At 65.4% G+C, this 57,671-nt stretch carries 44 protein-coding genes, 2 tRNA genes and 3 rRNA genes (2 of these 49 cut by a window edge); 30 read left to right on the top strand and 19 right to left on the bottom strand.

The features are described from left to right. From ACVWZ8_RS04330 to tmk, 5 genes are all read right to left on the bottom strand, one after another. A protein-coding gene (locus ACVWZ8_RS04330; RefSeq protein ID WP_456503903.1) for an FAD-binding oxidoreductase crosses the window boundary here: on the bottom strand, positions 1–689 show its 5' portion. The gene continues 604 nt to the left of window position 1, outside the view; the window shows 689 of its 1,293 coding nt (coding positions 1–689); its start codon is at positions 687–689; its stop codon lies off the left edge, out of view. A gap of 264 nt (positions 690–953) precedes the next feature. Further along, positions 954–1,026: transfer RNA gene (locus ACVWZ8_RS04325), tRNA-Thr, on the bottom strand. 137 nt (positions 1,027–1,163) lie between these two features. After that, positions 1,164–2,732: an alpha/beta hydrolase gene (locus tag ACVWZ8_RS04320; RefSeq protein WP_456503902.1), complete on the bottom strand. Its 1,569-nt coding sequence runs from the start codon at positions 2,730–2,732 to the stop codon at positions 1,164–1,166. Positions 2,733–2,819: 87 nt separating this feature from the next. Next, positions 2,820–3,962, bottom strand: a complete 1,143-nt coding sequence (locus ACVWZ8_RS04315) for a DNA polymerase III subunit delta' (RefSeq protein ID WP_456503901.1) — start codon at positions 3,960–3,962, stop codon at positions 2,820–2,822. Then, on the bottom strand, positions 3,959–4,615 hold the full coding sequence (tmk, locus tag ACVWZ8_RS04310) for a dTMP kinase (RefSeq protein ID WP_426976065.1): 657 nt from the start codon (positions 4,613–4,615) through the stop codon (positions 3,959–3,961). The genes ACVWZ8_RS04315 and tmk overlap by 4 nt, the downstream gene beginning before the upstream one ends. Positions 4,616–4,703: 88 nt before the next feature. On the opposite strand from tmk, the gene ACVWZ8_RS04305 reads away from it, so the two are divergent. Continuing rightward, positions 4,704–5,900 (top strand): trans-sulfuration enzyme family protein, encoded by a 1,197-nt coding sequence (locus ACVWZ8_RS04305; protein ID WP_456503900.1) that lies wholly within the window; start codon positions 4,704–4,706, stop codon positions 5,898–5,900. Positions 5,901–5,909: 9 nt separating this feature from the next. After that, positions 5,910–6,266: a DUF2516 family protein gene (locus ACVWZ8_RS04300; RefSeq protein WP_426976067.1), complete on the top strand. Its 357-nt coding sequence runs from the start codon at positions 5,910–5,912 to the stop codon at positions 6,264–6,266. A gap of 1 nt (position 6,267) precedes the next feature. On the opposite strand, the gene ACVWZ8_RS04295 is transcribed toward ACVWZ8_RS04300, so the two are convergent. Beyond that, complete coding sequence (locus tag ACVWZ8_RS04295; RefSeq protein ID WP_456503899.1) at positions 6,268–7,116, bottom strand: class I SAM-dependent methyltransferase; 849 nt, start codon at positions 7,114–7,116, stop codon at positions 6,268–6,270. Between the two features lie 83 nt (positions 7,117–7,199). Between ACVWZ8_RS04295 and ACVWZ8_RS04290 the strand changes: the two genes are divergently transcribed. Beyond that, positions 7,200–7,946, top strand: coding sequence for a phosphoglyceromutase (locus ACVWZ8_RS04290; RefSeq protein WP_456503898.1), 747 nt, complete (start codon positions 7,200–7,202; stop codon positions 7,944–7,946). Between the two features lie 104 nt (positions 7,947–8,050). Here the strand turns inward: ACVWZ8_RS04290 and phoU are convergent, their stop codons facing one another. After that, positions 8,051–8,713, bottom strand: a complete 663-nt coding sequence (gene phoU / locus ACVWZ8_RS04285) for a phosphate signaling complex protein PhoU (protein WP_426976070.1) — start codon at positions 8,711–8,713, stop codon at positions 8,051–8,053. A 207-nt stretch (positions 8,714–8,920) separates the two neighbouring features. Here phoU and ACVWZ8_RS04280 point away from each other — a divergent pair, with 207 nt between their 5' ends. The 4 genes from ACVWZ8_RS04280 (at position 8,921) to ACVWZ8_RS04265 (ending at position 12,220) form a co-directional block, all read left to right on the top strand. After that, positions 8,921–10,168 (top strand): sensor histidine kinase, encoded by a 1,248-nt coding sequence (locus ACVWZ8_RS04280; RefSeq protein ID WP_456505904.1) that lies wholly within the window; start codon positions 8,921–8,923, stop codon positions 10,166–10,168. Beyond that, complete coding sequence (locus ACVWZ8_RS04275; RefSeq protein WP_354241986.1) at positions 10,165–10,845, top strand: response regulator transcription factor; 681 nt, start codon at positions 10,165–10,167, stop codon at positions 10,843–10,845. Before ACVWZ8_RS04280 ends, ACVWZ8_RS04275 begins: the two co-directional genes overlap by 4 nt. A gap of 37 nt (positions 10,846–10,882) precedes the next feature. Next, positions 10,883–11,170 (top strand): hypothetical protein, encoded by a 288-nt coding sequence (locus tag ACVWZ8_RS04270; protein WP_456503897.1) that lies wholly within the window; start codon positions 10,883–10,885, stop codon positions 11,168–11,170. 132 nt (positions 11,171–11,302) lie between these two features. Further along, positions 11,303–12,220 (top strand): spherulation-specific family 4 protein, encoded by a 918-nt coding sequence (locus ACVWZ8_RS04265; protein ID WP_456503896.1) that lies wholly within the window; start codon positions 11,303–11,305, stop codon positions 12,218–12,220. Positions 12,221–12,383: 163 nt separating this feature from the next. Here ACVWZ8_RS04265 and ACVWZ8_RS04260 read toward each other — a convergent pair whose 3' ends face one another. Then, on the bottom strand, positions 12,384–12,941 hold the full coding sequence (locus ACVWZ8_RS04260; RefSeq protein WP_456505903.1) for a hypothetical protein: 558 nt from the start codon (positions 12,939–12,941) through the stop codon (positions 12,384–12,386). A 361-nt stretch (positions 12,942–13,302) separates the two neighbouring features. On the opposite strand from ACVWZ8_RS04260, the gene ACVWZ8_RS04255 reads away from it, so the two are divergent. From ACVWZ8_RS04255 to rlmB, 6 genes are all read left to right on the top strand, one after another. Next, entirely contained in the window at positions 13,303–13,785 is a 483-nt protein-coding gene (locus ACVWZ8_RS04255; protein WP_026266570.1) for a CarD family transcriptional regulator, read from the top strand. Positions 13,786–13,968: 183 nt separating this feature from the next. Then, positions 13,969–14,787: a 2-C-methyl-D-erythritol 4-phosphate cytidylyltransferase gene (gene ispD / locus ACVWZ8_RS04250; RefSeq protein WP_456503895.1), complete on the top strand. Its 819-nt coding sequence runs from the start codon at positions 13,969–13,971 to the stop codon at positions 14,785–14,787. A 2-nt stretch (positions 14,788–14,789) separates the two neighbouring features. Beyond that, positions 14,790–15,329 carry a 2-C-methyl-D-erythritol 2,4-cyclodiphosphate synthase gene (ispF, locus tag ACVWZ8_RS04245; protein ID WP_426976076.1) on the top strand — a complete coding sequence of 180 codons (540 nt, stop codon included), beginning with the start codon at positions 14,790–14,792 and terminating at the stop codon, positions 15,327–15,329. A gap of 102 nt (positions 15,330–15,431) precedes the next feature. Further along, positions 15,432–15,785, top strand: a complete 354-nt coding sequence (locus ACVWZ8_RS04240) for a hypothetical protein (protein WP_456503894.1) — start codon at positions 15,432–15,434, stop codon at positions 15,783–15,785. A 72-nt stretch (positions 15,786–15,857) separates the two neighbouring features. Beyond that, the gene (gene cysS, locus ACVWZ8_RS04235; protein WP_456503893.1) at positions 15,858–17,324 is read left to right on the top strand and encodes a cysteine--tRNA ligase; all 1,467 of its coding nucleotides are present in this window, start codon (positions 15,858–15,860) and stop codon (positions 17,322–17,324) included. Positions 17,325–17,463: 139 nt separating this feature from the next. Further along, positions 17,464–18,450, top strand: a complete 987-nt coding sequence (gene rlmB / locus ACVWZ8_RS04230) for a 23S rRNA (guanosine(2251)-2'-O)-methyltransferase RlmB (RefSeq protein WP_426976079.1) — start codon at positions 17,464–17,466, stop codon at positions 18,448–18,450. Positions 18,451–19,010: 560 nt separating this feature from the next. Here rlmB and ACVWZ8_RS04225 read toward each other — a convergent pair. Next, positions 19,011–19,823 (bottom strand): carbon-nitrogen hydrolase family protein, encoded by an 813-nt coding sequence (locus ACVWZ8_RS04225; protein WP_456503892.1) that lies wholly within the window; start codon positions 19,821–19,823, stop codon positions 19,011–19,013. 116 nt (positions 19,824–19,939) lie between these two features. Here ACVWZ8_RS04225 and glgX point away from each other — a divergent pair, with 116 nt between their 5' ends. Continuing rightward, complete coding sequence (glgX, locus tag ACVWZ8_RS04220) at positions 19,940–22,066, top strand: glycogen debranching protein GlgX (protein WP_456503891.1); 2,127 nt, start codon at positions 19,940–19,942, stop codon at positions 22,064–22,066. A 122-nt stretch (positions 22,067–22,188) separates the two neighbouring features. Here the strand turns inward: glgX and glgP are convergent, their stop codons facing one another. Next, the gene (gene glgP / locus ACVWZ8_RS04215) at positions 22,189–24,807 is read right to left on the bottom strand and encodes an alpha-glucan family phosphorylase (protein WP_426976082.1); all 2,619 of its coding nucleotides are present in this window, start codon (positions 24,805–24,807) and stop codon (positions 22,189–22,191) included. Between the two features lie 150 nt (positions 24,808–24,957). Here glgP and ACVWZ8_RS04210 point away from each other — a divergent pair, with 150 nt between their 5' ends. The 8 genes from ACVWZ8_RS04210 (at position 24,958) to ACVWZ8_RS04175 (ending at position 40,850) form a co-directional block, all read left to right on the top strand. Continuing rightward, on the top strand, positions 24,958–27,030 hold the full coding sequence (locus ACVWZ8_RS04210; RefSeq protein ID WP_426976083.1) for an alpha-1,4-glucan--maltose-1-phosphate maltosyltransferase: 2,073 nt from the start codon (positions 24,958–24,960) through the stop codon (positions 27,028–27,030). A 17-nt stretch (positions 27,031–27,047) separates the two neighbouring features. Beyond that, on the top strand, positions 27,048–28,832 hold the full coding sequence (gene treS, locus ACVWZ8_RS04205; RefSeq protein WP_456503890.1) for a maltose alpha-D-glucosyltransferase: 1,785 nt from the start codon (positions 27,048–27,050) through the stop codon (positions 28,830–28,832). Between the two features lies 1 nt (position 28,833). After that, positions 28,834–32,517: a 1,4-alpha-glucan branching enzyme gene (locus ACVWZ8_RS04200; protein ID WP_456503889.1), complete on the top strand. Its 3,684-nt coding sequence runs from the start codon at positions 28,834–28,836 to the stop codon at positions 32,515–32,517. Between the two features lie 465 nt (positions 32,518–32,982). After that, positions 32,983–34,508, top strand: a 16S ribosomal RNA gene (locus ACVWZ8_RS04195). A gap of 545 nt (positions 34,509–35,053) precedes the next feature. Further along, positions 35,054–38,192 (top strand): 23S ribosomal RNA (locus ACVWZ8_RS04190). A gap of 214 nt (positions 38,193–38,406) precedes the next feature. Further along, positions 38,407–38,523 (top strand): 5S ribosomal RNA (rrf, locus tag ACVWZ8_RS04185). Together the 16S, 23S and 5S rRNA genes form the textbook arrangement of a ribosomal RNA operon. Positions 38,524–38,728: 205 nt before the next feature. Further along, positions 38,729–39,229: an SRPBCC domain-containing protein gene (locus ACVWZ8_RS04180; RefSeq protein ID WP_456503888.1), complete on the top strand. Its 501-nt coding sequence runs from the start codon at positions 38,729–38,731 to the stop codon at positions 39,227–39,229. Positions 39,230–39,527: 298 nt separating this feature from the next. Further along, a complete protein-coding gene (locus tag ACVWZ8_RS04175; RefSeq protein ID WP_456503887.1) occupies positions 39,528–40,850 on the top strand; it encodes an ISL3 family transposase in 1,323 nt (440 codons plus the stop codon). Positions 40,851–40,913: 63 nt separating this feature from the next. Here the strand turns inward: ACVWZ8_RS04175 and ACVWZ8_RS04170 are convergent, their stop codons facing one another. Then, positions 40,914–41,537 (bottom strand): dihydrofolate reductase family protein, encoded by a 624-nt coding sequence (locus ACVWZ8_RS04170; RefSeq protein ID WP_456503886.1) that lies wholly within the window; start codon positions 41,535–41,537, stop codon positions 40,914–40,916. 188 nt (positions 41,538–41,725) lie between these two features. Then, a complete protein-coding gene (locus tag ACVWZ8_RS04165; protein ID WP_456503885.1) occupies positions 41,726–42,487 on the bottom strand; it encodes an SDR family NAD(P)-dependent oxidoreductase in 762 nt (253 codons plus the stop codon). A gap of 152 nt (positions 42,488–42,639) precedes the next feature. Here ACVWZ8_RS04165 and ACVWZ8_RS04160 point away from each other — a divergent pair, with 152 nt between their 5' ends. Next, complete coding sequence (locus ACVWZ8_RS04160) at positions 42,640–42,801, top strand: hypothetical protein (protein ID WP_456503884.1); 162 nt, start codon at positions 42,640–42,642, stop codon at positions 42,799–42,801. Between the two features lie 28 nt (positions 42,802–42,829). Then, the gene (locus ACVWZ8_RS04155; protein WP_426976089.1) at positions 42,830–44,197 is read left to right on the top strand and encodes an FAD-binding oxidoreductase; all 1,368 of its coding nucleotides are present in this window, start codon (positions 42,830–42,832) and stop codon (positions 44,195–44,197) included. Positions 44,198–44,233: 36 nt separating this feature from the next. Here ACVWZ8_RS04155 and ACVWZ8_RS04150 read toward each other — a convergent pair whose 3' ends face one another. The 4 genes from ACVWZ8_RS04150 to ACVWZ8_RS04135 form a co-directional block, all read right to left on the bottom strand. After that, a complete protein-coding gene (locus ACVWZ8_RS04150; RefSeq protein WP_456505902.1) occupies positions 44,234–45,652 on the bottom strand; it encodes a DUF4032 domain-containing protein in 1,419 nt (472 codons plus the stop codon). 276 nt (positions 45,653–45,928) lie between these two features. Then, positions 45,929–47,011 (bottom strand): ABC transporter ATP-binding protein, encoded by a 1,083-nt coding sequence (locus ACVWZ8_RS04145; protein ID WP_426976090.1) that lies wholly within the window; start codon positions 47,009–47,011, stop codon positions 45,929–45,931. Between the two features lie 228 nt (positions 47,012–47,239). After that, positions 47,240–48,058, bottom strand: coding sequence for a trehalose-phosphatase (gene otsB, locus ACVWZ8_RS04140; protein ID WP_426976091.1), 819 nt, complete (start codon positions 48,056–48,058; stop codon positions 47,240–47,242). Continuing rightward, on the bottom strand, positions 48,048–49,568 hold the full coding sequence (locus tag ACVWZ8_RS04135; RefSeq protein WP_456503883.1) for an alpha,alpha-trehalose-phosphate synthase (UDP-forming): 1,521 nt from the start codon (positions 49,566–49,568) through the stop codon (positions 48,048–48,050). The genes otsB and ACVWZ8_RS04135 overlap by 11 nt, the downstream gene beginning before the upstream one ends. A 179-nt stretch (positions 49,569–49,747) precedes the next feature. Between ACVWZ8_RS04135 and ACVWZ8_RS04130 the strand changes: the two genes are divergently transcribed. Beyond that, complete coding sequence (locus ACVWZ8_RS04130; protein WP_456503882.1) at positions 49,748–50,638, top strand: DsbA family protein; 891 nt, start codon at positions 49,748–49,750, stop codon at positions 50,636–50,638. Between the two features lie 184 nt (positions 50,639–50,822). Continuing rightward, a tRNA-Thr gene (locus ACVWZ8_RS04125) sits at positions 50,823–50,896 on the top strand. Between the two features lie 87 nt (positions 50,897–50,983). Here ACVWZ8_RS04125 and ACVWZ8_RS04120 read toward each other — a convergent pair. From ACVWZ8_RS04120 to ACVWZ8_RS04110, 3 genes are all read right to left on the bottom strand, one after another. After that, the gene (locus ACVWZ8_RS04120; RefSeq protein ID WP_456503881.1) at positions 50,984–52,363 is read right to left on the bottom strand and encodes a hypothetical protein; all 1,380 of its coding nucleotides are present in this window, start codon (positions 52,361–52,363) and stop codon (positions 50,984–50,986) included. A gap of 328 nt (positions 52,364–52,691) precedes the next feature. Next, complete coding sequence (locus ACVWZ8_RS04115) at positions 52,692–52,985, bottom strand: putative quinol monooxygenase (RefSeq protein WP_426976095.1); 294 nt, start codon at positions 52,983–52,985, stop codon at positions 52,692–52,694. Positions 52,986–53,031: 46 nt separating this feature from the next. Beyond that, positions 53,032–54,030 (bottom strand): LacI family DNA-binding transcriptional regulator, encoded by a 999-nt coding sequence (locus tag ACVWZ8_RS04110; protein ID WP_426979807.1) that lies wholly within the window; start codon positions 54,028–54,030, stop codon positions 53,032–53,034. Between the two features lie 166 nt (positions 54,031–54,196). Here ACVWZ8_RS04110 and ACVWZ8_RS04105 point away from each other — a divergent pair, with 166 nt between their 5' ends. The 4 genes from ACVWZ8_RS04105 to ACVWZ8_RS04090 form a co-directional block, all read left to right on the top strand. After that, complete coding sequence (locus ACVWZ8_RS04105; RefSeq protein WP_456503880.1) at positions 54,197–55,315, top strand: substrate-binding domain-containing protein; 1,119 nt, start codon at positions 54,197–54,199, stop codon at positions 55,313–55,315. A gap of 105 nt (positions 55,316–55,420) precedes the next feature. Beyond that, entirely contained in the window at positions 55,421–56,467 is a 1,047-nt protein-coding gene (locus tag ACVWZ8_RS04100) for an ABC transporter permease (RefSeq protein ID WP_426976097.1), read from the top strand. Continuing rightward, positions 56,464–57,258 carry an ATP-binding cassette domain-containing protein gene (locus tag ACVWZ8_RS04095; RefSeq protein ID WP_426976098.1) on the top strand — a complete coding sequence of 265 codons (795 nt, stop codon included), beginning with the start codon at positions 56,464–56,466 and terminating at the stop codon, positions 57,256–57,258. Before ACVWZ8_RS04100 ends, ACVWZ8_RS04095 begins: the two co-directional genes overlap by 4 nt. Before the next feature lie 128 nt (positions 57,259–57,386). Beyond that, positions 57,387–57,671, top strand: the 5' end (the start) of a protein-coding gene (locus ACVWZ8_RS04090) for a carbohydrate kinase family protein (RefSeq protein WP_426976099.1). It continues 672 nt past the right edge of the window; only the first 285 of its 957 coding nucleotides appear in the window; the start codon lies at positions 57,387–57,389; the stop codon falls past the right edge of the window.

Genomic DNA, 57,671 nt, shown 5'->3' with positions numbered 1-57,671 from the left:
CCGGGCGGGAAGTTCTCCGCCGGGAGCGCCAGACGGACGTAGAAGCCGAGCCACAGCTCGTCAGGGCCAGCCTCGGCGGTCTCACTGAAGAGCTGCGCGAGCTCTCCGGCCCGCTGGATCGGGTGGACGACGGTCCCGTGCGTAATCGGATGCTCGAGCGGATGGAGCCCGTATTCGAATGACGTCGCGACGCCGAAGTTTGCGCCGGCCCCGCGGACACCCCAGAAGAGGTCGGGGTTCTCGTCCGCCGAGGCCCGGACAACCCTGCCGTCGGCTGTCACGAGGTCGACTGCGCGCAGGTTGTCGATCGTTAGCCCGAACTTCCGCTGAAGACGGCCCATCCCCCCGCCGAGCGTGAGCCCGGCGACGCCGGTGTGGGAGACCACGCCGACCGGGCAAACGAGGCCAACTGCCTGAGCGGCGTTGTCCAGCTCTGAAAGCAGCGCGCCGCCGGCGCAGACAGCCGTGCGGCGTGCGGGATCGATCTTGGCGCCGCGCATCCGCGAGAGGTCGATGACGATTCCGTCGTCACACGTGGAGAGGCCAGGGATGCTGTGGCCGCCGCCGCGCACGGCGACTACGAGGTCCTGCTCCCGGGCGAACCGCAGGGCCGCCACGACGTCGGCCGTTCCCCTCGGCAGCACGACGAGCCCCCGGCCGGCGGTCGACCAGCCCGTTCCAGACAGCACGCGCAGCGTCGTATTTCGGATCCCCCGGCCTGACCACGTCGCCGCCGAAGCCGTCCGCAAAGGCCTTCACCGTGCGGGTGTCCAGCATGGCTCCATGGTAGGGCCGGGGTACGGAGGTTTCCAGAGGAAGGACGGCCGGTACGTTTCCGGCCCCAGGTCGAGCGGGGTCCCGCATCGTGATTGCCGCGCTCTTGGCGTCGCTGACGGAGACTCTGGGAATTGACAAAACCCCCGGAAATCTTTGATTTCCGGGGGTTTTTCTCGAGCTTCCTGCCAGAATCGAACTGGCGACCTTCTCATTACGAGTGAGACGCTCTACCAACTGAGCTAAGGAAGCAACCGCATGAAATCCCGGGAAACCGGGCGGATCATGCAAGAGATAACTGTAATGGAGTTCCGGCGCCCGGGTCAAAATGAGCGGTCGCAGCCCCCCGCTCAGGTCCCCGCGGGAGGCCGCCGGAGACGAAACCAGGCTTAGCAGACGGTATTGTCCGCGGGCGCCTTGCCGTCGACCAGATAGCGGTCCACGGCGTTGCCGATGCAGTCGTTGGAGCGGCCGTAGGCGGTGTGGCCCTCGCCCTTCCACGTCAGCAGCGAGGCGTTGCCGAGCTGCTTGCGCAGCGAGCTGGCCCATTCCACCGGCGTGGCCGGATCGCCGGTGGTCCCCACCACGACGATCTCGGTGGAGCCCCTGTACTCCACCGGGGCCGGGGTCCGGACGTTCTTGTAGGGCCAGTCCTTGCAGTTGGTACCGCCGTAGGCAAAGTAGTAACCAAGCGTCGGGGATTCCTGGCGCAGCTGCTGCTCGTCGGCGCGCATCCCGGCGGTGTCCGTCACCATGGGGTAGTCCAGGCAGTTGATGGCGTTGAACGCGAAAGTGCTGTTCGATGAGTAGCTGCCGTCGGGCTGCCGGTTGGCGTTGAAGTCGGCCAGCCGCAGGAACTGCGTCGGATCGCCCTTCCTGATCTGCTCGAGGGCCTGGGTCAGGATGGGCCAGTTGGTGTCGTCATAGAGCGGCACGATGATGCCGGTGACAATCGTCGACGCAGAGACGAGCCGGCCGTCCCGGGCCCGCATCGGGTTGGCCTCCACGGCCTGGATCACGTCGCGGATCTGCTGCATGCCGTCGTCCACGCCGCCGGTCAGCGGGCAACCGCTCGCCTGCTGGCACCGCTGCACGTAGGCGCGGAGGGCCTTCTCGAAGGCCTTGGCCTGTCCGCTGGTGAGCTCCTCGTAGCTGATCGAGGGATCGAGGGCGCCGTCCAGGACCATCCGGCCCACGTTGTCCGGGAACAGCGAGGCGTAGGTGGAGCCGAGGAGCGTTCCGTACGAATAGCCGAGGTAGTTCAGTTTCGTGTCGTTGGCCACGGCGCGGAGCACATCAAGGTCCTTCGCGGCGCTCACGGTATCGATGTGGCCCAGGAGGGGACCTGTCTTCTCGGCGCACTTGGCCGCGATCACCTTGTTGTCGGCGAGGGCCGCATCCAGGCCGGCGTCGGTGTTCAGCGCGTAGATCTTGGCGCGGGAGGCGTCGCGCTCCTGGTCGGTGAGGCAGGTGACCGGAGCGGAGCGTTTCACGCCCCGCGGGTCGAAACCGATGATGTCGTAATTTGCGCGGACCTTGTCCGAGATGTTGGTGGCCCCGGCGTCCTTGACGAAGTCATACCCCGAGCCGCCGGGCCCGCCGGGGTTGACCAGCAGGCTGCCCTTCTTGGTGCTCTTGGTGGTCAGCTTGATGGCAGCAAGTTCGATGCTGTCCCCGTCCGGCTTGCTGTAGTCCGCCGGGACCTTGATCTTGGCGCACTGGAAGCTGCTCTCGCAGGGCGTCCAGTTGACCTGCTGCGAGTAGAAGCTGCGGAGCTCAGCCGGCGCCGAGGCAGCAATGGCAGGATCGGGCTGACCCGGCCTGGCGTCCTGAGACGCACCACCACCACCGAAGAGGCTGCACGAGGCAAGCACCACGGCCAGGGCCATGGCGCCGACAGCCCGCACACCGATCGCTACGGATCGGAATCTGGCGGGCACTTCTCGGGCAGACTTCATGCGGTTCTCCTCGGTGGATAGGTACGGAACGGCGGGGCCGGCCACATCAGACCGGCCACTTCGGGCCGGGCAGAGAGACGGGCACGGTCAGATGAGGCTGCTGGCCATGGACTCGATGGCCAGCAGCGGAGCAACGTTGGTGGTGGTGATCCTCGTCCGGGCCTTGTTGATGGCGTCCATGCGGGCAAGCGTGGTTTCGGCACCGGAATGTCTGGCGAATTCTTCGAGTTCGCCTCTGAGTTCAACGTTGACGAGTTCAACAGCGTTCCCCATCTGGATGATGAGCACATCCCGGTAAAAGGACAACAGGTCGGTCAGCGTGCGGTCAAGGGAATCGGTCACGGAACGCTTGGCGCGGCGTTTCTGGTCATCCTCGAGTTGTTTCACCTGGGCCCGCATGGCCGGGGGCAGGGTGCCGCTCTCCGGTGCCCCGAGGGTGGCAAGCAGCGCAATCTTCTCTGCCGCATCACGCTCGTCATTGGAGCTGTTGGCTTCCTCGGTGGCGATCTTGACGAGCTTTTCCGCCATCAGGACTGCCGCCGTGACGCCCCGCAGGCCCAGCGGGAACCGCACGGTTTCAAGCCGGCGCTCCCTGGCTTCCGGGTCCCGGGCCAGGCGGCGTGCGATGCCGACATGGCTCTGCGCCGCGCGGGCTGCGCGTTCCGCGACAGCCTGCTCCACGCCGTCGCGCTTGACCAGTAGGGCTGCGACGTCGGCAGGCGGCGGAAGCCGGAGCGCGACGGCCCTGCAGCGTGAGCGGATCGTGACCAGGACATCGGCCGGCGACGGCGCGCACAGCATCCACACGGTGCGGGGGGTGGGTTCCTCGATGGCCTTGAGCAGCACGTTGGTGGTGCGCTCGGCCATCCGGTCCGCGTCCTCCACAACGATGATCCGCCAGCGGGCCGACGACGGCCGGTTGCCCGCGGTGGAGACCAGTTCGCGGGCCTCGTCGATGGTGATGGTGACCTTCTCGGTGCGCACGAAGGCGACGTCCGAGTGTGTTTCGCCGAGGATGGTCAGGCAGGCGGCGCATTCGCCGCAGCCGCGCCGGGTGACGTCCTCCTGGTCGCAGTTCAGGGCCGCGGCGAAGGCCTTCGCCGCGTTGGAGCGGCCGGAACCCGGCGGCCCGGTGAAAAGCCAGGCATGGGTGAGGCCTTCGCCCTGGGCCGCCTGTCGCAACTGGGCGACGACGGCGGGCTGGCCCTGGAGGTCGTCCCAGACGGTCATGCGGTCACGCTGCCGGACAGGGTCAGCAGGGACTCGACCCGCTCGAGGATCCGGGCGGCAAGTTTCTCGACCGGCAGGTGCGCGGCGAGCACCAGATACTTCTCCGGCCTGGCGGCGGCGAGCTCGAGAAAGGTGGTCCGGATCCTGGCGTGGAATTCATCCGCCTCGGATTCGAGGCGGTCCTCGGCGGCGTCACCCGCGGTTCGACGGCGGCGGCCGACCTCGGGGTCGACGTCGAGCAGCACGGTGAGATCCGGCCGGAGTCCGGAGGTGGCCCATTCGTTGATCTCCCGGACCGCGTCCGTGCCGAGCTCGCGTCCCGCGCCCTGGTAGGCGACCGAGGAATCGATGTAGCGGTCGGTGAGGACGATCTCGCCGCGGTCCAGAGCGGGTCGGATGACCTGGACCGCGTGGGCGGCCCGGGAGGCCGCGAAGATCAGCGCCTCGGTGTGGGCGTCGATGTGGCCGTGGCCGTGATCCAGCACCAGGGAGCGCAGCTTCTCGCCGATCGGGGTGCCACCCGGCTCACGGGTCCGCAGCACTTTCAGGCCGCGCGACTCAAGGGCCCCGGCCAGTTCTGCCGCCTGCGTGGACTTGCCGGCGCCGTCGCCGCCTTCGAAGGCGATAAACAGTCCGGGGTTCTGGGTAGTCACTGCTCTAGCCTACCGATAATCACCGACAGCATAATGCCCTGGCGTAACGCCTTGGCTGCCCTGCGGGGCTCCGAAGTACGCTGTGACCATGAGTCTTTCCGAAGAACAGGCAGCGACGCTCTCGGCCGAAACAGTGGTTGTCGCGGCAGGCCGTCCGCCCCGCACCCGTGACCAACCGGTCAACCCGCCGCTCGTGCTGTCCTCAACCTATTTCGGCACCGGGCCCCTGGGCGACGGCGACCGCGGCTACGGCCGGTATTCCAACCCCACGTGGGACCCGTTCGAGGAAGCTCTGGGCCAGCTCGAAGGCGCCGAACTGCCGGGACTTCTTTACGCCTCCGGGCTCGCCGCGGTCAGCTCCGCGCTGTCCCTGGTCCCGGCGCAGGGAGTGCTGGTGATGCCGTCCCACAGCTACGCCGGGTCGCTCGTGATGGCCACGGAACTGGCCCAAAAGGGCTTCCTGGAACTGCGCACCGTGGACATCGCGGATACCGACGCCGTGCTGGAACAGCTTGCGCCGTCCGGCGGGTCGCCCGCCAGCATGCTCTGGCTGGAAAGTCCCACCAACCCGATGCTCGGCGTCGCTGACATCCGTGCGCTGACAGCGGCGGCGCACGCGGCGGGCGCCGTCGTCGTTACGGACAACACCTTCTCGACACCTTTGGTGCAGCAGCCCCTCTCCCTGGGTTCCGACGTCGTGCTGCATTCCGTGACAAAGTACCTGTCCGGCCACTCCGACGTCGTGCTCGGCGCCCTGGTGACGTCCGACGCCGGGCTGCGCGCCACGCTGCTGCACCACCGCACCATCCACGGCGGCATCGCCGGTCCCTTTGAGGCGTGGCTGGCGCTCCGCGGACTGCGCACGCTGGCACTGCGCATTGAACGCTCGCAGGCGTCGGCGGCCGTTCTCGCGGAGCGGCTGAGCAAGCACCCGAAGGTCGCCAGCATCCGCTTCCCCGGCCTCGCCTCGGACCCGGGCCATGAGCGGGCCAAGGCGCAGATGAAGGGATTCGGCTCAGTGCTCTGCATCGAAGTCGCCCCCGTTGGCGGACAAAACGGCGGCCTCAGCGGGGCGGACGCCGCCGACCGCGTGGTCCGTGCGTTGCACTTGTGGCTGCCGGCCACCTCGCTGGGCGGAGTGGAATCCCTGATCGAACGCCGCCGCCGGCACACCGCCGAACCTGCCAGTGTGCCGGAGAACCTGATCCGGCTGAGCGTCGGAATCGAAAACGTCGAGGACCTCTGGGCCGATTTGGAGCAGGCACTGGCGACTCTGGACGGCTAGGCTGGGGCTATGGACGGAAGAGCGCTTATTTTCTATATCGAGACCGGGGTCTATTTTCTCCTGGCCCTCGTAGCCCTGGTAATTGAGGTGTGGGCGTTCTTCGACTGCCTCCGCCACAAGGCACCGGTCTTTGAGGCCGTCTCGAAACGCACCAAGACGTTCTGGCTGGCCCTGACCGGCGGCGCGCTGGCCGTGGGCCTGCTCTCGGTGCTGGGAGGCGGCGGCGGAGGTCTCCTCGGCCCGCTGGGGCTGTTCGGCCTCGCGGCCGTGACGGCAGCTTCCGTTTACCTCGCGGACGTCCGCCCGGCCGTCAAGGACGCCGGCCGCGGGGGAAGCCGCAACATGGGACCCTACGGCCCCTGGTGACCTAACTCCCGGGCGCGACGGCGTCCCAACCCACCGTCAGTTCACCGAGACGCCAACGCGACGGCCCGTCGTGGACCGGCCAGCCGCCGTCGAACAGGGTCCGGCACATGGCCGACCAGCGTTGCCGGTTTCCGAACGAGGCCAGCGGCGCCGCGTCCAGCCAGGCCTTGTCCATCGCCTGCAGGTAGGAATGGATCCTCTCGCCCGGCACGTTCCGGTGGATGAGGGCCTTCGGCAGCCGTTCCGCCACCTCGGACGGCAGCTCGAAACCGCCGAACCGCAGGGACACGGACAGGCTCAGCGGCCGTTCGGCGTCGAGCGCCACCCAGGTGACGCGCCGGCCGATCTCGTCGCAGGTGCCGTCGATGAACAGGCCGCCCGGCGCCAGCCGGGCCTGCACCAGCTGCCAGATGTTCCCGACGTCGGCTTCCTCGTACTGCCGCAGCACATTGAACGCGCGCACCAGCACCGGCCGGCCCTGAACGGGGAGCTCGAAGCCTCCCAGCTGGAAGCTGAGCCCCGGCCGTTCCAGTTCCTTAGCCAGCCGCACGCGCTCGGGCTCGATCTCGACGCCGACCACGCGGACGTCCGGACGGATCACGGACAGGCGCTCAAAGAGTTCGACGGCAGTGGCAGGGGAGGAGCCGTAGCCCAGATCGACGACGAGCGGATCGGCGGCCGCGCGGAGCCGCCACGCCTGCGGTCCGGTCAGCCAGCGGTCCAGCCGGCGCATCCGGTTGGGATTGGTGGTTCCCCGGGTCACGTTGCCCACCGGCCGCCCGCTCCGGACCGCGTTCTTGGTGCCGCTCCTGATTCCGGAGGAGTCCACGCGCTCAGCCTTCTGCACCACACGCCCAGCCTATCCCGGGTCCGCGTGCGGACGCGTACGTAACGCTCGGCACCGTCCCTGACTGCTCCGCTAGGATGAAAACCATGACTTACAAGCTGATTCTGCTGCGCCACGGCCACAGCGACTGGAACGCCAAGAACCTGTTCACCGGCTGGGTGGACGTTGACCTGAACGACCAGGGCCGCGCTGAGGCGGTCCGCGGCGGCGAGCTTCTCGTTGAGAACAACATCTTCCCGGACATCCTGTACACCTCGGTGTTGAAGCGGGCCATCAACACGGCGAACCTGACCCTCGACAAGGCAGACCGCGGCTGGATCGACGTCAAGCGTGACTGGCGCCTCAACGAACGCCACTACGGTGCCCTGCAGGGCAAGGACAAGGCCCAGACCCTCGCCGAATTCGGCCAGGAGCAGTTCATGCTGTGGCGCCGGTCCTACGACACCCCGCCGCCGCCCCTCGCCGACGACTCCGAGTTCTCCCAGGTGGGCGACCCCCGGTATGCCGGACTGGGCGATGCCATCCCCCGCACCGAGTGCCTCAAGGACGTCCTGATCCGACTCATGCCGTACTGGGAATCGGACATCAAGGAAGACCTCAAGACCGGCAAGACCGTCCTGGTCACGGCCCACGGCAACTCGCTGCGCGCCCTGGTCAAGCACCTCGACGGGATCAGCGACGAGGACATCGCCGGCCTGAACATCCCCACCGGCATCCCGCTCGTGTACGAACTGGACGAGGACTTCAAGCCGCTGAACCCGGGCGGCACCTACCTCGATCCCGAGGCCGCTGCCGAAGCCATCCTGGCCGTCGCCAACCAGGGCAAGAAGTAGCGCTCACTTCGCTGAAACAACCAGCGGCCGGCCACCCCGTGAGGTGACCGGCCGCCGTCGTCTGTTCTGCGCTGCTGTGCCACTGCCGTCCCGACAGGGCAGTGCTAGCTGTGTTCGATGCTGTTCGGCTGCCAGGCCCCGGTGACCAGGTAGGTCACCTTCTGGGCCACCGAGACGCCGTGGTCGGCGAAGCGCTCGAAGTAGCGGCTGGCCAGCGCGACGTCGACCGTGGTGGCCGGGGATTCCTGCCAGTCGCTCCGGGCGATTGCCTTGAAGACGCTCAGGTGGAGATCGTTGACCGCACTGTTGGCCTTCATGATGTCGCGGGCCACTTCGAGGTCGCGGGTTTCCAGCAGCACGGTGAGCTTGTGGGCGATCAGCAGGTCCTGCTCGGCGAAGCTCTTGAACGTCCCGCGCAGCTGGGCGGGAACCACCGTCGCCGGGTAGCGGAGCCGGGCAAGCTGCGCGAGGTGGCGGGCGAGGTCACCCATGCGCTCCAGCGAGGCGCTCATCCGGAGCGAGCCCACGATCATGCGCAGATCGCTGGCCACCGGCCCCTGCAGCGCCAGGATGTCGATGGCGCGCTCGTCGAGGCTGTTCTGCAGGAAGTCGATCCGGGCATCGGCCGCTATGACGTCCTCGGCCAGGTCGATGTCGGCGCCGTCGAAGGCTCTTGTGGCCTTGTCGATGGCCTCGCTGACCAGCTTGGAGATTTCGACGAGCTGTTCCCCCACTTGGGTGAGCTCTTCCTGAAAAACCTTACGCACGTGTGCGTCCTTTCCTCGGAAATATTGCCGGCCGCCGCAGCGGCTGGCCTATTTCGGTTCACCTCTCGGCGCTTCAACTGTCAACTCTTGCAGTGTCCGGTGAACTGTTACGCCCCACTAGGTGAACGTTAGCTGAACCGGGGCCCGAATAGCAGGAGATTTCAGTTTTCGCCGCGTGGCAGAGCATAAGCTGGAGCCGTGGATCCAATGCTCATCGGCGTGATCGCCGGCCTGATCGGCCTCTCGCTTGGCATCTTCGGCGTGCTTGCGTTCCGGGTCAGCGAGCAGCAACGCCAGCTCGTGGATATGGAGTTCGAGGACCCCGCGCTGCCGGACGGCGCCGTAGAGGTGCTGGCAGCCGTCGGACGCGCTTTCGTGGTGGTGGACGCGATCGACGGCGTCGTGCGGGCCAGTCCGGCGGCCTACGCCTACGGGCTGGTGCGCGGACACACCGTCGTGCACGAGCAGCTGCTGGAAATGACCGCCAGAGTGCGGCGCGACGGCGTCATCCTGGAAAAGCAGCTCGAGCTGCCCCGCGGCCCGCTGGGCCAGGGGACCATCGTGGTCCAGGTCCGGGCGGCCATGATCGCCGAGGAATACATCCTCCTGCTGGCCGATGACCGCACCGAATTCACGCGCACCGAAGAAGTCCGGAATGACTTCGTCGCCAACGTCTCGCATGAGCTGAAGACACCCGTCGGGGCCGTCTCGCTCCTGGCCGAAGCACTCGAGTCCTCCGCGGACGATCCCGAAGCTGTCCGGCGCTTCGCCAAACGCATGCACAAGGAATCCGCGCGGCTGGCCGCCCTCGTGCAGGACATCATCGAACTGTCCCGGCTGCAGGGCGCCAACGTTGCCCAGCAGGGACGGCCGGTGGACATCAACACCGTCGTGTCCGAGGCCGTGGACCGGTCCCAGTTGCCGGCGGAGACCAAGAACATCCAGCTGGTCGTCGGCGGCCGCGCCGACGCGATGGTCTACGGCGACCAGGATCTGCTCGTGACCGCGCTGCGCAACCTGATCGACAACGCGATCCGCTACTCCCCGGAGAACACCAGGGTTGGCGTGGGCGTCCGCGCGAAGGACGGCCTGGTTGCGGTGTCCGTGACGGACCAGGGCGAAGGGCTCAGCCCCGAGGACCAGGAACGTGTCTTCGAACGCTTCTACCGGGTCGACTCCGCCCGGTCCCGCCACACCGGCGGCACCGGGCTGGGCCTGAGCATCGTGAAACACGTCATCTCCAACCACGGCGGTGAAGTGACCCTCTGGTCACAGCCCGGGCAGGGATCCACGTTCACCATCCGGCTTCCGGAAATGGAAGGCCAGGACGACGCCGATGCCCCCGAGCCGCGCAAGCCGGCCGCCAAGGCCACCACCCCGCCCGCGGGACCACCCAAAGGACAACCCCACAGACGCGACGCCGCAGGCGTCCATGAGCAAGGAGCCAGCGCTTGAGCCGGATTTTGATTGTCGAGGACGAAGAGTCGTTCAGCGACCCGCTGTCCTATTTGTTGGGCAAGGAAGGATTCGAGGTGGAGGTGGTGGACAACGGGCTTGACGCCATCACCGAATTCGACCGCAACGGCGCCGACCTGGTGCTCCTGGACCTGCAGCTGCCCGGCCAGTCCGGCACCGAGGTCTGCCGCCAACTGCGGCAGCGCTCGTCCGTTCCCGTCATCATGCTGACGGCCAAGGACTCGGAGATCGACAAGGTGGTGGGGCTGGAGCTGGGAGCCGACGACTATGTCACCAAGCCCTACTCCTCCCGCGAGCTCGTCGCCAGGGTCAGGGCCGTGCTGCGCCGGCAGGGCGAACCGGAGGAGCTGGTCGCCAGCACCGTGCAGGCCGGTCCGGTCCGGATGGACGTCGAGCGGCACGTGGTCAGCGTCGGAGGCGAGCAGGTCTCGCTCCCGCTGAAGGAATTCGAGCTTCTGGAGATGCTGCTGCGGAACTCCGGCAGGGTGCTGACCCGGGGCCAGCTGATCGACCGGGTCTGGGGATCGGACTATGTCGGGGACACCAAGACCCTGGACGTCCACGTCAAGCGGCTGCGCAGCAAGATCGAGCCGGACCCCTCGGCGCCGCGGTTCCTCATCACCGTCCGCGGCCTGGGCTACAAGTTCGAGCCCTAAGCCTCGGCGGTCCGGGCACGCCCTAAGCAAGCTGGGCATGGACATCGAAAAACCGGAAGTCCGGGAGGCAACCGACGAGCTGATCAACGAGGGGCCGTTCGACTGGCACGAAGGCGTGCAGATGTACAAGTCAAACGACGGGTCCATTGTGGACTTCAGTGCCGCGACCGGGCGGGGCTGGCCCTGCTGGGAAGCGGCGCGTGCGTCCCGGAATACCAGGTTCGCCACTATTCCACCCCGCGGCCGTATGGAGCATCATGGAGTACCGAGGGCCACGATCCATCGATCCGCACAACGGCTCTCCCTGAGAGGCTTCGTTCGCTGAAAGACCCGAAGCGTTACGCCCCGTGAGCCGTGAGAGCCAGCGGCAGAACACCGAGACATACCCTCCACACAAAAGCGGGAAGCCGCCATGTTCCGTGTCCCTATTTTTCGCGCCGCACACGTGACTGCTGCGGTGGCCACCACAAGCATGCTGCCCGAGTCTCCAGTGGCGGCAGCGCCGGATCCGGCGCCGCCACTTGCCTCATCCGAACAGCGGGAACTCGTCGCCGCCTACTTCTACCCGGACCTGGGAATCCCTCAGAGTCCGGGTAATCCCATACCAGGTGAGTGGCAGAAAATGTGCGATGTCGCCAAGCGGGGATCCATCATCATCGTGAATGAACATAACGGAGACCGCGACGAACCCGGCGCAGTTGCGGACCCCGCCTACCAAAAGGCCGTTGCGCACTGCCAGAAGAAGGGCTACAAAGTCGTAAGCTACGTGGCCACGACTTATGGAACGAAGGCGCGCGACAAGCTCGAAACGCAGGTCCGCAATCAGATGTCCTGGTACAAGCCGAACGGCATTTTCCTGGACGAGATGAACTACAACAGGGGAGAGGCGGCCCCCGGCGGCACGGTCCAGGACTATTACACGTGGATCAGCGGAATCATCCGGCAAGGACCGGCCAATCCCGACGGTTCGGCCAAGATGATCATTGGAAATCCTGGCAATGTCAGCGAGCTCCAGGGGGACTGGGCTTTTGTACGACAGGCCGGCGCTCCCCCGGTGGTCGACATCCTCGTGGTCTTTGAGGGCTTCGCGAAAGATTACAAGACGTGGCCTCAACCTAAATGGGTGTATCCGGGAACCGACCGGGCCCACGCATACCGGTTCGCGCACTTGGTGCACGATGTGCGGGAGTTCCCCTTCTCGCAGGAGCGAGCGATAACTGAACTCAGCCGAAAACACCATGCCGGATACGTGTACGTGACCACGGAGGTCACAGGAACTCAACCCACGGATAACCCATACACGGACAACGTACTTTGGAACATGCTTGCGCCGTCGTGGTTTTCAAGGGTTGGCCCCACACCGCCTGTCGGTTGATGAGGTAGCCGCATCAAGCAACGATCCGTCTCAGGCCAGCCGCCACCACGCACGCCGAACGCGCCCCCTCAGCCTCGGCTCCCCAGAGGCCCGCTGGGCCCTAAGGATGCAGGCAAGAAAAAGAGGGGCACCCGGACAGGGTGCCCCTCCCTCTGCCTGGAAGCTAGTGGTTGGCGCTGCTACTCGGCGACGGAGTCGAGGTTGCGGTCGACGTCGGCGTGGCCGTATCGGTGCCCGTCGGCGCGCTGCTCGGCAGGTACTGCTTGTAGTCGGTGATGGTGGCGTCCAGGACCGGAACCTTGAACTTGGCGTTCTGGTTGGTGCCGTCTTCGCTGATGCAGACCTCGACGACGGAGCCCGGCTTGGCGCCGGTGCTGCTGAGGATCGCCTCGTCTGTGGAGTCGTTGAGCATGGTGGAGGACTTCTTCTTGACCGGGATATCGGTCTGCGAGCCGCCGGCACCGGTGATGGTCAGCTTCACATCGCTGGAAGAGGAGTTGTAGACGGCGCCGATCACACGGCCCGGCTTGTCTTCGCCGGCGGAGATGATCATCATGTTGCGGAGCTGCAGCGGGCCGAGGTCCGTACGGGTTCCGTCCGACGCCGAGTACTGCTCAGAGGTCTGCTGGGGGTTGATGTAGCCGCAGCCGGTTACCGACAGCAGGCCGATGCCAAGTGCAGCCGTTGCCATTGCCAGCTTGCCGCGCTGGCCCCGGTTCATCGCAGTGAAACGCACGTCACGCACTCCTTGAGAGTCTTGAAACATTATTCAGCCATAGCCTATCCGCAATCGGTGGCAAACAAGGATTCCGCCCGTACACATGGGCGCTGGCCCAGCGTCCGCCCAGCGGCCTCTCGGCGTCGACCCCGGCACCGGCCCAGCGGCCGGGGAGCTTTCACGCGCGCTACCCGCGGACCCTTGGCAAAGACGGGGCCATGCACTAATATCCGCTTTCGTCAAGGGGTCCGAAGGGGCCGTTTAAGGCCATTTTCCCCGGATTCACGCGGTTCCAGGGCGCGATCCATGGCAGTCATATGCCTTAACCGTGATAAACTGGTCTGCGGGAAAGGGGAATGTCCACATGGTTTTTGAGGTCGGCGAGACAGTAGTTTACCCTCACCACGGTGCAGCCAAAATTGAAGAAATCAAGATGCGCACTGTCAAGGGCGAAGAGAAGATGTATCTCAAGCTCAAGGTGGCTCAGGGTGATCTGACCATTGAAGTTCCAGCAGAGAACGTTGACCTAGTTGGGGTCCGGGATGTAGTGGGCAAGGAAGGTCTGGAGCACGTATTTGATGTGCTGCGGGCTGAGTTCACTGAAGAACCCACCAACTGGTCACGTCGATACAAGGCAAACCTGGAGAAGCTTGCTTCCGGTGACGTCATCAAAGTGGCAGAGGTCGTCCGCGACCTGTGGCGCCGCGATCACGATCGGGGTCTCTCCGCAGGGGAGAAGCGCATGCTGGCCAAGGCCCGCCAGATTCTGATTTCAGAACTGGCATTGGCTGAAAAGACGGATGAAGAGAAGGCCGCAAGCGTTCTCGACGAAGTCCTGGCTTCCTAAGGCAAAAGAAACAGACAAGAATCGAACCCCGGTGGCGTAAGCCGCCGGGGCTTCTTTTTTGCCCGATATCAGCACCCGCGTCCCCAACTGACTCGCAATAGTTGTCGTTTTCAGCGCCCAAAACGACAACAACTGCGAGCTACCTGGGCGGTGGGGTGGGGGCGGGGACGTAGTCTTGTGCGCATGAACTCTGCATCGGCTACTCCCGCCACCGCGGTCATCGTCGTCGCGGCCGGCTCCGGCCAGCGTCTCGGCTACGGAATGCCCAAGGCCAAAGTGCCGCTGGGCGGAGACACCATCCTCACCCACGCGTTGCGGGGCGTCGCCGCGGCAGGCGTCGCGCAGCAGATCTGCGTGGCCATCCCGCCGGGGGATCAGGAACTGCAGGCTCTCTGTGAGTCCTTCGTTGCGGAGATCCAGGCAGCACATCGGCTGAACGCCACCTCCGGGCAAGCCGTGCAGCTCCCGGTGGTGACCGTCGTCGAAGGCGGTGCCAGCCGCGCCGAGTCGGTCCGGGCCGCGTTGGCGGCGCTCCTGCCGGGCACCGAAGCCGTGCTGGTCCACGACGCTGCCCGCGCCCTGACCCCGGAAGCCGTTTTCCACAGGGTTGCCCAGTCCCTTGCCGCCGGCGCAAAAGCAGTCATCCCCGTCATCCCGGTGGTCGACACCGTCAAGACGGTGGAGCGGACCACCGGCGACGGCGCTGCGATCGCCCCGGAACTGGTCACCGGAACGGCAGCCCGGGAGTCGCTCCGCGCCGTGCAGACCCCGCAGGGCTTCGAGCTGGCCACGCTGCGGCGGGCCCACGAGGCCGCGGGCGGATTCGACGGAGGCCAGGCGGCCGCCGTCACGGACGACGCCATGCTCGTCGAATTCCTGGGTGTGCCCGTCCACGCCGTGCGCGGCGCCAGCCAGTCGTTGAAAATCACCACGCCGCTGGATCTGATCATTGCCGAGGGGCTCCTCGAAGGACCACTGGGCACACGCTGGGTGGAAGGCTGACCATGACCGCGACCCCGAACGATGTATCCCCGGACACGCCCCGCCCGGTCATCCCGCGGACCGGAATCGGCGTCGATGTGCACGCTTACGCCCCCGAGGACGCCCCCCAGCCGCTCTGGCTCGGCGGCCTGTTCTGGGAAGGCGAGCGCGGACTGTCCGGGCATTCCGACGGCGACCCCGTGGCTCACGCCGCGGCAGACGCCCTCTTTTCCGCCTGCGGACTCGGGGACCTCGGCACACATTTCGGCACCGACCGGCCCGAATACGCGGGCGCGTCCGGCGTGACCCTGCTGGCCGAGGCGGCCCGGATCGTCCGTGCGGAAGGCTTCGAGATCGGCAACGTCGCCGTACAGTTCGTCGCCAACCGGCCGAAATTCGGTCCCCGCCGGGAGGAGTCACAGCGGGTCCTCAGCGCGGCCGCCGCGGCTCCGGTCAGCGTCACGGCCACCACCAGCGACGGGCTGGGCTTCACCGGCCGCGGCGAAGGAATTTCGGCCATCGCCACGGCCCTTGTCTACCGGACCGGCCAGGCCGCGCGTTAGCCCGGGCGCGGCGCGCACCGGCCGTGCCGGATGTGGTCAAGTCACCTACGCTTAAGACACCTCGTTTAAGACACCCCGTTCCCGCGACAACAGGAGACCACCGTGAAGAAGCCGCTAACCGCCGTCGTACTCCTCGCAGGAACGCTGCTGACCGGCTGCGGCGGGGCCGGGACTGCGCCGGCGTCGACGCCAGCGAGGTTGAGCGTCCAGGAAAGCTGCGCCTTCCTCAACGGCGACAACTTCGCACCCACCGGAAGCCAGAAGGAGCAGTCGGGCCAGATCGCCCAGCACTACCAGGAGGTGGCGGACAAGGTGGCCCCGGAAATTGCGGCCCCGATCCAGAAGATGGCGGACGTCATGAAAGAGGTGGCGGCAACTTCCGACGGAACCAAGACTGCCGAGCAGACCGCGCAACTCACCGAGCAGATCAACAAGATCGGCCAGTACTGCAAGTAGGCGTCCGGCCTCAGGGCTGCCAGCGGGAGAGGGCCAGCGGACCGGACTGGGCCCATCGGCTAATCTGGAGCGGTGACCCTGCGCTTTTACGACACTGCATCCGCCGAAGTCCGTGACTTCGTCCCCCTGGTTCCCGGCAAAGTGAGCCTCTACTACTGCGGCGCCACGGTGCAGGGCATGCCGCACGTCGGGCACATCCGCTCCGCCATCGCCTTCGACCAGCTCACCCGCTGGCTGCAGTACCGCGGCTTCCGCGTCACGGCGGTCCGCAATGTCACCGACATCGACGACAAAATCCTGGCCAAGTCCGAGGCGTCCTTCGGGCCGGACTTCGAGGACGAGCCCGGCGCCGTCCGCGACGAGGAATGGTGGGCGCTGGCCTACCGGTATGAGCAGGAATTCCTCAACGCCTACGACACCCTCGGCGTTTCCCGGCCAACTTATGAACCCCGCGCCACCGGCCACATCCCGGAAATGCACGCCCTCATCCAGCAGCTGATCGAGCGCGGCCACGCCTACCCGTCGCCGGACGGCTCCGGCGATGTCTACTTCGACGTCCGCTCCTGGGACCAGTACGGCTCGCTCACCCGGCAGAAGATCGACGACATGCAGAGCGCCCCGGACGTGGAGGCTCAGTTCAGCAACAGGAAGAAGGATCCCCGCGACTTCGCGCTCTGGAAGGGCCACAAGGACGGCGAGCCGACGACGGCGAGCTGGGCCTCGCCCTGGGGCGCCGGCCGTCCGGGCTGGCACCTCGAATGCTCCGCCATGGTCACCAAGTACCTCGGCACCGAGTTCGATATCCACGGCGGCGGACTGGACCTGCGCTTCCCGCACCACGAGAACGAAATGGCGCAGTCGCAGGCTGCGGGGCACGGCTTCGCCAACTTCTGGATGCATAACGGGATGGTCACCTACGCCGGCGAGAAAATGTCCAAGTCGATCGGAAACACGGTTAGCCCGGCCGAAATGCTCGAGCTGGCCCCGCCGCGGGTGGTCCGGTACTACCTCGGCCAGGCCCAGTACCGCTCGAACCTGGACTACCAGCCCGGCTCGCTGCAGGAGGCTGCGGCCGCGATGGAGCGCATCGACGGCTTCATCAGCCGCGCCCTTCGGAGCACCATGACGCATGACGGCGATGTCAGCTTCTTCAGCTACGGCACAGTTCCGGATGCCTTCGCGGCCGCGATGGACGATGACCTCAACGTGCCGCAGGCCCTCGCGGTCCTGCACGACACCGTCCGCGCCGGCAACACCGCCCTCACTGCCGGCGAGCTCGACGGCGCCCGGCAGTCACTCGCTTCCGTCTCCGACATGCTGCGTGTCCTTGGTCTCAACGACACCGCGGCCCCGGCCGTCGACGAGGAGAGCACCACCGCCCTCGGCGTCCTCGTCGAGGCGCAGCTCGCCGCCCGGGCGCAGGCCCGGGCCAGCAAGGACTGGGCCGCCTCGGACGCCATCCGCGACACCCTCGCCGCTGCCGGCGTCGTCGTCGAGGACAGCGCGGACGGCGCAAGCTGGAGCCTCAAGCGCAACTGATACGTCGAGTTCACCGGCCCGGAACTGTTCCCCTGGACCGGCCCCGCCCCAGCCCGCGGTCGTGGATTTAACTCGAGTCAGTAGACTGGAGTTCAGACTTATCAACAAATCGCGTATTACCAAAGCAGGGGTGGAACTCATGGCCAACAACGGTCGCCGGTCGGTCAAAATGAAGAAGGGCCCCACCGTCGGAACCGGCGGTCACGGCCGCAAGGCTCTCGAGGGCAAGGGCCCCACTCCCAAGGCGGAGGACCGCCCGTACCACAAGGCCCACAAGAACAAGCAGCTCGCGGAACGTTCCGAGGCCAAGCGCGGAACGGGCGCCCGCAGCGCCGGCGCCCGCTCCGGCCCCAAGGGCCGCGCCACCGAGGAAGTCGTCACCGGACGCAACTCCGTGGTCGAGGCGCTGCGCGCCGGCATCCCGGCCAAGGCGCTCCACGTCGCCATCCGCATCGAGATGGACGACCGCGTCAAGGAATCCCTCAAGCTTGCAGCCGAGCGCGGCATCCCGCTGCTGGAAACCGGCAAGCCCGAGCTGGACCGGATGACGGACGAGGCCATCCACCAGGGCCTCGTGCTGCAGATCCCACCGTACGAATACCAGGACGCCTACGAGCTCGCCGAGGAAACCTTGGAGAGCTGGAAGAAGGGCCACGTCGCCAACGCGCCGCTCTTCGTCGCCCTCGACGGCATCACCGATCCGCGCAACCTCGGCGCCATCATCCGCTCCGTCTCGGCCTTCAGCGGCCACGGCGTGATCGTGCCGGAGCGCCGCTCCGTTGGCGTCACCGCCTCGGCGTGGAAGACCAGCGCGGGAGCCGCCGTCCGCGTCCCCGTGGCACGTGCCGCCAACCTGAACAACACGCTCAAGGCCTTCAAGAACATGGGAATCTATGTTCTGGGGCTCGACGGCGACGGCGACGTCACACTGCCGGACCTGTCCCTGGCCACCGAGCCGGTCTGCCTCGTCGTGGGCTCCGAGGGCAAGGGCCTCAGCCGCCTGGTCCGCGAAAACTGCGACCAGATCGTCTCAATCCCGATCGACTCGGCCATGGAATCGCTCAACGCCTCCATGGCGGTCGGCATCTCCCTCTACGAAATCTCCCGCCAGCGCGCGGCTAAGTAGTCCTCGCCGGGTTTGGGCTGGGTCCGCCGGAACCGGAGTTTTGGCTGGGTCCGCCGTCACCGGAGTTTTGCCGTCGCTTAGACACCTCCCGACGCTCCGCGCGGCCGCTGGCGGCCTTGCTGCGCTCTGGTCGGCGATGCGCTCCTTTGCAAAACTCCGGTAACCGCTCTGACGCTCGCTCACCTTTTACGAAAAACAGGAATACGCTCCCTCACCTGTCGTGCAAAACAGCAAACGCTCCCTCACGTCTCGTGAGGGAGCGTTTGCCTTTAACATTCAGAGTGGGGGAGATCCTTGGTCCAACTGTTCGTCAGGCGCGGGAGGGCCGTTCCTCCTGAAGCACCTCGACGCAGGTTGCCGGATATTCGAGCGGGCGCCGGGGGCTTGCAAAGGAGCTCATCGCCGACCAGAGCCGGATGAGGCCGCCCGCGGCCGAAGTAGGCGGCGGGAGGAAGGGGCAGACCGCTAAGCGACGGCAAGGCGCCGGTGACAGCGGGGGTGACCACGGGAAAGGCGCAGTGTCCGCGGGAGTGACGACGGCGAACCCGGCCGGAATCGACTTAGAACTTGTGGCGGTTGGCGAGGACCGGGAGCTTGGTGCGGGCTTCCTTGACGACGGCGGTGTCCAGGTCCGCGAACAGCAGGCCCGGGGCGCCGTCGAGCTCGTCCAGGACGTCCCCGAACGGGGACACCACCACGGAGTGCCCGACGCCGGTGGGGGCGGCACCCCTGGGCTCCAGACCCAAGCTGGCGGGATCGCCCTGGCCGCAGGCGAGGACCACCGTGGTGGAGTCCAGGGCGCGGGCGCGGGCCAGCAGCTTCCACTGCTCCGCCTTGCCGGGGCCGGATCCCCAGGACGCGCAGACGATGTTCACGTCGGCGCCGCGGTCGGCGTTCTCGGTAAAGAGGTCCGGGAAGCGCACGTCGTAGCAGGTGGCCAGGCCAAACGTCACGCCGCCAAGTTCGAACGTGACAGCATCGCTGCCGGCTTCCACCGTGTCTGATTCCGCGAAGCCGAAGGCGTCGAAGAGATGGATCTTGTCGTAGCTCGTTTCGACGCCGCGGCCGGTAACCAGGAGGGTGTTGCGGACCTTGGCGCGCGCGCCGCCGTCGGCTACGGCTCCCGGTGTGAACATCCCGGCGACGATCACAATGTCGTGCTCCGCGGCGATGGCGCGCACCCGGGTGGCCCACGGCCCGTCCAGGGGCTCGGCGATGTCCAGCAGCGAGTTGCCGAAGGCACGCATGGTCGCCTCGGGGAACACCACAAGCTCCGCGCCGCCGGCCTTGGCACGCCCCGCGTAGTCCTCCACGATGGCCAGATTGCCGGCAAGATCGCGGCCGGTGATGATTTGAGCCAGTGCAACCCGCACAATTACCTCCATATTTCGGCGCTTCAATCCAGTATGCAACGCTCTTTTCCGTACACTGCACAACGTCAGGAAAAACAGGTAGGGGCGGTTTGTCCGGCCCCGCTAAGCTATAAGCGATGGTCATGCCTTATGTAGATACAGCCTCCACCGTAGACGCCTCCCGGGCGTTTCCGCTGGGCATCAGTGTTCCAAGCACGGGTTCGCCGGCAATGGACGACCCTCGGGGTGCCTTCGCGAATGTGGCGGTCTACGCGCCCGGGGTGACCACCCTCGAGATCGCCTACCAGGCCCCCGGCGGAATGTGGCAACTCGAGACGCTGCCCAATGTGACGAACGGCGTCCACCACGGCATCGTGGAGGGTCTCCCGGTCGGCTCCCGCTACGGACTCCGTGCCTCGCCGGACCATGAGCCGCTGCCGCTGCCGCTGCCGCTGTCCATGACCGCCACGGATTTCGACGCCGACGGCGGGCAGCCGCTGCTGCTGGACCCCTACGGCCGGGCCGTGGACGTGCACGACGATTTCATGACGAACGTCCGGATGGCCAGCGACTTCGATTGGGAAATCGACAGCAGCCGCCGGATCCCGTGGCGCAGCACCATCATTTACGAGGCCCATGTCCGTGGCCAGACCATGCTCCATCCGGACGTGCCGGAAGACCTCCAAGGAACCTACGCCGGCTTGGCGCACCCCGCCATGATCGAGCACCTCGTCGCCCTCGGCATCACATCCGTGCAGCTGCTGCCGGTCCATTTCCATGTCGACGAACCGCATCTGCAGAGCCTCGGACTGACAAACTACTGGGGCTACAACACGGCGGCGTTTTTCGCCCCGCACCCCGCGTACGCCACCGAAGCCGCACAGGCCGCGGGCGCGCAGGCGGTCCAGGACGAGTTCAAAGGCATGGTCAAGCTCCTTCATGCCGCCGGGCTGGAGGTCATCCTCGACGTCGTCTACAACCACTCGGCCGAGGGCGGCAGCGACGGCCGCACGTTGAGCTTCCGCGGCCTGGGCGAAATGCAGTACTACCGCAACGACGGCCACGGCAGGTACGTGGACACCACCGGGTGCGGCAACAGCCTGAACTTCGGCGAACCGCGCGTGGTCCAGCTGGTCCTGGACTCGTTGCGCTACTGGGTAGACGAATTCCACATCGACGGCTTCCGCTTCGACCTCGCCGTGACGCTGGCCCGGAACGCCGCCAACGAGTTCGATCCCCGCCACCCGTTCCTGGTCGCGATCGCCGCCGACCCCGTCCTGTCCACCGCCAAGCTGATCGCCGAGCCCTGGGACATGGGCTACGGCGGCTGGCAGACGGGCCGGTTCCCGGCAGGCTGGGTCGACTGGAACGATCACTTCCGTGACGCCGTCCGCACCTTCTGGCTCGCTGACCGTGCCGCGATCGACGCCGGCGGCCAGGGAGGCTCGGTGGGCCCCCTCGCGGACGCCCTGTCCGGCTCCGCGAGCCTTTTTGAGGCCTCTGGCCGGTCCCGGCTTGCCTCGGTCAACCTCGTCTCGGCCCACGACGGCTTCACCCTGGCCGACCTGGTGTCCTACGACCGTAAGCACAACGAGGCCAACGGCGAGCAGAACCGGGACGGCCATGGGGACAACCGCAGCTACAACCACGGTTTCGAAGGCCCCACGGAGGACGAGGACATTCTGGCCCGGCGGGCGCAGACCAGCCGCAACCTGATGGCCTCCCTCATGATCTCCCAGGGCGTGCCCATGTTCACGGGCGGGGATGAGGTCGGCCGGACCCAGCAGGGCAACAACAACGCCTACTGCCAGGACAACCCCATCGCCTGGATCGACTGGACCAGCACTCCCGAATCGCATGCGATGCTGCGCAGCACCAAGCGCATGATCCGGCTGCGGAAGGAATTCCTGGCCGGCCAGGCGCACGACGATCCGACCCGCGAGAAACAGTCCTACTTCCACTGGTTTGATGCGCACGGGGAGCCGATGGCCGGGGACAGCTGGCATGACCCTGCCCACCGTGTGGTCCAGCTCCTGCTCGGCTCCGACGACGGGCAGGTGGACGGACTGGTGGTGGTCAACGGCAGCACCCAGGACGTCAAGGTCACGCTGCCCCTGCTCAGCAACGATGACGGCACGGGCAACCGGCTCTTCGAACTGCGCCTGACCACCTCAGAGCTGCACGACCGCCGTCAGGGCGTCCGCGTGTCCTCCGGGGAGCGTGACGTGGTCCAGGCAAATTCCATCAGCATCTACCGCACCTAGGCCCGACGGCGGTACACGGCGGACCCCTAAACCTCCACGTCGTCGCCGTGCCCGCAAGCAGCAAGCAGACAAAAACGCCGCAGGCCGGGTGACCGGTCTGCGGCGTTTCTGACGGTTCGGTCCTAGGCGTTGACGATCAGGCCCAGTTCCGCCTTGGACGCCAGCGCCTCGTGCTTGGGCAGCACGCGGACGGTGTAGCCGAAGGACCCGGAGCGGTCGATCAGGATGGTGTCGGAGAAGAGATACCGGCTCTTGCCGAGGTCCTCGACGGACGTCAGCTCAGCCACCGTGACATCGGCCAGCTCATCGCTGTCTCCCGCCTTGCCGTAGGCCACTTCCACGGACACATCGTCCGGGGTGAGCCCGTGCAGGGCCACGTAGGCGTTGACCTGGAGCAGGTCGCCGATCTGCGGATCCTCGGAGACCCCCACCGAGTCGACGTGTTCCACCTGGATCTGGGGCCAGGCGGCGCGGATCCGGGCGGTCCAGGCAGCGAGAGTCTTCGCCTCTTTGAAGTTGTCCGCGACGGCACGCCGGCCCGCGATCGCGGCCGGGCGGTACAGGATGTTGACGTAGTCCTTGAGCATCCGGTCCGCGGACACCTGCGGACCCAGGTGCGACATGGTGTGCTTGATCATTGACACCCAGTGCGTCGGGACCTTCTGCGGCCCGGGCTGCGACGGCCCGGCGGCGCCGGCGCTGTCGGACACCGTCAGTCCGTAGAAGCGGGGGGCCACCTGCGTTTCCAGCAGCTCGTAGAGCGCTGCCGCCTCGATGTCGTCGCGCTCTTCGGAGGAAGCGTCGTTGTTGGCGGTCGGAATCGCCCAGCCGTTCTCGCCGTCGTACATCTCGTCCCACCAGCCGTCCAGGACCGAGAGGTTCAGCGAACCGTTGAGGGCGGCCTTCATACCCGAGGTCCCGCAGGCCTCCAGCGGGCGCAGGGGGTTGTTGAGCCACACATCGCAGCCGGGGAACAGCGTCCGGGCCATGGCGATGTCGTAGTTGGGCAGGAACGCGATCCGGTGGCGTACCTCGGGGTCGTCGGTGAAGCGGACCAAGTCCTGGATCATCTTCTTTCCCGCATCGTCGGCCGGGTGCGACTTGCCCGCGATCACCAGCTGGATGGGGTGCGTCTTGTGCAGCAGCAGGGCCTTGAGCCGGTCCGGTTCGCGCAGCATCAGGGTGAGGCGCTTGTAGGTCGGCACCCGCCGGGCAAAACCGATGGTCATGATGTCCGGGTCCAGCACGGAGTCCGTCCACGCGAGCTCAGCGTCGGCCGCGCCACGTTTCTTCCAGGCGGCCCGGAGGCGGCGGCGGACATCCTCGACCAGGGAGACGCGCATCTCGCGCCGGAGGGCCCAGACGTCCTCGTCGCTGACGTTGTAGGCAAGGTCCCAGCGGCCTTGGGCTTCCGCCTCGGAACCGAACTGGTCGCGGGCCAGCTTGGAGACGCGCGGGTCCACCCAGGTGGGGACGTGCACGCCGTTGGTGACGGAGGTGATGGGCACCTCGGAGTGGTCGAAGCCGGGCCACAGCGCGGAGAACATCCCGCGGGAGACCTCGCCGTGCAGCTTGGCGACGCCGTTGGCCCGCTGTGCCAGCCGGAGGCCCATGACCGCCATGTTGAACACGAACGGGTTGCCGTCCGTGAAATCTTCCCGGCCCAGGTCCAGTATCTTGGCCACCGGCACGGCCGGCGCCAACCCGGCCTCGAAAAAGTGCTGGATCTGCGAGGTCTCAAAGCGGTCGATGCCGGCCGGGACCGGGGTGTGCGTGGTGAACACCGTGGAGGCGCGCCCGGCAGCCAGGGCTTCTTCCCAGCTCAGCGGCTCCGCAGCGGACATCATCTCCTGGATCCGTTCGACGCCCAGGAAGCCGGCGTGGCCTTCGTTGGTGTGGAAGACTTCCGGCGCCGGGCTGCCCGTGAGCTTCTGGTAGGCCCGCAGTGCCTTGACCCCGCCCATGCCCAGCAGGAGCTCCTGCTGGAGTCGGTGGTCGCCGCCGCCGCCGTAGAGGCGGTCGGTGATGCCGCGGGCAGCGTCGTCGTTGCCCGGGACGTTGGAGTCCAGCAGCAGGAGGGGAACGCGCCCGACGTCGGCCCGCCACACGTGCGCCAGCAGGCGGCGTCCCTGGGGGAGCGGCAGCGAGATCTGGATCGGCCTGCCGTTGCCGTCCGCGGAGGCCTCGCGCAGCAGGGTCAGCGGCAGGCCGTCGGGGTCCAGGACCGGGTAGGTTTCCTGCTGCCAGGCATCGCGGGACAGCGACTGCTTGAAGTAGCCGGCCTGGTAGAGGAGGCCGACGCCGATCAGCGGCACGCCCAGGTCCGAGGCTGCCTTCAGGTGGTCGCCGGCAAGGATGCCCAGGCCGCCCGAGTACTGGGGCAGCACCTCGGTGATCCCGAACTCCGGTGAAAAATAGGCGATGCAGGACGGCGCGTCGCCGCCCAGGCTCTGGTACCAGCGGGGCTGCTCCAGGTACCGGTCCAGGGCGTCGGCCGCCTCGTGGACACGCCGCACCACGTCCTGGTCCGCCGCGAGGCGCTGCAGTTCCTCCCTGCTGACCAGGCCCAGGAACGAGACGGGGTCGTGGTCGCTCTCAGCCCAGATCCGGGGGTTCAGCCCTTCGAAAAGCTCCCGGGTGGGCCGGTGCCAGGACCACCGAAGGTTGGTGGCGAGCCGGGCCAGCGGCCGGATTGACTCCGGGAGGACGGTACGGACGGTAAATCTGCGGATAGCCTTCACCAGCGAAACACTAACGGACAAGTCAGAGCCCCGGAACCGGTTTGAGTTTCTTACGCATAAATGACGGTCCACCGCCGGAAAAATCCGGAAACCACCGGAGGAACTTCGTTGCCTTAGCAATCTGGCCGATTTGTAGATAACGTCGAGCCTGTGACGAATAACTCGCGAACCAGTGCCGTATCCAAGCAAAAGCCCAAGGCCCTGATTGCGGAGGGCCTTCGATTTGGCCGTTTTCCGATCACCGCCGTACAGCCCGCCGTCGAAGGCGGGAAGTTCCCTGCCAAAGCCGTTGCGGGAGAAAGCCTGGTGGTCGGCGCCACCGCCTTCCGCGAAGGCCATGACCAGCTCGGCGTCAGCGCCGTGCTCCTGGACCCCCGCGGGAAAGAACGGCAGCGCGTCCGGCTGGCCCCGCCCGGGGGCGACCGCGGCAAGGGCACCGACCGCTGGGAAGGTCTCCTGACGCCCCCCTCAACCGGTAACTGGTCCTTCGTTATAGAGGCCTGGCATGACCGCTACGGCACCTGGCACCACAACGCCGGGGTGAAGGTGGAAGCCGGGATCGACGTCGAGCTGATGCTTGCCGAGGGCGCCGCCCTGCTTTCCGAAGCGTCGGAGGACCCGTCCCGCCCGTCAGCCGACCGGCGGATGCTGCGGATGGCCGTCGTCGTGCTCTCGGACGCTTCCCGGACCCCCGAGGAGCGCCTCGCCGCCGGTTTCAGCGCCGAGGTGGCCGCCGTCGTCGAACGCCAGCCGATCCGCGAACTGGTGACCGTCTCGAAGCCGTACCCCCTGCTCGTGGAGCGCGAACTCGCCGGCCGGGGTGCCTGGTACGAATTCTTCCCCCGCTCCGAAGGCGCCGTCCGCAACCACGAAACCGGGGAGTGGACCTCCGGCAACTTCCGCACGGCCGCCCAGCGGCTCGACGCCGTCGCGGCCATGGGCTTCGACATCATCTATCTGCCGCCGATCCACCCGATCGGCGTCCAGTACCGCAAGGGACCGAACAACACCCTGCTGGCCGGACCGCACGATCCGGGCTCGCCCTGGGCCATCGGCTCCAAGGAGGGTGGGCACGACGCCATCCATCCGGACCTGGGCACCTTTGAAGACTTCGACGCCTTCGTGGCGCGGGCCGGTGAGCTGGGACTGGAAGTGGCCCTGGACCTGGCCCTGCAGGCCGCCCCGGACCACCCCTGGGTGGAGAACCACCCGGCGTGGTTCACCACCCGCGTGGACGGCAGTATTGCCTACGCCGAAAACCCGCCCAAGAAGTACCAGGACATCTTCCCGCTCAACTTCGACAACGACCCCGCGGGCCTGTCCAACGAGATCCTCCGCATCGTGTTCCTCTGGGTGAGCCACGGCGTCAAGATCTTCCGCGTCGACAATCCGCACACCAAGCCCGTGTGGTTCTGGGAATGGCTGATCGGCAAGGTCAACAAGAAACACCCCGACGTCGTCTTCCTCGCCGAGGCGTTCACCCGCCCGGCCATGATGCACGCGCTGGGCCGGGCCGGCTTCCAGCAGTCCTACTCCTACTTCACCTGGCGCAACACCAAGGAGGAACTGGAGGAGTATTTCCAGGAGATCAGCCACGAATCGCCGGCCTACTTCCGGCCGAACTTCTTCGTCAACACCCCGGACATCCTCACCGAGTATCTGCAATACGGCGGCCCGGCCGCCTTCAAGATCCGTGCCGTCCTCGCCGCGACTGCAAGCCCCATCTGGGGCGTCTACGCCGGGTACGAGCTTTACGAGCACGTGGCCCGTCCGGGCGCTGAAGAGTACATCGACAACGAGAAGTTCCAGTACAAGGCCCGGGACTGGGACGCCGCGGCCGGATCGGGCCGTACGCTTGCCCCGTACCTGACCAGGCTTAACGAAATCCGGCACACCCACCCCGCGCTGGGGGACCTGCAGAACCTGACCGTCCACAAGAGCACCGACAACGCCACGGTGGTGTACTCCAAGCACAAGACCCTGCCGGACGGCTCGAAGGACACGCTGATCATCGTGGTCAACGTGGACCCGCACGGCACCCGGGAGAGCACCGTGTCGCTGGACCTGGCCGCGCTGGAGTTGGACCCGGAGACCCTGACGCACAACGGCGGGTTCATGGTGGATGATCTCTTGACCGGCGAAAGCTGGGAGTGGGGGGAGTACAACTACGTCCGGCTGGACTCCCATGTCGAACCCGCCCATGTTCTTAGCATCCGGAGGTAGCACGAGTGAGTTTCAGCATGCAAAACCCCAGCCAGCACTTCAGCCCGAAGGGGACCTTTGAACTGAACGCTCCCGGCCTCCAGCATGATCCCCTGTGGTACCGCAAGGCGGTGTTCTACGAGGTGCTGGTCCGCGGTTTTGCGGACGGAAACGGCGACGGCTCCGGTGACTTCCACGGCCTGATCGAGAAACTGGACTATTTGCAGTGGCTGGGCGTGGACTGCCTATGGCTGCCGCCGTTCTTCCAGTCCCCGCTGCGCGACGGCGGCTACGACATCTCGGACTACAACTCCGTGCTCGACGAGTTCGGCACCATCAGCGACTTCAAGCGCCTCGTGGCCGAGTCCCATGCCCGCGGCGTCCGCGTGATCATCGACCTGCCGCTGAACCACACCTCGGACCAGCACCCGTGGTTCCAGGAGTCGCGCAAGGACCCGGACGGCCCTTTCGGCGACTTCTACGTGTGGAGTGACACGGACGAGAAGTACGAAGACGCCCGCATCATCTTCGTGGACACCGAGGAATCCAACTGGACCTTCGATCCGATCCGGCGCCAGTTCTTCTGGCACCGCTTCTTCAGCCACCAGCCGGACCTCAACTTCGAGAACCCCAAAGTCATCGACGCGCTCTTCGACGTCGTCCGGTTCTGGCTGGACCAGGGGATCGACGGTTTCCGGGCAGACGCCATCCCGTACCTGTTCGAAGAAGAGGGCACGAACTGCGAGAACCTGCCGCAGACCCACGAGTTCCTCCGCAAGCTGCGCAAGATGGTAGACGAAAGCTACCCCGGCCGCGTCATCATCGCCGAGGCCAACCAGCCGCCCGCCGAGGTCGTTGAGTACTTCGGCACCGAAGAGGAACCGGAATGCCACATGGCCTTCCACTTCCCGATCATGCCGCGCCTGTACTACGCGCTGCGGGACCAGAAGGCCGCGCCCATCATCGAGACGATGAAGGACACTCCGAACATTCCGGAAGGCGCCCAGTGGGGCACCTTCCTGCGCAATCACGACGAGCTGACCCTGGAAATGGTCACCGCCGACGAGCGTGCCGCCATGCTCGGCTGGTACGCACCGGATCCGCGTATGCGCGCCAACATCGGCATCCGGCGCCGGCTGGCCCCGCTGCTGGACAATTCCCGCGCCGAGATTGAGCTGATCCATGCCCTGCTGCTTTCCCTGCCCGGCAGCCCGTTCCTGTACTACGGGGACGAGATCGGCATGGGGGACAACATCTGGCTCGAGGACCGCGATGCCGTCCGCACACCGATGCAGTGGAACCCGGACCGCAACGCCGGCTTTTCCAACGCCGACCCGGGCAAGTTGTACCTTCCGGTGATCCAGTCGCTCGTCTACAACTACAGCATGGCCAACGTCGAGGCCGAGGCTGCCCATTCGGGCTCGCTGCTGCGCTGGACCCGCCAGATCCTCAGCGTCCGCAAGAACCACCCCGCCTTCGGGCTGGGCGCGTTCGAGCACGTCGAAGCGGATCACGACGTCGTCCTCGCCTACCTGCGTGAGCTTCCGGAAGGCAATTCGGCCGGTGTGGACGGCGAAACGATCCTGTGCGCGTTCAACCTCTCCCAGCACCCGGTGGCGACTACCCTGCGGGTGCCGAAGTACGCCGGGCGCGGACTGCGGGACGTGTTCGGCGGCCAGGCCTTCCCCGCGATCGGCGACGACGGAATGCTGACGCTGACCCTGGGCAGCCATGATTTCTTCTGGCTGCGGATCCGCTCGGCTGCCTCCAATCCGGCGTCGCCTTTCACCCAGGCGATGCCTATCCTGTCCATCGAAGGCTGACATGACCCGACCGACCCTTTCCCCCGCCCTGAGTGGCCTGCTGGGCAGCTGGCTTCCGGCGCAGCGCTGGTTCCCCGTCAAGAGCGCGGAGTTCAGTTTCGAGCCGGTAGGCGGACTGAGCCTGGCGCCAGGGCGGGGTGATGCCGATCTCGAGGTGTGGCTGCTCGCCGTGACTTACCCGACGGCGGATGGAAGCCGCACGGACGTCGTGCAGGTGCCACTCAGCATCCGGCGCTCCCCGCTGGCCGGGTCGGAGTCGGCCCTGATAGGGGAGACGGACGGCGACAGTGCCGGTCCAGGCAGCGGGCAGCGCTGGATCTACGACGGCGTCCACGACCCCGCGTTTGTCGCTGCGTGGCTGGAACTGATGCGCAACGGCAGTACCTCCCCCAGTGGAAACGCCGCCGGCCACCTCGTACAGTCCGGCTACCGCCTGCCCTTCGCCACCGGTACGGTGAAAGTGCTGTCCGGCGAGCAGTCGAACAGTTCGGTGATTGTGCACGACGGCGAATCGGCCGCGATCCTGAAGTTCTTCCGCGTCCTCTCCGAGGGCCAGAACCCGGAAGTGGAGGTCGGCGCCGCCCTGACCGCCGGGCGCACGGTTGAAGTGCCGGCCACGCTAGGCTGGGTCACCGGCCAATGGGACGTTCCCACGGATGCCGCGGAGGGTGGCACCCGCCCGGCCCACGGCGAACTGGCCGTGGCCCACGAATTCCTTGCCGGCGGACTGGATGCCTGGCGGCTGGCCGTTAACGCGGCGGTCCAGGGCAGGGACTTCACTGCCGCGGCACGTGCCCTGGGCGCCGCCACCGCCACGGTGCACCGCCGTCTGGCCGAGGCCCTCGGCGCCGCCTCGGAAGCCGTCCCGGGCAGCGACATCGCGCCCGGTGTTGCCCAGCGCGTGCGCCAGTCCTGGGCGCAGGCCGGGAGCGTCGTCGGGCGCTACGACGATGCCCTCGAGGAGCTCCTGCTGCGCCTCCGGGGCTACAACGCGGGCCCACTGCAGCGAATCCATGGCGACCTCCACCTCGGACAGATCCTCCGGGTTCCGGGCGGGACCGGTATGGCCCCGCGGTGGGCCATCCTTGACTTCGAAGGCGAGCCGCTGCGGCCGATCTCGGAACGCAGTTTCCCCGACGTCCCGCTGCGCGACGTCGTCGGGATGCTGCGCTCCTTCGACTACGCCGCCGGCGCGGCTGCCCGGGAGGCTCCCGGCGCCGCCGTCCCGGCGGGCTGGGTGGACGACTGCGCCGAAGCCTTCCTGGCCGGCTATGCGGACGTCATCCCCGGCAGCATCGACCGCGATTCGCCCCTGTTTGTGGCCCTGTGGCTCGACAAGGCGCTCTACGAAGTCATCTACGAATTACGCAACAGGCCGGATTGGCTCTCCATCCCGGTAAACGCATCACGACGTCTCCTCGGCAGTACAGGCTCCGGCGTTCCGGCCGAAGCCGAAGCGGAAGGTATCACAATGACAGGATCAGCACGGATCGATCGGCCCGGGGCTCCCCTCCCCGTGGACCCGGACACCCTCGCGAGGGTCGCGGCCGGCGAGCACCACGCGCCGCACTCAGTCCTCGGCGCGCACTTCGACGACCACGGCCACGTCACCATCCGTGCGGTGAAGCACCTGGCCGAGGCCGTCGCCGTCGTCACGGCGGCCGGCACGGTTCCGATGGAGCATGAGTCCGGCGGTGTCTGGGTGGCCGTGCTGGAACCGCTGGAGCCCGGCCACGTGCCGGACTACCGCTTGGAAGTGACGTACGAGGGCGAAGCCGCGCAGACCGTCGACGACCCCTACCGCTACCTGCCCACCGTCGGGGAGGTGGACCTGCACCTGATCGGTGAAGGCCGCCACGAGCGGCTCTGGGACGTCCTCGGCGCGCACGTCCAGCACTACAAATCCTCCCTCGGCGACGTCGACGGCGTCACTTTCGCCGTGTGGGCCCCCAACGCCCAGGCAGTGCGCGTCAAGGGTGACTTCAACGGCTGGGACGGCCGGCAGCACTCCATGCGCTCCCTTGGCTCTTCCGGAGTGTGGGAGCTCTTCATCCCCGGCGTTCTGGCAGGGGCGTGCTACAAGTTCGAAATCAGGACGCGGCACGGCTACTGGGTGGAGAAAGCCGACCCGCTGGCGTTCGGCACAGAGGTTCCGCCGCTGACCGCGTCCCGCGTCGTCGAGCCGTCCTACGCCTTCAAGGACGCCGAGTGGATGGAGGCCCGGGCCGCCCGTGATCCGCACAACGCCCCCATGAGCGTGTACGAAGTCCACCTCGGTTCCTGGCGGGTGGGCCTCGGCTACCGCGAGCTCGCCAAGGAGCTCGTCGAGTACGTCAAGTGGCTCGGTTTCACGCATGTGGAGTTCATGCCCGTGGCCGAGCACCCCTTCGGCGGATCCTGGGGCTACCAGGTCACGTCCTACTTCGCCCCGACGTCCCGTTTCGGGCACCCGGACGAGTTCCGGCACCTCGTGGACGAACTGCACCAGGCCGGCATCGGCGTCCTGCTGGACTGGGTTCCGGCGCACTTCCCCAAGGACGAATGGGCGCTGGCCCGTTTCGACGGCGAAGCCCTCTACGAGCACGCAGACCCGAATCTGGGCGAGCACCCGGACTGGGGAACCCTGATCTTCGACTTCGGCCGCCGGGAGGTCCGCAACTTCCTTGTATCCAACGCGTTGTACTGGCTGGAGGAATTCCACATCGACGGCCTGCGCGTGGACGCCGTCGCCTCCATGCTCTACCTGGACTACTCCCGCGAGGAGGGCCAGTGGCAGCCGAACCGTTTCGGTGGCCGGGAAAACCTCGAAGCGATCTCCTTCCTGCAGGAAGTCAACGCCACGGTCTACAAAACGCACCCCGGTGCCGTCATGATTGCCGAGGAGTCCACGGCGTTCCCGGGGGTGACGGCACCCACGAGCCAGGGCGGCCTGGGCTTCGGCATCAAGTGGAACATGGGCTGGATGCACGACTCCCTGAAGTACATGGCCGAGGACCCCTACAACCGCCGGTGGCACCACGGCACCATCACCTTCTCGATGGTCTACGCCTACACGGAGAACTTCCTGCTGCCGATCAGCCACGACGAAGTGGTGCACGGCAAGGGATCCATGTTGCGCAAGATGCCCGGCGACCGATGGCAGCAGCTGGCCAACCTGCGCGCGTTCCTAGGCTACCAGTGGGCGCATCCCGGCAAGCAGCTGATCTTCATGGGCACCGAGTTCGGCCAGGAAACGGAATGGTCTGAACAGCACGGCCTGGACTGGTGGCTCGCGGAGACTCCCGCGCACCACGGCATGCAGCTCCTGACCAAGGACCTGAACGAGCTCTACGGCTCCACCCCGGCCCTGTACGAGCTGGACAACGATCCCGCCGGTTTCCAGTGGATCCATGGCGGTGACTCGGACCGCAATGTGCTGACCTTCATCCGCCGTGACAAGGCAGGCAACCCGCTGGTCTGTGCGTTCAACTTCTCGGGCGGCCCGCACACGGATTTCCTCCTCGGCGTGCCGACGGCAGGGAAGTGGCAGGAAGTGCTGAACACCGACGCCGAGAGCTACGGCGGCTCGGGCGTGCAGAACGAGGGAACGCTGACAGCGTCCGATGCCGGTGTTGACGGCCAGCCGGCGACGCTCACCGTCACGCTGCCTCCGCTGGGAGCCGCGTACTTCCAACCGCTGGTCTAGTTGCAGCCAACGCCCAAAAAGCCCGGAATCCCTGTGATTCCGGGCTTTTTGGCACCGCGGCAGCGGGACGTTTGCGGGCTGCTTTGTCACCCGGTCAAAATGGTGGTAGAGTTTATTTCCGCGCTGCTCCCCGGAGTTGATCGGCCAAGAAGACCCAGATGCCCACGGCAACACTGAGTCGGAAGCGCCGATTTGACCAGGGTGACGCGGCCGGGTAAGTTTGAAAAGTTGCTCCGGAGCGATCCTCGACTGGATGAGTCGTGGTGGTGCCGGGTGTGTCTGTTGTTTGAGAACTCAATAGTGTGCCAAGTTTGTTGATACCAATTTGTTTATATGGATTGGTTGAATTTGCCGGATCCCGCCACCCCGTGGTGTGGTCTGGTGTTTTTGGCTGGTTTCAAATTTTGTGCAGCCTTCGCGTCCCGTTTTCCCGGGGGTGTTGGTTGTGTCTGTTTTTGTTTTACTTCAACGGAGAGTTTGATCCTGGCTCAGGATGAACGCTGGCGGCGTGCTTAACACATGCAAGTCGAACGATGACCCGGTGCTTGCACCGGTGATTAGTGGCGAACGGGTGAGTAACACGTGAGTAACCTGCCCTTAACTCTGGGATAAGCCTGGGAAACTGGGTCTAATACCGGATATGACTCCTCATCGCATGGTGGGGGGTGGAAAGCTTTATTGTGGTTTTGGATGGACTCGCGGCCTATCAGCTTGTTGGTGAGGTAATGGCTCACCAAGGCGACGACGGGTAGCCGGCCTGAGAGGGTGACCGGCCACACTGGGACTGAGACACGGCCCAGACTCCTACGGGAGGCAGCAGTGGGGAATATTGCACAATGGGCGCAAGCCTGATGCAGCGACGCCGCGTGAGGGATGACGGCCTTCGGGTTGTAAACCTCTTTCAGTAGGGAAGAAGCGAAAGTGACGGTACCTGCAGAAGAAGCGCCGGCTAACTACGTGCCAGCAGCCGCGGTAATACGTAGGGCGCAAGCGTTATCCGGAATTATTGGGCGTAAAGAGCTCGTAGGCGGTTTGTCGCGTCTGCCGTGAAAGTCCGGGGCTCAACTCCGGATCTGCGGTGGGTACGGGCAGACTAGAGTGATGTAGGGGAGACTGGAATTCCTGGTGTAGCGGTGAAATGCGCAGATATCAGGAGGAACACCGATGGCGAAGGCAGGTCTCTGGGCATTAACTGACGCTGAGGAGCGAAAGCATGGGGAGCGAACAGGATTAGATACCCTGGTAGTCCATGCCGTAAACGTTGGGCACTAGGTGTGGGGGACATTCCACGTTTTCCGCGCCGTAGCTAACGCATTAAGTGCCCCGCCTGGGGAGTACGGCCGCAAGGCTAAAACTCAAAGGAATTGACGGGGGCCCGCACAAGCGGCGGAGCATGCGGATTAATTCGATGCAACGCGAAGAACCTTACCAAGGCTTGACATGAACCGGAAACGCCTGGAAACAGGTGCCCCGCTTGCGGTCGGTTTACAGGTGGTGCATGGTTGTCGTCAGCTCGTGTCGTGAGATGTTGGGTTAAGTCCCGCAACGAGCGCAACCCTCGTTCTATGTTGCCAGCGCGTGATGGCGGGGACTCATAGGAGACTGCCGGGGTCAACTCGGAGGAAGGTGGGGACGACGTCAAATCATCATGCCCCTTATGTCTTGGGCTTCACGCATGCTACAATGGCCGGTACAAAGGGTTGCGATACTGTGAGGTGGAGCTAATCCCAAAAAGCCGGTCTCAGTTCGGATTGGGGTCTGCAACTCGACCCCATGAAGTCGGAGTCGCTAGTAATCGCAGATCAGCAACGCTGCGGTGAATACGTTCCCGGGCCTTGTACACACCGCCCGTCAAGTCACGAAAGTTGGTAACACCCGAAGCCGGTGGCCTAACCCCTTGTGGGAGGGAGCTGTCGAAGGTGGGACTGGCGATTGGGACTAAGTCGTAACAAGGTAGCCGTACCGGAAGGTGCGGCTGGATCACCTCCTTTCTAAGGAGCACCTACAAACCCAGCGCCCGTGTATGCGGGACGGATGAGTTTGTCAGGAGTACGCCCGTTGCGCAGACGCTAGTTCTGCGGCGGGTGCTCACGGGTGGAATATCAGCAGATAGCGGCCGCGTGTTCTTCTCCTTACCCAGTACGGATCCTCTCTTGAGGGGTTCCTGGAACGGTGCGGGGGCGGGTTGCATGCGGTTTAGTGTTTGGCACACTGTTGGGTCCTGAGGCAACAGGACCATGGCACGGCCGGGTTTCCTTACGGGGAGGCTGGGTTGTGGTGTGGGTTTTGTTTGTTTCTGGTTTCCTGGCTGCACCGATCATACGGTTGTGCCCCTGTTGCGGGGGTTCGTGTGGGGTGTGTGGTACGGGGTTGTTGTTTGAGAACTACATAGTGGACGCGAGCATCTTTTATAAGAAGCAATTTCCAAGAATATGAACCTGGATCTGTGCCGTGGTCTGGTGGTGCCCTTTGGGGTGTGGCCGGTGTGCGGTGTGGTTTCTGTGGTTCTCTCGTGAATTAGTTTTTGATCTTTTGTGGTCAAGTTTTTAAGAGCACACGGTGGATGCCTTGGCATTAGGAGCCGAAGAAGGACGTAGGAATCTGCGATAAGCCTGGGGGAGTCGATAACCGGACTGTGATCCCAGGGTGTCCGAATGGGGAAACCCCGCCGGGGGCGCGAGCTGCCCGGTGACCCGCATCTGAACACATAGGGTGTGTGGGGGGAACGCGGGGAAGTGAAACATCTCAGTACCCGCAGGAAGAGAAAACAATAGTGATTCCGTCAGTAGTGGCGAGCGAACGCGGATCAGGCTAAACCGTTCCATGTGTGATAGCCGGCGGGCGTTGCATGGTCGGGGTTGTGGGACTTCCCGTTCTGTCTCTGCCGGGACAGTGGGGTGAGTAGTACAGGCATAGGTGAACGGTCTTGAAAGGCCGGCCAGAGAGGGTGTGAGCCCCGTAACCGAAATGTTGTGTACCGCCTGGTGAAGTATCCCAAGTAGCACGGGGCCCGAGAAATCCCGTGTGAATCTGTCAGGACCACCTGATAAGCCTAAATACTCCCTAATGACCGATAGCGGACCAGTACCGTGAGGGAAAGGTGAAAAGTACCCCGGGAGGGGAGTGAAACAGTACCTGAAACCGTGTGCTTACAATCCGTCGGAGCCAGTCTGATTCTGGTGACGGCGTGCCTTTTGAAGAATGAGCCTGCGAGTTAGTGTTACGTCGCGAGGTTAACCCGTGTGGGGAAGCCGTAGCGAAAGCGAGTCTGAACAGGGCGTTGCAGTGGCGTGATCTAGACCCGAAGCGAAGTGATCTACCCATGGCCAGGTTGAAGCGACGGTAAGACGTCGTGGAGGACCGAACCCACTTCAGTTGAAAATGGAGGGGATGAGCTGTGGGTAGGGGTGAAAGGCCAATCAAACTTCGTGATAGCTGGTTCTCCCCGAAATGCATTTAGGTGCAGCGTTGCGTGTTTCTTACCGGAGGTAGAGCTACTGGATGGCTAATGGGCCCTACAAGGTTACTGACGTCAGCCAAACTCCGAATGCCGGTAAGTGAGAGCGCAGCAGTGAGACTGTGGGGGATAAGCTTCATAGTCGAGAGGGAAACAGCCCAGACCACCAACTAAGGCCCCTAAGCGTGTGCTAAGTGGGAAAGGATGTGGAGTTGCGAAGACAACCAGGAGGTTGGCTTAGAAGCAGCCATCCTTAAAAGAGTGCGTAATAGCTCACTGGTCAAGTGATTCCGCGCCGACAATGTAGCGGGGCTCAAGTACACCGCCGAAGTTGTGGATTTCAGATGATAGCCAAGCCGCCCCCTCGTGGGGTTGGTTCAGGCGTCTGGAGTGGTAGGGGAGCGTCGTGTGGGCAGTGAAGTCGCGGTGTAAACCAGCGGTGGAGCCTACACGAGTGAGAATGCAGGCATGAGTAGCGAAAGACGGGTGAGAAACCCGTCCGCCGAATGATCAAGGGTTCCAGGGTCAAGCTAATCTGCCCTGGGTAAGTCGGGACCTAAGGCGAGGCCGACAGGCGTAGTCGATGGACAACGGGTTGATATTCCCGTACCGGCGAAGAACCGCCCATGCTGAACGGGGGACACTAACCGCCCGAAACCTGCCTGACCGCCCTTCGGGGCGGGAGGGTTTTGGTGGAGCGCGGGACCTGATCCCGGGAGGCAAGCGTATTAACAGGTGTGACGCAGGAAGGTAGCCGAGCCGGGCGATGGTTGTCCCGGTCTAAGGAGGTAGGGCGAACGGTAGGCAAATCCGCCGTTCATGATGCCTGAGATCTGATGGGACCCCCTCACGGGGGGATTCGGTGATCCTATGCTGCCGAGAAAAGCATCGACGCGAGGTTCCAGCCGCCCGTACCCCAAACCGACACAGGTGATCAGGTAGAGAATACTAAGGCGATCGAGAGAATTATGGTTAAGGAACTCGGCAAAATGCCCCCGTAACTTCGGGAGAAGGGGGGCCCCCATCGTGATGGACACTAGCTGTCCGGAGCGTGCAGGGGCCGCAGAGACCAGGGGGAAGCGACTGTTTACTAAAAACACAGGTCCGTGCGAAGTCGCAAGACGATGTATACGGACTGACTCCTGCCCGGTGCTGGAAGGTTAAGAGGACCGGTTAGCCGCAAGGCGAAGCTGAGAATTCAAGCCCCAGTAAACGGCGGTGGTAACTATAACCATCCTAAGGTAGCGAAATTCCTTGTCGGGTAAGTTCCGACCTGCACGAATGGAGTAACGACTTCCCCGCTGTCTCAACCATAAACTCGGCGAAATTGCAGTACGAGTAAAGATGCTCGTTACGCGCAGCAGGACGGAAAGACCCCGAGACCTTTACTATAGTTTGGTATTGGTGTTCGGAGTGGCTTGTGTAGGATAGGTGGGAGACGTTGAAGCCCGGACGCCAGTCCGGGTGGAGTCATCGTTGAAATACCACTCTGGTCACTTTGGACATCTAACTTCGGCCCGTAATCCGGGTCAGGGACAGTGCCTGATGGGTAGTTTAACTGGGGCGGTTGCCTCCTAAAAAGTAACGGAGGCGCCCAAAGGTTCCCTCAGCCTGGTTGGCAATCAGGTGTCGAGTGTAAGTGCACAAGGGAGCTTGACTGTGAGAGAGACATCTCGAGCAGGGACGAAAGTCGGGACTAGTGATCCGGCGGTACATTGTGGAATGGCCGTCGCTCAACGGATAAAAGGTACCTCGGGGATAACAGGCTGATCTTGCCCAAGAGTCCATATCGACGGCATGGTTTGGCACCTCGATGTCGGCTCGTCGCATCCTGGGGCTGGAGTAGGTCCCAAGGGTTGGGCTGTTCGCCCATTAAAGCGGTACGCGAGCTGGGTTTAGAACGTCGTGAGACAGTTCGGTCCCTATCCGCTGCGCGCGCAGGAAATTTGAGAAGGGCTGTCCTTAGTACGAGAGGACCGGGACGGACGAACCTCTGGTGTGTCAGTTGTACTGCCAAGTGCACCGCTGATTAGCTACGTTCGGATGGGATAACCGCTGAAAGCATCTAAGCGGGAAGCTCGCTTCGAGATGAGATTTCCATACACCTTGTGTGTGAGAGGCCCCCAGCCAGACCACTGGGTTGATAGGCCGGATGTGGAAGCGAGGACTAACGACTCGTGAAGCTGACCGGTACTAATAGGCCGATAACTTACACCACACACTCTCTTCGTGAACGGATTCAAAAGACGTTCACACCATGGGGAGGGTACAAAGAAACAAGACTGCTTGCGTCCACTATGTGGTTCCCAGACAACAAACCCGTTCACACGGCATGTTGTCCCAGGAACCTTCAACTGAATAACAACACCACAGTTGTAACACCAGATTTCCCACCCCCACAGGCCACGGCCAGGAGGGTCGGGAGCAAGGGTTACGGCGGTCATAGCGTGGGGGAAACGCCCGGTCCCATTCCGAACCCGGAAGCTAAGACCCACAGCGCCGATGGTACTGCACCCGGGAGGGTGTGGGAGAGTAGGTCACCGCCGGACAACCATTAAACACGGTCGAGAGCCTCCAGACACGTCTCTGGAGGCTCTCCCGCATTTAACCCCCAACCACACCACGCTCCAGCAGCTTTCATCCGGACCCTACCTCGCCTGCCGCCGGCGCCCCCGCCGCTCCTTCGGGAGCGTCGCGTGGGAGGGGCCGGAATGTGGAGGAGCGCGTGTTCGGGCACGGGTAGAGTAAATGCCCATGGATAACCTCTTCAGCCACGCTCCTGCCGACCCGTCTAATACTCCGGAGCCGGAGGCAACCGAGAGTCTGGAGCCCGTCGTTTTCACGGTGGTGGTGCCTGGTGCCGTCGCCCGCGCCTTCGTGGGTTTCACCGAGCATACGCACCTCTGGTGGCCACTCGAAGACCACGGTGTCTACGGCGCGGGGTCGTATGTGGAGTTCGGAGAGAACCTGATTCTGGAGACTGCGGAGGACGGCAGGACGGCGATCTGGGGATCGATTGACGACTGGCAGCCGCCGCTGTCCTTCCACGCGAGCTGGCATCCGGGAAGTTCCGCCGTGTGGTCTACGGAGCTGCGCGTGGCATTCCGGGCTGTCGAAGGCGGTACCGAGCTCCGCCTGGTGCACACCGGCTGGGAAGGTGCGGAGGACCCAGCTGCCACCCGGGCGGACTACCTGGCCGGCTGGCCCGGCGTCCTGCGGCAGTTCGTGCGGTTCATGGGCGGTGCCGATGACTGACGAGCTGACACTCTCGCCTTCGAAGGCAACGTGGCCGGGCAGCGTATCGGAGTTATCAGGGTTAGCGGCCTGGACCATAATGCCCGTCGGGCAGGCAGCAGGATCAAAACGAGTGGCGCTGGTCAGTCGAAGACGGCAATGGTTTGAGGGCCCTTCGCAGATGAGCGTGGTTAGGGCGGTCTGAGACTGGCGCCGCGGCGTAGGCCGTTTCCGGTGCGGCGTGTTGCAGCAGGAAAGAGGTCAGGGCCTCTTTGAATTGGTAGCGACCAAGCAACCAATACCCAAAAGAGACCCTGACATGAATAACTCTATGTCTTGTTCCGATGGCCGCTGGTGCACGCGCGCGGACGCGCTGCTCGGTGTCGAGGGCATCCACGTCGGCTCCGTCACGGCAACCGCGGCTGGACTGGTTCTGGACGTCGAAACCGGGGAGGACGTCACCGGCTGCCCGGAGTGCGGCGTCGTCGCGGTCGGGCACGGACGCCGGCAGGTCCGGCTCCATGACATCCCCTGCTTCGGGCGGCCGGTGCGGCTGCTGTGGGCCAAACGTGTCTGGCGCTGCCCGGACCCGGGCTGCCCGAGAACGACGTTCACCGAGGAGCACCCGCTGGCAGGATCCCGGGCGAAACTGACCGCCCGTGCCGTGAACTGGGCAACCGATGCGCTCCAGCATTTCGACACCTCGGTCTCGGCACTGGCCCACCAGCTCGGCGTCTCCTGGCACACTGTCTGGCACGGGATCAGGGCAGAGGCCGCACGACGGATCGCTGACACAGACAGGCTGAAGGGGGTGGATGCGCTCGGCGTCGACGAGCATGTCTGGTCCCACACCGGGCCACCCGGAACGGGCATGGTCACCGGGATCGTGGACCACACCCGCGACGCGGACGGCACCGTTCACGCCCGGCTGCTGGACCTCGTTCCGGGACGCTCCGGAAAGGCCTACGCCGACTGGCTCAAGGACCGCGGCACCGGGTTCACCGCCGGGATCAAGACAGCCGCGCTGGATCCGTTCCGCGGCTACGCGAACGCGATCCGCGACGAGCTGCCCGAAGCCATCACCGTTCTGGATGCATTCCATGTCGTGAAACTGGGTTCAGCCATGGTCGACGAAGTCCGCCGCCGGGTCCAGCAGGACACCCGGGGACACCGCGGACGCAAGGGAGATCCGCTCTACGGGATCCGCCGGACCCTGCAGATCGGCGCAGAACACCTCACCGAGAAACAGGCTTCCCGGCTGGACGCGAAGCTCACCGCCGGGGACCCAGACCGCGAAGTCACCCTGGCCTGGCAGTGCTACCAGAAGCTCCGCAACATCTACCACGCCCGCCCGGAACACGGCAGGGCGCTGGTGACAGACGTGATCGCGTCGTTCCCGACCTGCCCGATCCCGGAAGTGGCCAGGCTTGGCCGGACCCTGCGGGCCTGGAAAGCCGCGATCCTGGCCTACTTCGATACCAACGGCGCCTCCAACGGACCCACCGAAGCGATCAACGGCGTCATCGAAACCACCCGCCGAATCGCCAGAGGCTTCCGCAACTTCACCAACTACCGGCTCAGATGCCTCCTCGCCGCCGGCGGACACCGCCCCTACCGGACGAAACAGACCAACCATGCCTAAATGCGAAGGGCCGGTTTGAGTCGGCTGCTTGAATTCTAGGGGACGATAGTGTGCCTCAACGCCCTAGCCCTCCTGGTCGCCGGCCGACATATCGCCGACGCCAGGCGTGCCATCGGCGAGCGCGTAGCGCTGCAGCACCGCACCCTTCGGTGAGGCGACGACCGGCTCGATGAGTCTGAGGTTCGTCGGAACCACCCCGTCGGCGAAGACCTTCTTTCCACCGCCGAGGAGGATCGGATACACCCAGAGCGTGAGCCGATCGAAGAGCCGTTCGGCGAACAGGCTCTGCACGAAGTTGAGACTGCCGATGACGTGGATGTTCGCGTGCCGGTCGCGCAGTTCGCGCACGGCGGCGACGACATCAGGACCGAGCAGTGTGGAGCCGGCCCACTCGAGGGTCGGCGTCTGGCGCGAGGCTACGTATTTCGGGAGGCGGTTGAACAGCCGCGCGATGCCCCCGTCCGCGTGCGGCCAGTACGCGGCGAAAATGTCGTAGGTCCGGCGCCCAAGCAGCAGCGCGTCCATCCCCGCCATCCCGGCGTCGACCTGCTCGCCGACGACCTCGTCGAGGAGAGGCGCCTGCCAGCCGCCAAACGCGAAACCGCCGTCAGCGTCCTCGTCCGGCCCGCCGGGCGCCTGCGCGACGCCGTCGAGCGTGGTGAACAGGTCGATATGGATGAGTCCCATGCCGTGCTCCTTCTCTGTCGCCCGTCGTCGCCCCGGCGACGGGATCACTTCGAGGCTGCCACACGATCCCCCTGCGAAGCAACCAGTATCAACGGCTCGACGCGAGCCCACTGCGCATCCGACAACACCTCAGCCGAGCCACGACATCAGCCCGCCCCGAACACTAGGCGAAGGTTAGGAGACACGCCCTAGATGTCCGCAAGTGTCAGCGCCGGCGGCGAACTTCCGTCGATGTCCAGTACGCCGAACTCCTTCGCAACTGCGGCGGCGATAAGCACCTGGCCGGTCCGCGCCATTAGGTTCGGATCGTGGAACAGCGCGCTGATCACGCGGCCGATGAACTCAGGGCTTTCGCTGGTCGAGAGATCGAACGTGCCACTTTTCGCCGCTGCCAGGACCGACTCGGTTCGAACCAGACCGGGGTAGAGCGAGATTACCGGAATAGCGAACGGTTTCAGCTCTACGGCCATGTCGGACGTCATCTTGTCCGTCGCCGCTTTTGCGATGCCGTAGATCGTGTTGCCGAGGTGACGCTGCGCCGACCAGAAGCTGATGTTGATGATCAAGCCGCGGTGCCGCGGCGTCATCATGCGCGCCGCGTGCGCCGAACACACAAATGCCGCGCGCACGCCGGCGTCCATCATGCCGGTCCGGCGATGCGGCGGTTGATCCCAAAACGGCGCAGGCCACGTGAACGCGCCGTCTTCGACCATCTTCTCGTAGCCGCCCCAGGCGCAATTGACGAGGAGATCGAGGCCGCCGCACTCGGAGCGGATCGCTTCAAACACGCGCGCCGTCTCTTCGTCTTTGAGATGGTCGCAGCGCAGGCGCCGTATCGCCCGCGGCAGGTCCGCCTGGTCGATCGAGCGGCCCGAGCCGTACACTCGAAACCCCGCTGCCAGAAGGGCAATTGCGATGCCCCGGCCGACCCCTCGGCTCGCACCGGTCACGAGCGCAACGTTTTCCCGTCGGCGCTTCATTGCGTTCGCGTTCGTTGGTCATGCTAAGCGGCCCCGCTTACCTTCCGTTCCGTGATCCCCATGATAGGCCGGAGCTGGCGCCTTGGGCCCGCAGCGCACGCACCCTTGCTTCGTCCGCGCGCATGAGCGAGCCGATACCGGGGGAAGCGCATCTCGCCAGCAAGACGGCCCGCCTGATGGCGCAGCAGCTGCAGACCATCGCCCACGTAGCCAGCTTTAAGCACGGGCCCTACGCCCGGCACCGAGCCACAACCCGGGGCGCCCGGCTTCGCGCCTTAGACTGAAAGCTGGATTCGAAGAACTGGAGACCACATGAGCATCATCGACGAGCTCACCTCTGCCCTGGGCCCGATGAAGATCCTGGTGGATGCTGCCACCCTGGCCGCATACGCCGTGGACCAGGCCCCGGTGCTGGACTACCAGCTGCCACAGGCGGTGGTCCTCGCCGAATCCGTGGCAGACGTCCAGGCCACCGTCCGGGCCTGTGCCGCACGCGGGGTCCCGGTGGTCGCGCGCGGAGCGGGCACGGGCGTCTCCGGCGGCGCCCACGCCAGCCAGGGCTGCGTGGTGCTGAGCCTCGAGCGGATGAACCGCATCCTGGACCTCAACCCGGACGACGAGACCGCCGCCGTTGAACCCGGCGTCATCAACGCGGACCTCAACGCCGCCGCCGCCGCGCACGGCCTGATGTTTGCCCCGGACCCGGCCAGTTACAAGATGTCCACCATCGGCGGCAACGTGGCCACCAACGCCGGCGGGCTGCGCTGCGCGAAGTACGGGGTGACGCGGGACTCGGTCCTGGCGCTCGACGTCGTGATGGCGGACGGCTCCCTGATCCACACGGGCCACCAGACCTTCAAAGGCGTCGCCGGCTACGACCTCACCGGGCTCTTCGTAGGCTCCGAGGGGACGCTGGGGATCGTCGTCGGCATCACGGTCCGGCTCAAGTACCTTCCGCGTGAAGTGCACACCATCGCTGCGTTCTACCCGGACTTCCGCAGCGCTGCGGCGGGCGTCCTCGCGGTCGGCAAGGCCAGGGTGCAGCCGGCCATCATGGAACTGCTCGACGGCGGCTCGCTCGCCCAGCTCGACGACGCCCATGGCTCGGACCTGTCCGCGCGGGGTGCGTCCCTGCTGCTGATCCAGACCGACGGTTTCGGCGCCGCGGCCGAGGCGGCAGCCATCCGGCCGCTGCTGGTAGCGGGCGGGGCCGTGGTCACCCTGGAGGCCAATGCCGAGGCCGAGCAGCTCGTGGAGATGCGCCGCAACAGCCGGGGCGTGGAGGTCGACGACGAATACCGGGTGGGCGAGGACGTCGCCGTGCCCCGGTCCCGGCTGGTGGACTACGTCGCCGAGCTGGAGGCCATGGCCGTGGCGCACGGGGTCCAGCTCAAGGTCGTGGCGCACGCCGGCGACGGGAACCTGCACCCCACCTTCTGGGTGGACCGCGTGGACAACGCCGTCGACGCCGACGCCATGGCGCGCCTGGGCGCGGCGCTGGACAAGTCCGTCGCCGTGGCGCTGGCAATGGGCGGCACCATCACGGGGGAGCACGGGATCGGCCAGTACAAGCTGCGCTGGCTCGGACTCGAGCAGAAGGAGCCCGTTCGTGAACTGCAGCGCCGGATCAAGGAACTGTTCGACCCGGCCGGCATCCTGAACCCCGGCAAGGCGATTTAACCCGACCGGGCCAGGACGGCCGGCGTCAGGCGGGGATCAGTCGTCGGAGTCCGGGTACTCCTCGACGGATTCGTCGGCGCCGTAGCGCGATTCCTCGGTTTCGACCTCGAGGATTTTCAGCAGTTCAGTGTCCGGGTTGAGCATGATGGCAGCCTCGTCGCGGCGGTGGCGCAGCTCGGAGTCGATGTAGGACTGCACGGCTTCGGCCAGCGGGATGTGCCGGTTCTCCTTTTCGGACATGTACCAGCGGTGTTCCAGGATTTCGTGCACGGCCTCCGCCGGCTCGAGCTTCCCGGACAGATCGCGGGGAATGGAACGGACGATCGGCTCGAAGATCTGACTGACCCAGAGGTGCGCGCTGTATTCCTCGTCCATGCCCGGGTTGTTGTCCGCCCGGAAGGAGTCCATGTCGTTCAGGAGCCGGCGGGCCTGGTTCTCCTGGGCGTCCAGGCCGGTCAGGCGCAGCAGCCGGCGCTGGTGGTGCCCGGCGTCCACCACCTTCGGCTGGAGTTGGATCGTGGAGCCGTTCTGGGTGGTCTTGATCGCGTATTCCTCGACGTCGAACCCCAGCTCGTTGAGCTTCCGGATGCGGGCGGCCACGCGCCAGCGTTCGCCGATTTCGAAGGATTCCTTCTCGGTCAGCTCCGTCCACAGGCGGCGGTAGCTGTCCATGATCAGTTCGCTGGTGGCCACCGGGTCCACCTTCTCCTCGATCAGGCCGCCCTCGAGGAGGTCCATGAGCTCGCCGGCGATGTTCACCCGGGCGATTTCCAGATCGTACTCGCGCTGTCCGGTGGAGAGGTCCGGGTAGAGTTCGCCCGTCTCGGCGTCCACGAGATAGGCGGCGAACGCTCCGGCGTCGCGGCGGAACAGCGTGTTGGAGAGCGAGACGTCGCCCCAGTAGAAGCCGATCAGGTGCAGCCGGACCAGCAGGAGGGCCTGGGCGTCGATCAGGCGCGTCAGGGTGTCCTTGCGCAGCATCTGGGAAAAGAGCGCACGGTACGGCATGGAGAACTTCAGGTGCCGCGTCACCAGCACGGGGTTCAGCGGCCGGCCCTCTGGCGTGGTGCGTCCGGTGATGACGGCGACCGGCTCCACGCACGGGACGTCCAGCCGGGCCAGTTTCCGGAGCATGTGGTACTCGTGGCGCGCGATGTGCTCCGAGGTCTCCTTGATGGCTATGACCGAACCGCCGAGGTGGGCGAAGCGCACGACGTGGCGGGAGATGCCGCGGGGGAGGGCGGCGAGGTTCTCGGCCGGCCAGTCCTCAAGGGCGATGTGCCATGGCAGGTCCAGCAGTTCGGGATCGGTGGCAGCGGCCGTGATGCTCAGCGAGCTGGAGGCCACGGAGGCCTTGGCATCGTTGGCGCTGGCGGCCTGGAACCGGGGCAGTTTGCCGATCTGACCGTAGTCGGTGGGCTCGTCGTGCCACTGGGCACTGTTTTCCTCGCTGATGGGGTTTTCCTCGGTCATGAATCCAATTCTTCCGTACTAAGGGCAACCGCCCTAACGATCGGGCCGGGGATGCGGTTAATGCTCCACGGTCAAGCCGTGCCGTTAAAGGGCGACGGCGGCCCTCCAGTTGGGGAGGACCGCCGCCGGACGTGCAGTGCTACCTGGGCCCACACCGGTAGGGTTCCCTGGCCGAAGCGGAGCGAGGAGCCGGTGGGTGGGCCCACACCGCTAGGGTTCCCTGGCCGAAGCGGAGCGAGGTTAGGGAGCCGGTGGGGACTAGTCGCCCAGGCGCAGACCCGTCTGGGTGTCGAACAGGTGCACGTGGCCTGACTGCGGGCGGACCCAGATGGACTCACCCTTCAGCGGGGGGCGGCGGCCGTCGACGCGGGCCACGATGTCGTGGCTCTGGCCGTCCAGGGTGGTGTGGCCGTAGACGTAGGCGTCGGCGCCGAGCTCTTCGACGACGTCGACCTCGACCTGGAGGCCTTCACCCTGCGGCGCGGTCTCGAGGTCCTCGGGGCGGGAGCCGAGGGTGACGGTGTTGCCCTTGGTCGCCTGCAGCACGTCCTGGGGAACCGGGTAGACGGTGCCGCCAAACTGCACGCCGCCGTCGACGACAGGGAGCTCCAGCAGGTTCATGGCAGGCGAGCCGATGAAGCCGGCGACAAACACGTTCTTCGGCTTGTCGTACAGGTTGCGCGGGGTGTCGACCTGCATCAGCAGACCGTCTTTCAGCACGGCGACGCGGTCACCCATTGTCATGGCCTCGACCTGGTCATGGGTCACATAGACCGTGGTGACGCCCAGACGGCGGGTCAGCGACGCGATCTGCGTACGGGTCTGCACGCGGAGCTTGGCATCAAGGTTGGACAGCGGCTCATCCATGAGGAAGACCTGCGGGTTACGCACGATGGCGCGGCCCATGGCAACACGCTGGCGCTGGCCGCCGGAGAGCGCCTTCGGCTTGCGATCGAGGTACGGCTCGAGGTCCAGAAGCTTGGCAGCTTCACGGACACGCTCGGCGCGCTCTTCTTTGCTGACGCCAGCGATCTTCAGGGCGAAGCCCATGTTGTCTGCCACCGTCATGTGCGGGTACAGGGCGTAGTTCTGGAAGACCATGGCGATGTCGCGGTCCTTCGGCGGCACATCCGTGACGTCGCGGTCGCCAATGAGGATTCGGCCGGCGTTGACGTCCTCAAGACCTGCAAGCATGCGCAGGGAGGTCGACTTTCCACAGCCGGAGGGTCCAACCAGGACCAGGAATTCGCCATCGGCGATTTCAATGTTGAGCTTGTCAACAGCGGGCTTATCCGTGCCCGGGTACAGACGTGTTGCGTTGTCAAAAGTAACTGTAGCCACAGTTATCAATCCCTTCACCGGCAGGTACGTGCCGGACGATCCGTAGTGAATGGTCTTTTTATGCAGTTGTTAATTCAGTTGTAAGCATCGAACGTGCGCATACTCCCCGGCCGAAGCCGAGGAGTATCCAATGACGCCGCACGGTATTTGTGCGCCACATCATAAACAGAGTATGTCAGACTTTTAGCAATAGGGCTAAAAAGTTACGAATGTCACACGTGATCCCGCTTACGTGACGTCGGGGCCGGCCACCGGCTTGCGTTCCCGCAGGAGCGCCTCCAGCAGTTCGGCGATATGAACCGGGGCCCCGACGCGGAACTGCGCCTGGGTGAAATCCAGGCCGACCTTCACGCCAAGGTCCCCCTGGACCAGACGGCCCAGGGCGTCCTCGTCAGTGGTGTCGTCGCCGGCGAAGACGACCGCCGAAGCGCCGGTCGCCTGCCGCAGGAACGCGATCCCCTCGCCCTTGGAGGCATGGACCACGGAGGTTTCCAGCACGCGGTTGCCGGCTTTCAGGAAGACGCCGGGCCGGTCCTGGAGGACGGCGCGGGCTGCCGCCACGGCGTCCTCCGCGACGTCGTCGGCGGCAAGCCTCGTGTGCAGCACGACGCCGGCCGGCTTGTCCTCCAACAGAGTGCCCGGAGCCTCCTCCACGATTTCCGCGAGAACCCGGCGGACCTCGGCGAGCAACTCGCGTTGGGCGTCGTCGAGCACGAGCTGGGAGGAACCCGGACCCATCCAGACTTCCGCCCCGTGGCTGCCGATCAGCAGGGTCTTCTCCGGAGGGGAGGCGACTGCCCGCAGGCTGTCCAGCGCCCGTCCCGAGATGAGCGCCGTCGACGTCCGCGGGAGTTCGGTCAGTGCGGCGAAGGCCGCCGCGGAGCGGGGGAGCGCCCGGGAGTCCGCGGCATGGTCCACGAGGGGGGCCATGGTGCCGTCGAAGTCCATGGCGACCAGGAGGTGGTCCGTGGCCGCGACGCGGCGCACGGCCTCGAGCAGTCCGGGGGAGAGCGAGAGCGGCGTTTTGCCCGTGGTCTCAGGAGTCATCGCGGATTACCTTCTCTCTGAGAGCGCTGAGGAAGTCGGAAGACCATAGGTCGACGTCGTGGTCCAGGATCTGCTTGCGCATCGCCCTCATCCGGCGCCCGGCCTCGGCCGGCTGCATGTTCACGGCCTTCATGATGGTGTCCTTGAGGCCGTCGATGTCGTGCGGGTTCATCAGCAGCGCCTGCTTGAGCTGGTCCGCGGCGCCGGCAAACTCACTGAGCACCAGTGCGCCGTCGTTGTTGGTGCGTGCCGTGACGTATTCCTTGGCCACGAGGTTCATGCCGTCGCGCAGGGCGGTGACCAGCATGACGTCCGCCGCGAGGTACAGGGAGACCATTTCCTCGATGGGGTAGCTGTGGTGCAGGTAGCGCACTGCCGTGTTCTGCAGGGTGTCGTAGGTGCCGTTGATGTGGCCCACGGTGCCCTCGATCTCCTCGCGGAGCAGGCGGTACTGCTCCACGCGTTCCCGGCTGGGGCTGGCCACCTGGATCAGGCTGGCGTCCTCCACCGTGACTTTGCCGTCCGCCAGGAGTTCCTCGTAGGCCTTGAGCCGGTGCTGGATGCCCTTGGTGTAGTCGAGGCGGTCGACGCCGAGCAGGATGGTCTTGGGGTTGCCGAGATCCCGGCGGATCTGGCGTGCGCGCTCGATGATCTCGGGCTTGCGTGCCAGCTCGATGATCTGCTGGACGTCGATGGAGATGGGGAACGCCTGGGCACGGGCAATATGGGTGGTCTTTCCGTCCGCGCCCCTGACGTGGACCTGCTGCTGCTTGACGCTGGCGCCGAGGAAGCGGCGGGCGGAGCGCATGAAGTTTGCGGCGTCGCTGCTGCGCTGGAAGCCCACAAGGTCCGCGCCCAGCAGGCCATCGATAATCGCCCGACGCCACGGCAGCTGCGCGAAAATCTCCGGCGGCGGGAAGGGGATGTGGTTGAAGAAACCGATCTTCAGGTCCGGCCTCGCCTCCCGGAGCATCTTGGGGACGAGCTGGAGCTGGTAGTCCTGCACCCAGACGGTGGCGCCGTGCTCCGCGTGCTGGACGACGGCGTCGGCGAACCTCTTGTTCACCCTCCGGTACGAGTCCCACCAGGTCCGGTGGAACGCCGGCGGGGCGATCACATCGTGATACAGCGGCCAGAGCGTGGCGTTCGAGAAGCCCTCATAGAAGTGCTCGATGTCCCCGGTGCTCAACTGGACGGGTACCAGGTCGATGCCTCCGTGGCTGAACGGCTTCACTGTCTCGTCCGGCGCACCGTGCCAGCCCACCCAGGCGCCGTCGGTCCTGGCCATCATCGGTGCCAGCGCGGTCACGAGGCCGCCTGGGGAGCGGCGCCAGCCGTCCTGGCAGCCGGGCTCGTCCTCGGAACAGCGGTCAACGGGCAGGCGGTTGGAGACCACCATGAAGCTGTACTGGACATCAGACTCGGCGGCACCCCTGCTTGCGTTGCCTTCGGATGTCCCGTCCGCCGCGGCTGTCATTTTCTTGCCGTCGGCGCGGTCCGTTGCTTGCATTGCTGCCCCCTGGGGTCGCTCGTGGCTCTCACCCACCCTATCCGTACGGAATCTTCCGGGCTATTCGTCCGTTGAGAGGCGTGAAGAAAACCTGAAAGGGCAAGCTCTCGGGTTTCTCCCCTAAAATGATGAAGTTGCCACCCAGTGGACCATTCCAGGCCGATCGACCCGAGGAACCAATGAGCCCCGCAAACGAACCCCGTCAGTCCAAAGCAGAGCGAACTGCCGCGGCCCGCGAGAAAGCCCGTGAAATCCGCGAGGCGCAGCTGAAGAAGGAAAAGCGGAACAAGCTGCTGATCGGCTGGGGCATTGTTGCCGCCGTCGTTGTCATTCTCGCCATCGTGGCGCTGGTGGTCACCTCCAGCATCAAGAACAACGCCCCGGTCGCGGATGAGGGCCCCACCCCGGCCAACGGCAACATCCACGGTGGCGTCACCCTGCTGGCGAATACCGAGGTTGCCAAATCGGACCCGGCCACAGTCAAGCTCGCCGATGTTCCCTCCGCGCCGGCCACTCCGCCGGCAGCGGTCACCGCGCCCGGCGCCGAGCCTGAGGCGGGCAAACCGGTCAAGGTGGTCCTCTACGTCGACTTCATCTGCCCCGTGTGCAAGAGCTTCGAAACGCAGTACAACGAGTCCCTGACCAAGCTGCGCAATGAAGGAAAAATCACGGTGGAATACCGCCCGCTGGGCTTCCTGGACACCCGGTCCACCACCAACTACTCCTCGCGTGCGGCCAACGCTGCCGCCTGCGTCGTGAACGAGTCCCCGGAGAAATACGCGGACTTCGTCAACGCGCTCTTCGAAAAGCAGCCCGCCGAAGGCGGCCCGGGCCTGTCCGATTCGGAGCTGAAGAAGATGGCTGCCGACGTGGGAGCGAAGAGCATCGACAAGTGCGTGGACGACAAGACCTACCGCCCGTACGTCAAGTACTCCACCCAGGAAGCCTCGGCCATCGGTGTCACGGGCACGCCCAGCGTCTTCGTCGAAGGCAAGCAGTGGGGCAAGGGCGACAGCGCCCAGACCCCGTTCGAGGAGTTCCTGACGGCAGCAATCGACGCCAAGAAGTAACAGCAGCACCTGACGGCAACAACAGTCGGCCCGTTCCCGGATTCGTCCGGGTACGGGCCGACTGTTTGGTTTCAGGCAGCGGCATTGCCCTGGTTTTTACCACCGGGGGTCCGTGGGCTAACCTTATCTAGCGCCAAGGCGCCGGCCCCTCAAAGCGGCACGGTTCCGCTCGGCACGAAGGAATGCCTCCTTAGCTCAGTTGGCCAGAGCACCGCTCTTGTAAAGCGGGGGTCGTCGGTTCGAATCCGACAGGGGGCCCTACGAACCCCTCCTCCCGGCAATCTTGCCGGAAGGAGGGTTTTTTCGTGCCCGGAAATGGTCCGCCGCGGGCCGGGAGCCTGGAACTCAGATGCAGGACTTGTTGTAGTCGAACCCGCCCGAGATGTACTGGGTCATGGTGACTTTCCCGCCGCCTGTCAGCGGCGCTGCCGAACACATGCTGCTGGCGTTTGACAGCGAGCTCGCGCCGGCGAGCCAGCTTCGCTGGGCGTAAAGGTTGCTGGTCGAGGGCACCGCGCCGACGATCTGTGCCCACTGGTAGCCGGTCGAGTAGAGCCCTGTTTTGGCGCCGATGCTGGCAAAGTAGGCGGCCATGCCCTCCAGGTCTGCCCTGTTGGCGGCCTTGTTCGTTGACCAGGAGTTTTCGGTCTCGACGTCCAGCCACCAGATGTAGGAGGCCGGGTTCTTGATCCCGCGGATGTTGGCGTCGTCATAGGCCTTGGCGTAGCCGTACATATAGGAGCAGGCCGTGCCGACCGAGCCCTTGGTGCAGTTGCCGTACGGGTTGGCCACGGTCTTCCCGGCATAGGTGTTGCTGGTGGGCCACCAGGAGCCGGCGGTGCCAGGGTTTCCGGTATTGACGTACAGGGCCACGAGGGGCTGGCCGGTCCCGCCGGTGGACGTGGCGGCCCAGGACAGCTGCGTGGCAAGGCACGGGTTGGTGTTGTTCGCCAGGCCGTTGTTCACGCCGATGATCGCGAAGCTCTGGCCCTTGGGCAGGGGTTTGCCGCATTGCGGCCAGGACACGTCGACGCCGGGTCCCGCGGGCTTGACTGCTGCTGTCCCGGCCGAAGTCTTCGCGGTGCTGGTGTAGCCGGTCTTGGTTCCCGTGACGGTGACGGTGAGGGTCTTGCCAGCCTGGGCAGTGGCTAGTTTGTAGGTGGCGGCGGTCGCGCCGGCGATGACGACGCCGTTGGCCTTCCACTGATACTTCAGGGTGACGGGTGCCGGTCCCCAGGAGCCCGGGACTGCGGTCAGGGTGTAGCCGACCGTCGTTTTGCCGGCGATCGTCGGCACGGGAACCGGCCCGAGCGAGCCGGCGGCGGTGGCGGCGGTGGCGGTCGAGGTCTTCTCGGTGGTGGTGTAGCCGGTCTTGGTTCCGGTGACGGTGACGGTGAGGGCCTTGCCCGTCTGGGCCGCGGCCGGTTTGAAGGTGGCGGCGGTCGCGCCGATGATGACGACCCCGTTCGCCTTCCACTGATACTTCAGGGGGACGGGCACCGGACCCCAGGTGCCCGGGACGGCGGTCAGGGTGTAGCCGACTTTGGCGGTTCCGGTGATCGTCGGCGCCGGGGCCGGCTTCAACGGCGGCGCGGACGCTTCACGTACCGCCGTCGTTGTGTCCGCCGCCGCGGATGCGGGGGCAAGCGGCGCCAGGGAAAGCGTCAGGACCACAACGAGGAACAATCGAATCGATAGAGGCCGGACGCGATCGAATAGCAGCATAAAAACTTCCCCCAAATTGCCGCGCCCGGAACGGGCTGCGCTAGAGCCCGCAGAAATGCAGACAGCGTGAATCTAGCACGTGGAGTTGTTCCAAAACATATCTTGGTGGTTTCACTCGGTTCCCATTGGCCGGGCATCGGATTTCCGCGGCGGTCGGCTGGTCTTTGACGCGCGGACAGGCGCGGTCAGCGGATAGCGCCTGCGCCGTCCCCGGAGCTGCCGTCGAAGAAACGTGGGTAGCGCCTCCAAGTAGCAGCCTCGGGTTGTCTGGGTGAAGTGGCCGCCGTAGCAGGCGTAAGAGGCCGCGGCGGCCTGCGCGCGGCCGGTCTCAGTCCACCGGCAGGAGCCAGGTCAGGTCCGAGCCGTCGCCTTCGATGTGGCGGGCAAGTTCTGCGTTGAACGTACGGCCGTACTCCGCGCCGATGTGCTCCTGGAACGCCGCCTCGTCCCGGTAGACCTCGAAGACAAAATACTTCCGCGGATCCGTCTCGCGCGTGCACGGCAGGAACAGGACATTGCCGGGTTCGCTGCGGACGTTTTCGGTAAGCTCGCGCATCATGTCGGCGACTCTGGCTTCGCTGCCTGATTTGACGGTGAATTCCGCGTACAACGTTCTGGTCATGGTGTGTCCTTGATCTGTAGGGTTTGTCCGCAGCCGGGTGGTGGCTTCAGTTTGGCGGCCGGAGCTCGCCGGAGCCCCGGGGTATCAGTTCGGTGGGGACAACGTAGGTCCGGGGCGGGACGTGGTCGCCGTCGATCCTGGCCAGCAGCCGCTCGGCAGCAAGTTTGCCGATGCGCTCCGGGTGCTGGGCGATCACGGTGATGCCTGGATCCATCATGTCGGCCAGGGAGAAGTCGTCGAAGCCGACCAGCGCCGTGCGCTTGCTCAGCCCTAGATCTTTCAGCGCGCGCATGGCACCGAAGGTGACGAGGTTCTGGCTGGAAAAGATCGCCGTGGGGGGATCATCGGAGCCGAGCAGCGCGTGCGCCGCGCGGCAGGCCGATTCCTCATCGTGCAGGCCCTCGAGGACGGGAATGGTGGAGATGGCGATGCCTGCCCGGCCGAGTTCTTCCGTGAATCCCCTCCGGCGTTCCCGGGCTGTCTGGATATCGGTACGGTCGCCAAGGTAGGCGAGTTTCCGGTGGCCGTGGCTGATCAGATGCGCGGCCGCCCTGGCCGCGCCGGCGGCGTTGTCAGTGACGACGGCGTCCGCTTCGATGCCCACAGGTTCACGGTCGATGAAAACCATGGGCAGATCCCTCGAATGCTCCGGAATGACGTAGGCCTGGCTCTTGGCGATGGGCGTCAGGACCAGGCCGTCGACGCGGCGTCGAAGAAACGCAGCAACGAGGGTCTTCTCCCGCTCGGGATCGTCATCGAGGCTGGCCGCGAACACCGCTATCCCGCGGGCGGCCAGTGCGTCTTCAATGGCCCGGTGGATTTCCCCGCTGAAGGGGTTGGCCACGCTGGGCAGCAGCAGGCCGATGGACAGCGTCCTGCGTCCGGTGCGCCTCAGGCTGCCTGCCGCTATGTCCAGTTGGTAGTTCAACTGCTCGGTCGCCTTCAGGACGCGGAGCCGGGTGGCCTCTGTGACGCCCGCCTCGTCGTTCATTACCCGGGAAACGGTCTTGGTCCCTACCCCGGCCAGTGCGGCCACGTCGCGCATGGTGGGGCGGTTGTTAGCGGGTTCGGCCCGGTAACGATTCGACATCGTTGTCAAAGAACTTCTCCTTAGCCTGATCCACTGCTTGACTCGGCTGTGTGATCCTGATTACATGCTACCTGACATCGTTGTCAGGCACAGAGTGTGCCACCCGAAAACAGGAGATTCAATGTTGAGTTCCAAAACCCCCCGGTCCAAGGCTACTCGTCTCCTCGCCGCCGGCGCGGTCCTGACCCTTGCCGGGCTGGGCCTGACTGCCTGCGGCGGAACTTCCGCCCCGGCCGCGACCGGAACCGCTGTCGCCGCGGAGAAGGTCGGTATTTCGCTGATCGTCAAGACCACCACGAATCCGTTCTTCGTGTCGATGCAGGACGGTGCCAAGAAGGCCGCGGAAGCGGACGGAGTGGATCTGAAGCTGGCCGCCGGCAAGGCCGATGGCGACGAGGACACCCAGATCCAGGCGATCGAGAACGCCATCTCCAAGGGCGACAAGGGCATCCTGATCACCCCCAATGGCCCCTCCGTTGTTGACGCGTTGAAGAAGGCCAAGGATGCCGGGCTGTTTGTCATCGCGCTGGACACCCCTCCGGACCCGGCCGACGCCGCGGACATCACCTTCGCCACGGATAACTTCGCCGCCGGCGAACTGATCGGGAAGTGGACCGCGGCACAGCTGGACGGGAAGAAAGCCACCATCGCCCTGCTTGACCTCTTCGATGACAAGGTCGTATCCGTCGACTACAACCGTGACCAGGGATTCCTGACAGGCCTGGGCATCGACACGGCAGACAAGAAGAAGAACGGCGACGAGGCCAAGACCGGAAAGTACACCGGCGGCAAGGGCGGCGACTACGAGATCGTCGGCAGCCAGGCCACGCAGGGTGCCGAAGACGGCGGCCGCACGGCCATGGAGACGCTGCTCTCCAAGAACCCGGCCGTGAACGTCGTTTACACGATCAACGAACCCGCAGCGGCAGGGGCCTTCGAGGCCCTGAAGTCCGCCGGCAAGGAAAAAGATGTCCTGGTCGTCTCTGTTGACGGCGGCTGCGCCGGCGTCAACAGCGTCAAGTCCGGCATCATCGGCGCAACCGCGCAGCAGTACCCGGTCAAGATGGCCGAGCTGGGAGTGAAGGCTATCGTCGAACTCGCGAAGACAGGCAAGAAGCCGGCCAACTCCGAAGGCCTGGACTTCTACAACACCGGCGTCGAGCTCGTCACGGACAAGGCCGCCAGCGGCGTCAAGAGCATCGGCACCGCGGATGCATCGAAGATCTGCTGGGGCAAGTAACCCGCACCGCCTACTGGCGCCGGGGCGGCGCGTGGCACGCCCGCCCCGGCACCCTCCCCTTAGCAAACGCAAAAAGCAACCGAACATGGAAGTTCAGGAGCAATCGTGACCCAGCAACAAATGGCCGGTCCGCCCGGTACCCGGCATCCGGATCTGGCCGAGGAATTCCTCGACCGCCAGACGCCCCTCAGCCGCATCCGCAACGTCCTCCACCGCTACCCGGCGGTCAGCCCGGCCATCGTCCTGCTGGTCGCCGTGATCGTGTTCGGACTGCTCAACGACAGATTCCTGCGCGTCGAAAACCTCTCACTGATCACCCAGCAGGTCGCCGTCGTCGGAACCCTGGCCATCGCCCAGACCCTCATCATCCTCACCGCCGGGATCGACCTTTCCGTTGGCGCCGTGATGATTCTGTCCTCCATGGTGGTCGCACAGCTCGCCGTGAGCAACGGCGTCCCCGCCCCGCTCGCACTGCTGGCAGGGCTTGTTGTCGGCCTCGCTGCAGGGGCACTGAACGGATTCCTCGTCACCCGGCTCAGGCTTCCCCCGTTCATCGTCACGCTCGGCACACTGAACATCTTCATCGCCCTGACGCTCCTGTACTCCAACGGCGCCACTGTCCGCGGCTCGAGCATGCCGGGGCTGCTCACCTGGACCGGAAGCACGTTCCCCGTCGGCCCGGTCCGGATCTCCATCGGCGTCGTACTGATGCTGCTCGTCTACATCGCGGTCGCGTTCATCCTGGGCAAGACCGCCTGGGGACGCCACGTCTACGCCGTCGGCGACGACAAGGAAGCAGCCCGCCTCGCCGGAATCGCGGTCAACAAGGTCCTGATGAGCGTGTATCTGGCCGCCGGAGCCGTCCTGGCCGTCGGCGCCTGGATCCAGATCGGGCGCACCAACGCCGCCAGCCCCAACGCCGGGATGGACCTGAACCTGGACTCCATCACCGCCGTCGTGATTGGCGGCACCAGCCTCTTTGGCGGCCGCGGCTCCGTCTGGGGCACCCTGCTCGGCGCGCTGATCGTCGGCGTGTTCCGCAACGGTCTCTCCCTCGCCGGCCTGGACATCTTGTACCAGACCCTCGCAGTGGGCGTTCTCATCATTCTCGCTGTGTCCATCGACCAGTGGATCCGAAAGGTCAAGTCATGACCGCCACAGACATCTCCTCCGCCACGCCCGGAACACGGCAGCCGATCCTGCAGGCACGGAACCTCGTCAAGACCTTCGGGCGCGTCGTCGGCCTGGACGGCGTCAGCCTGGACCTCTACCCGGGCGAAGTGCTTGCCATCATCGGTGACAACGGGGCAGGAAAGTCCACCCTGATCAAATGCCTCACGGGCGCGGAAATCCCGGACTCCGGAGAGCTGACCGTCTCCGGGCAACCCGTCCACTTCAAGCGACCCCAGGATGCCCGCATCCACGGGATCGAAACCGTTTACCAGAACCTGGCCGTATCACCGGCCCTCGATGTCGCATCCAACCTGTTCCTGGGCCGGGAAGAACGGCTGCCGGGTCCGCTCGGCAAGCTCTTCCGCATCCTCGACACCAAGGGCATGCGGAAAAAGGCCAAGGAAGAACTGGCACGTCTGGGCATTTCCACCCTGCAGGACGTCACCGTGCCGGTGGAGAACCTGTCCGGGGGCCAGCGCCAGGCCGTCGCCGTTGCACGCGCCGCAGCCTTCGGATCAAAAGTGGTGGTGCTCGACGAACCCACCGCGGCCCTGGGGGTCCGCGAATCCAACCAGGTTCTGCAGCTGGTCCGCGACCTCAGGGACCGCGGCCTGCCCGTGATCCTGATCAGCCACAACATGCCCCACGTCTTCGACGTGGCGGACAGGATCCACATCCAGCGTCTGGGCAAGTGCGCGGCCACCATCACTCCGCAGTCCCACACTATGACCGACGCCGTCGCCATCATGACAGGCGCCGCCACGGCCTAGAGGCCGGCTGCACCTGTTTGATTGCATCGCCCCCACCCTCTTCGTCCGCGGACCTGTCAACCGGTCCGCGGGCGGACCCATCTGCGGCTTGGAACGGCGAAACCCCAGAACCCCAAGAAAGACAGAAAATGAAAAACACCGAGCCCGCGAGTTCCGCACGGAACATCTTCGACGCCATCGTCGTAGGCGAAGCCCTCATCGACATCGTCACCTCGGCCGACGGCACCAGTGAACACCCCGGCGGATCACCGGCCAACGTCGCCTACGGCCTCGGACGGCTCGGCGTGAGCACCGGACTGCTGACAGCCATTGGCGACGACGAACGCGGCGGCGAGATCGAGGCACACCTGCGCGCCGGGGGAGTGGTGCTTTTGCCGGGTTCCCATTCCCTGGCCCGCACTGCGTCAGCCACG

The organism is Arthrobacter sp. UYCu723 (assembly GCF_054059215.1).
The sequence above is the reverse complement of the archived record's forward strand: the minus strand, read 5'-3'. Positions and strand labels throughout refer to the sequence as shown.

Excerpts from the sequence above, each read along its gene's own strand:
- ACVWZ8_RS04320 (WP_456503902.1), bottom strand. The coding sequence starts at position 2,732 with ATGAAGTCTGCCCGAGAAGTGCCCGCCAGATTCCGATCCGTAGCGATC.
- ACVWZ8_RS04315 (WP_456503901.1), bottom strand. The coding sequence starts at position 3,962 with ATGACCGTCTGGGACGACCTCCAGGGCCAGCCCGCCGTCGTCGCCCAG.
- ACVWZ8_RS04305 (WP_456503900.1), top strand. The coding sequence starts at position 4,704 with ATGAGTCTTTCCGAAGAACAGGCAGCGACGCTCTCGGCCGAAACAGTG.
- ACVWZ8_RS04300 (WP_426976067.1), top strand. The coding sequence starts at position 5,910 with ATGGACGGAAGAGCGCTTATTTTCTATATCGAGACCGGGGTCTATTTT.
- ACVWZ8_RS04290 (WP_456503898.1), top strand. The coding sequence starts at position 7,200 with ATGACTTACAAGCTGATTCTGCTGCGCCACGGCCACAGCGACTGGAAC.
- ACVWZ8_RS04280 (WP_456505904.1), top strand. The coding sequence starts at position 8,921 with ATGCTCATCGGCGTGATCGCCGGCCTGATCGGCCTCTCGCTTGGCATC.
- ACVWZ8_RS04270 (WP_456503897.1), top strand. The coding sequence starts at position 10,883 with ATGGACATCGAAAAACCGGAAGTCCGGGAGGCAACCGACGAGCTGATC.
- ACVWZ8_RS04260 (WP_456505903.1), bottom strand. The coding sequence starts at position 12,941 with ATGAACCGGGGCCAGCGCGGCAAGCTGGCAATGGCAACGGCTGCACTT.
- ACVWZ8_RS04255 (WP_026266570.1), top strand. The coding sequence starts at position 13,303 with ATGGTTTTTGAGGTCGGCGAGACAGTAGTTTACCCTCACCACGGTGCA.
- ispD (WP_456503895.1), top strand. The coding sequence starts at position 13,969 with ATGAACTCTGCATCGGCTACTCCCGCCACCGCGGTCATCGTCGTCGCG.
- ispF (WP_426976076.1), top strand. The coding sequence starts at position 14,790 with ATGACCGCGACCCCGAACGATGTATCCCCGGACACGCCCCGCCCGGTC.
- rlmB (WP_426976079.1), top strand. The coding sequence starts at position 17,464 with ATGGCCAACAACGGTCGCCGGTCGGTCAAAATGAAGAAGGGCCCCACC.
- glgX (WP_456503891.1), top strand. The coding sequence starts at position 19,940 with ATGGTCATGCCTTATGTAGATACAGCCTCCACCGTAGACGCCTCCCGG.
- treS (WP_456503890.1), top strand. The coding sequence starts at position 27,048 with ATGCAAAACCCCAGCCAGCACTTCAGCCCGAAGGGGACCTTTGAACTG.
- ACVWZ8_RS04200 (WP_456503889.1), top strand. The coding sequence starts at position 28,834 with ATGACCCGACCGACCCTTTCCCCCGCCCTGAGTGGCCTGCTGGGCAGC.
- ACVWZ8_RS04180 (WP_456503888.1), top strand. The coding sequence starts at position 38,729 with ATGGATAACCTCTTCAGCCACGCTCCTGCCGACCCGTCTAATACTCCG.
- ACVWZ8_RS04175 (WP_456503887.1), top strand. The coding sequence starts at position 39,528 with ATGAATAACTCTATGTCTTGTTCCGATGGCCGCTGGTGCACGCGCGCG.
- ACVWZ8_RS04170 (WP_456503886.1), bottom strand. The coding sequence starts at position 41,537 with ATGGGACTCATCCATATCGACCTGTTCACCACGCTCGACGGCGTCGCG.
- ACVWZ8_RS04160 (WP_456503884.1), top strand. The coding sequence starts at position 42,640 with ATGAGCGAGCCGATACCGGGGGAAGCGCATCTCGCCAGCAAGACGGCC.
- ACVWZ8_RS04155 (WP_426976089.1), top strand. The coding sequence starts at position 42,830 with ATGAGCATCATCGACGAGCTCACCTCTGCCCTGGGCCCGATGAAGATC.
- otsB (WP_426976091.1), bottom strand. The coding sequence starts at position 48,058 with ATGACTCCTGAGACCACGGGCAAAACGCCGCTCTCGCTCTCCCCCGGA.
- ACVWZ8_RS04135 (WP_456503883.1), bottom strand. The coding sequence starts at position 49,568 with ATGCAAGCAACGGACCGCGCCGACGGCAAGAAAATGACAGCCGCGGCG.
- ACVWZ8_RS04130 (WP_456503882.1), top strand. The coding sequence starts at position 49,748 with ATGAGCCCCGCAAACGAACCCCGTCAGTCCAAAGCAGAGCGAACTGCC.
- ACVWZ8_RS04120 (WP_456503881.1), bottom strand. The coding sequence starts at position 52,363 with ATGCTGCTATTCGATCGCGTCCGGCCTCTATCGATTCGATTGTTCCTC.
- ACVWZ8_RS04115 (WP_426976095.1), bottom strand. The coding sequence starts at position 52,985 with ATGACCAGAACGTTGTACGCGGAATTCACCGTCAAATCAGGCAGCGAA.
- ACVWZ8_RS04110 (WP_426979807.1), bottom strand. The coding sequence starts at position 54,030 with ATGCGCGACGTGGCCGCACTGGCCGGGGTAGGGACCAAGACCGTTTCC.
- ACVWZ8_RS04105 (WP_456503880.1), top strand. The coding sequence starts at position 54,197 with ATGTTGAGTTCCAAAACCCCCCGGTCCAAGGCTACTCGTCTCCTCGCC.
- ACVWZ8_RS04095 (WP_426976098.1), top strand. The coding sequence starts at position 56,464 with ATGACCGCCACAGACATCTCCTCCGCCACGCCCGGAACACGGCAGCCG.